Raw genomic sequence first — 55,468 nt, 5'->3', positions numbered from 1 at the left:
GGGCACCCTGGCCTACGGTCAGCAACGACGTCTGGAAATCGCTCGCTGCATGATGACCCGTCCGCGGATCCTCATGCTCGACGAACCGGCGGCCGGTCTGAACCCGAAGGAAACCGAAGACCTCAAGGCGCTGATCAGCGTGCTGCGTGAAGAGCACAACGTCACCGTGCTGTTGATCGAACACGACATGAAACTGGTCATGAGCATTTCCGACCACATCGTCGTGATCAACCAGGGCACGCCTCTGGCTGACGGCACGCCGGAACAGATCCGCGACAATCCTGAAGTGATCAAAGCCTACCTGGGGGAAGCGTAAATGCTGCAGTTCGAAAACGTTTCCACTTTCTACGGCAAGATCCAGGCCTTGCACAGCGTCAACGTCGAAGTCCGTCAGGGCGAGATCGTCACGCTGATCGGCGCCAACGGTGCCGGCAAGTCCACGCTGCTGATGACGCTCTGCGGTTCGCCGCAGGCGCACAGCGGCAGCATCCGCTACATGGGTGAGGAACTGGTCGGCCAGGACTCGTCGCAGATCATGCGCAAGAGCATCGCGGTGGTGCCGGAAGGTCGTCGGGTATTCGCCCGTCTGACCGTTGAAGAAAACCTCTCCATGGGCGGCTTCTTCACCGACAAGGGCGACTATCAGGAGCAAATGGACAAGGTCCTCGGCCTCTTCCCACGCCTGAAAGAACGCTTCAACCAGCGCGGCGGCACCATGTCCGGCGGCGAACAGCAAATGCTCGCCATCGGTCGTGCGCTGATGAGCAAGCCGAAACTGCTGCTGCTCGACGAGCCGTCGCTGGGCCTGGCACCGATCATCATCCAGCAGATCTTCGACATCATCGAAATGCTGCGCAAGGACGGTGTGACGGTGTTCCTGGTCGAGCAGAACGCCAACCAGGCGCTGAAAATCGCCGACCGCGCCTACGTACTGGAAAACGGCCGCGTGGTCATGCAAGGCACCGGTGAAGCGCTGCTGACCGACCCGAAAGTACGCGAGGCGTACCTCGGCGGTTGATGCATTTCACCCAACAAAAAACGGCCTTCGGGCCGTTTTTTTTTCATCCACCAATCCTGCATTCACCACAATTCCCCTGTGGGAGCGAGCTTGCTCGCGAAGAGGGAGTATCAGTCAGCACATTTGCTGAATGACACACCGCTTTCGCGAGCAGGCTCGCTCCCACAGGGGAGAGTTGTAGCAACCGCTTAGTACGGATTGCAGTGCTGCGCTACCGCAGTCGCCTGATCGACATACGGACGCGCCGGCTCAAGGTTCCACTCCGGCTTGTTGCGCACAGGCTTACCGTCATAGGTAGCCGCGAGGTGGCAGACCATCTGCCGCCGCAACGACCCACCATTGACGCTGTACTGCCGCCACTGCTGATCGTCTTTGTGCTTGTTGTACAACTCGGCAAACATCCGGTCGGTCTGGTCATCCTTGATCGCACGCCCGCACGCGGTCGGCACCACCGAGAGCGACCAGGTGTTCGGCCCCAGTTTCGGATCGGGGCGTTGTACCCAGGTGCTCGACTCGATGTACTTCTCACAGAACTGCGGCGCCGCTGGCGTCGCGGTCTGGATGCACGAGAAGCTGGCCTTGGCGACCGGCGTTTTCGGGAAGTCGATCTTGATGATGTTGCGGTCCTTGCCGGTCTTGGCCTTGTAGTCGCGCTGGTTGGCCATGGCATCGTTCAAGCCACGCTGGTCACTGTAGAAAAACGCCAGAATCGGCAGTTCGTCGGTTTTCGGATTGCCCAGACGCAGCTCGGTCTGGGTTTGAAACTCGCGACTGTTGATGACCTTGCGCGCGCCCATGAAGTTGCGAAAAGCATCGACCCGTTCCTTGCTGCTCATCGGATTGCGCATATTGAAGCCGCACTGCAACTGATCCTGCTGCCGGTTGTTGTTGAATTGGGTGAAGTGCGCAACCCAGGCATTCGGCGTGGCGATCGGTGGTTTCATCGCCTGGCAAACGGCTTCGGCCGGCGCAGTGTTTTTGTTGTCGCCACAACCCCGGTCATTGCGATAGTCGGTCCAGGCGTCATTGGGAAAGGCGCAGTACACGTGCACCGGCGTCTCGGGATCGCGAATCAGATCCCTTGGTGTAATCAGATAACCGTTCTGCGTGCTCATGCCGGGGTCTTCATAGCTGATGCCATCGGCGCGCATATACGAGGCGGCAAATGTTCCGAGCTCCACGGCTTTCGGGCTGGGATTCCACACATCCCATTTCTGCCCCTTCGCCGGGTCCGCCCGGTGCGTGCCCCGCACCAGCAGCCCGGAACAGTCTGACGCGGGGTCCTGCCCGCAACTGTCGACGGTCTTGTTGTACAACGTTTCGACCTTTTTCAGCGTCTCCTCGCATGATTCGGCACTGGCCCAGCTTGCCTGCACCAATAATGGCAACATCAGCAATGGAGCGATCCTGTTCAACCGTTTTTTCATGGCTTGCATCTCCTTGATTAGCCAAACACACCTTCAACGCGGGACCGGATTACAACCTGCTGCCCGAGTCTCGCTGTCCGACAGAGCCGGGCGAAACGGCTCGAGATTCCATGGCGTCTTGGCGCGGTAATTGACCAGAACGCAGCTCAATTGCTGACGCATGCTGCCGACGGATCTTTCGTTGTCGCGCCAGTTGCTGTCGGCCCCTTTGAGGGCGAACAACTGGTCGTAAAAAACTCCGAGTTGCGCGTTGGGCAAGGCACGCCCTGCCGCTGTGGGCACCACGCTCAAGCTCCACTCATCCTTGCGCGTGCCGGGGTCGTAACGCTTGATCCAATTGGCCGAGGCGATGTAGTTGGGCGCGAGCACAACGGGCGTCGGCTGTACGCCGCCGACCATCATTGGCTCGATCGCCTGATCAGCCGCCACGTAGCTGAAACGCTGCTCGGGCGGCTTGGTGAAGTCCAGTCGCAGGATCGGCACGCTGTAGCCTTGGGCGTGGAGTTTCTTCTGAAAGTTGCGTGCGCTGTTGAGGCCATTTTCCGGTTTCGGGGGCGCCTGATCTCCGCGCGTGGCGAAGTTCTGCGTGCTGTTGACGTTGTAGATAAAGGCATCGATGTACTTCATGTTTTCGCTGCCATCGTTGCTCGCCGTAGCGTTTTTCAACATGAACTCGTTGACCTGCGCGCTGAAGGCAAAGGGATCCTTGTTGGTGGTGTTCGGCCGTGATTCGTGGACCCGGATCATCGCCTTCCAGTCGCTGGGTTTTTCCGCGTTCCACGAGCATTGGCCGTACTGGATCGGCCCTTTCATCAGCCCGGTGTATTTCTGTGTCCACTGCTCGGCGGTGCTGACCCCGGCTTCGGCGCAGGTGCCGTAAGCCAGCGCGGCATTGCGGTTGTTCATGGTGCCCTGAGCCGCACGCGGCGGTTCGCGGCTGTCGAAAAAGCCGCAGCCATACCATTTACGTTCAGGCCCGGTGCCGCCATCGAAGGCGTAGATGCAGGTGAAGCCCTGCTCCTTGACTGGCAGCTTCATAGCCGCCGCATCGGTGGGCGTGCGCAGAATGAAACCGGCCGGGTGAATGAGGATGCGCGTGCTCAGATCCTTGCGGATCCACGAGTAGGAAGTCGCGCCAATCTTGATCGCGTACGGGCTGTAATCCCAAGGATTGAAGGGCCCGTCGTTGACCATGCGCAAGGTCACACCGCTGCAATAGTAGAGGCCGCGTGCAGCACCGGTGTCGGGTTCCTGGCAGGCATCCTTGAGGGTGTTGTAGTTGAGGTTGATGCGTTTGAGGGTGTCCTGCGGGTCGGAGATTGTCTGAGCGGACACCGAACCGAACCACAAAGGGAATGTGCAGGCCAGGACAAAAAATGAGATCCGGCGCGATAGCACAGGTGAAGTCGAGCGATCCTTTTTCATGAGATACCGTCCTGGTAAATCGGCCCGGGCAAAGGGGCCTTCGAGTTGACTATAGAACACGCCCGCCAGCACGCATGAAACTGTGCAGGTGCTGATGTGCGTTTTTTCTGAAAAAGATTTGGCGGGGCTGTAACGCATCGCCATGAGCTTTCTCTAGTGGGGTAAGCAAGCACAAACCGCTTGTAAAAACCCTGACCAAGACTGGAGAAACACCATGACTGCTACCACCCGCACCCTGTCCGCCACCGCCCTGGTTCTGGCCCTCGGCTCTGCCCTGAGCATGGCCGCTGTATCGACCGCCCATGCCGCAGACGCCGACATGGAAAAATGCTTCGGCGTGGCCATGAAAGGTCACAACGATTGCGCAGCAGGCGCAGGCACCACCTGTGCCGGCACAGCGAAAATGGACTACCAGGCCAACGCCTGGAAACTCGTTCCGAAAGGCACCTGCGCCACCACTGAAAGCAAAACCTCGCCGACCGGTTTCGGTCAGATGGAAGCCTTCAAAGCCAAGTCCTGATCGTTGGTCTGCCTGAGTGACGATCATGCTCACAATCAATGACCATGCCCCCTCCTGCACTCAGGCAGCCCTCACTGGGCTTGCGCCCCGTGCCGGGCTGGGGCTCAAGACCGGGCACTTTCGTGAAGTGCTCGATTCCCGACCGGACATCGGTTTCTTCGAAGTCCACGCCGAAAACTACATGGTCGACGGCGGTCCGTTTCATCATTTTCTCGGTTTGATCCGCGAACAGTATCCGCTGTCGCTACACGGTGTTGGTTTGTCCATCGGTGCTGAAGGGCCGCTGGATCAACAGCATCTCAAGCGCCTTGCCGAGCTGATCGAGCGCTATCAACCACACTCCTTTTCCGAACACCTGGCCTGGTCGAGCCATGGCCCGGTGTTTCTCAATGATCTGCTGCCGCTGGCTTATGACACGCCGACGCTGAACCGCGTCTGTGAGCATATCGACCAGGTGCAAAACAGCCTCCAGCGCCCCATGCTGCTGGAGAATCCGGCAACCTATCTGGCGTTTCAGCACTCGACCATCGACGAAGCAGACTTCATCGCAGAGGTCGTGCGCCGCAGCGGCTGTGGTCTGTTGCTGGACGTCAATAATGTCTACGTTTCCTGTGTGAACCATCAGCGTGATCCGCTGGCGTATCTCGATGCCCTGCCGCTGCACGCGGTTGGAGAAATTCATCTGGCCGGGTTTGCCGAAGACTGCGACAGCCTCGGTGACCGCTTGTTGATCGACGATCACGGCGCGCCCATCGATCAAGCCGTCTGGAGTTTGTACCGGCAAGTACTGCAGCACATCGGCCCGATAGCGACGCTGATCGAACGCGACAATCAGGTGCCTTCATTCGAGGTGTTACTGGCCGAAGCCCAGCACGCCGATGCGTTGCTGATGGGCGCCGGGAGTCAGTCATGAGTACTCAAGCAGCGTTCAGCGCTGCGCTGCTCGATGTGCGACTGCCCTGCCCCGATGGCCTCTGCAGCCCCAACGGTGCAGATCCCGCGAGCCGTTTTTCGGTGTATCGCAACAACGTACAGAGCTCATTGATCAACGCGTTGGCCGACAGCTATCCGGTGGTCGTCCAGTTGGTCGGCGAGGAGTTTTTCCGCGCGATGGCGGCCATTTTCGTCCAGCAGCAGCCGCCACAAAGTCAGTTGATGAGCGGCTATGGCGAAACGTTCGCGGATTTCATCGGCGTCTTCGAGCCGGCCTCCAGCGTGCCTTATCTGGCCGATGTCGCGCGCCTTGAGCACCTGCGCACACAGGCCTATCACGCCGCCGATGCCGAACCGGTGCGACCGGAGCAAATCACCGCAGCGCTGGCCTGCCCTCATACTTTGAGCGAACTCTGCCTGGCACTTCATCCATCGCTGCACTTGCTCGATTCGGCCTATGCCGTGGTCGCGATCTGGGCAGTGCATCAACAGAACGCAACGCTGGAAGGCATCGAGATCAATCGGCGGCAACACGCTCTGGTTTTGCGCAATGGTCTGGACGTCGAAGTGTTCGCCCTTGAGCCCGGCGCCAGCATGTTTATCCGCCACCTGATCGACGGCCAACCGCTATTGGCAGCGGCCGAAAACAGTCCTGAATTCGATCTTGGGCGCACCCTCGGCCTGCTGATCGCGCACAACGCCATCACCCACTTGCATAACAAGGAACTGCCATGAAAACGCTCATCACCCGCGCCATCGCGCTGCTGGAGAAAATTCCCCACAGCCTGATCGCCTTCATTGCACGTTTCTCGATTGCAGCGGTGTTCTGGAAGTCCGGGCAGACCAAGGTCGAAGGGCTGGCCATCGACCTGATCGATGGCACCTTTCAACCTGGCTGGCCGCGCTTGGCCGACTCGACCATTCCACTGTTCAAAAGCGAATACCACGTGCCGCTGCTGTCGCCAGAGATTGCCGCGCACATGGCCGCTTTTGCCGAGCATTTTTTCCCGCTGATGATTCTGATCGGCTTCGCCACGCGGTTTTCGGCACTGGCGCTGTTGGGCATGACGCTGACTATTCAACTGTTTGTGTATCCGGATGCGTATCCGACTCACGGCACGTGGGCAGCGGTGTTGCTGTACCTGATGACGACCGGGCCGGGCAAGTTATCGATTGATCATCTGATCGCCCGCCGTTTCGCAAAATAAACAAAATCCTTGTGGGAGCGAGCCTGCTCCCACAGGAGAATGAAGTCAGCGCTGAAGTCGATCCAGCGCTTCGCCGCTGCGCTTGAACCAGCCGATCAGATAATCCGCGAGCACCTGCGTGCGCTTCGGCAATCCGCCCTGATACGGATGCACCAGGTACATCGGCATGCGCCGGGTCTGAAAATCGCGCAGGAGCCAGCGCAATCGGCCGTCAGCCAATTCCGCCTGCAGCAAGTAGGAAGGTAACCTCGCAATCCCGGCGCCACTGAGTGCGGCTTTCTTCAGCAAGTTGTAATGGTTGCTGGCAAACGGTCCTGATACTCGCACCCGTAACAATTCATGCTGCTGGTGATACAGCCATTCCTCACGTCCGCTGTAGTGGCTGTTGAGCAAGCAGCGATGCTCGGCCAGTGCCTGTGGCGTCAGCGGTTCACCGAAACGCTCGAGATACGCCGGGCTGGCGCAGGTCATTTCCTGCCAGGCAAGTAACGGCTTGGCGACCAGTCGTTCGTCATTGGCCACTTCGCTGCGGATCGCCAGATCAAAGCCGTCCCGTGACAGATCGCGGTAACTGTTGTTCAGCTCCAGCTCGATCTGCACCTCGGGATATTGATGCGAGAACTCCAACAGCAGACCGTCAAAGAAGGTTTCCCCCAGTGAAACCGGCACCGTCATGCGTACCGGACCGGCCATGTCGTCCTTCAATCGCGCCAATGCCTGACGCGCTTTTTCGACCTGGACTACAAGCGCCTGCGCTTGCGGCAACAATGCCGCGCCCGCCGCGGTCAGGCTCAAGCGCCGGGTGGTGCGTTGCAGCAAGACGACGGAAAACTGTGCTTCGAGCTGGCTGATGCGCTTGGACAATTGCCCCTTGCTGCAGCCCAACTGCTGCGCCGCCAGGGTGAAACTGCCGGCCTCGATCAACACCGCGAACGCCGCCAGATCATCCATTTCGCTCATGGATTGTTTCCATTTGAAAACCAAAGGTTGCCTATTAGTGCGCTTATCCGCAGAAAAAACCACTCTAGACTGAAACCTCGTTCAATCACTTGAGGTACAGCTCGATGAAGATTCTGTTGATAGGCGCTGGCGGCACCATTGGTTCGGCGGTGGACAAAGAACTCTCGCAACGCCACGACGTCATTCGTATCGGTCGCAACAGCGGCGATTTCAATGTCGATATCAGTGACAGCGCATCGATCCGCAAGTTGTTCGAACAGACCGGCAAGTTCGATGCACTGGTGTGCGCGGCGGGCAACGTGACTTTCGCCCCGCTGGGTGAGATGAATGAAGGCAGCTTCTCCCTCGGCCTCAAAGACAAACTGATGGGCCAGGTCAATCTGCTGCTGATCGGTCGCGAATTCGCCAATGACGGCGCGTCATTCACCTTTACCACCGGCGTACTCAGCCACGATCCGATCCGCAGCGGCGCCTCGGCAGCGCTGGTCAACGGCGCCCTCGACAGCTTCGTCCGCGCGGCCGCCATCGAATTGCCGCGCGGCCTGCGAGTGAACTCGATCAGCCCGACCGTACTGCTCGAAGCCATGGGTAGCTACGCCCCGTATTTCCGTGGCTACAAGCCGGTTCCTGCGGCGGATGTGGCATTGGCCTACGCGAAAAGTGTTGAAGGCCTGCAAACCGGTCAGACGTTTCATGTTGGCTGAGCTGCATTTACTCGATCAAGGTCGGTAGGAGGCTTTTGGCAACATGGCGCGGCATCACGATCCTGAGCAACTCACCGAGCTCCGAATGCACTGTCGTTGTTGAAACGTGCTGGCCATTGATTGACAGGTTCAATGGCTGGCCCAGCGCTTCACGACTTGTGGTCTTGGCCCGCGCGGCCGCTTCGGGAGCAAGGGTAACGGAGAGCTGAACAAGGTCCGGATGGGCACCCTGATCATCCTTGAGCAGAATTTCCATCCTGGTGAAATCAGCCGCTGAGGAAAAATCCAGATCAGCGGCGTGGCTGGTGCCAGCGCAGACCGTTACCAATAGCAATATCGCGACCTTCCATTGCATGAAGTGCTCCTTGATCTATCCAACAAGACAAGCGCGAGACTATGCGGTGCCCCTAAACCCGACTCAATAGTGGCCAGACAAAACTTGTGATCGACAGCCAGCCTCAGTAACGTGGCGACACTTGTCTGGAGAGCCGAAGATGCGTGTTGCCCGTTCGTTAGTCCTTGTTGCCCTGCTGCCGTTGTTTGCCGCTTGCCAGTTGTTCGATGGCCAGCGAGAAAGTGCCTCGCACGTCGGGCAGACGCGGATGCAGGGGCAACTGACCGCCGCTGACGGCAAACTGGTGTTCCAGCCATGTCAGGAGCAGCGCCAGCTCGTCGTCAATGACATCGGTGGTACCAGCATTCTGCAAGAAGCCGCGACGCTCGCTGATGAGCAAGGCAAGCTGTTCGCCGATGTGCGCGGCAAGGTCGCTGGCGACCGTCTCGATCTGACTCAGCTGTACCGCGTCGAGCGTTCCGGCACAGCCTGCGATGACCCCAACTTCAAACTGCTGATCCTGCGCGCCACCGGCCATGGCCCGGAGTGGAATGTCAAAGTCAGCGGCAAAGGCATGGTCATCGACCGTGAAGGCCAGCCGCCACTCGCCGTACCCTATGTTGAAGAACAACTGGGCGACGGTCGCTTCAATCTGAGCAGCGAAGCCAACAACCAGCGCATCGAATTGTGGGTCGCGCCTCAGCGCTGCGTCGACAGCAGCACCGGCAGCGTGCAGCACATGAGCGCCGAGTTGCGCATCGACGGCCAGGTGCAGCGCGGTTGCGGGTATTTCGGCGGATCGCGCAACGACTGAGCGTTTTAGCCTCACCGGATCCGGCCTTTGCGGCTTATAATCGCGGCCTTCAAACGCCCTGGCGCAGTTGTGCGCCCCGCGAACCCGGATCCTCGCCATGTTACGAATCACTGAACTCAAGCTGCCAATCGACCATCCCGAAGAAGACCTGCGCCCTGCCATCGTGCAGCGCCTGGGCATCGCCAGCGATGACTTGCTCGATTTCACCTTGTTCAAGCGCAGCTACGATGCGCGCAAAAAGTCCTCCGAACTGTGCTTCATCTACACCATCGACCTCGAAGTGCGCGACGAGGCGAAAGTGTTGGGCAAGTTCGCCGACGACCGTAACGTCAACGTGGCGCCGGATGTCAGCTACAAATTCGTCGGTCAGGCGCCGAGCGACCTGAGCCAGCGCCCGATCGTCGTCGGTTTCGGCCCGTGCGGGATCTTCGCCGGCCTGCTGCTGGCACAAATGGGCTTCAAGCCGATCGTCCTCGAGCGTGGCACCGAAGTCCGTCAGCGCACCAAGGACACTTGGGGCCTGTGGCGTAAAAGCGTACTCAACCCGGAATCCAACGTGCAGTTCGGCGAAGGCGGCGCGGGCACGTTCTCCGACGGCAAGCTGTACAGCCAGATCAAGGACCCGAAGTTCCTCGGCCGCAAAGTCCTGCACGAGTTCGTCAAGGCCGGCGCGCCGGAAGAAATCCTCTACGTCAGCAAACCGCACATCGGTACGTTCCGCCTGACCGGCATGGTTGAAAACATGCGCGAGCAGATCCGCGAACTGGGCGGCGAAGTGCGCTTCCAGGAACGCGTCACCGACGTGCTGATCGAAGACGGCCAACTGGTTGGCGTGCAATTGGCCAGCGGCGAAACCCTGCATTCCAAACACGTGGTTCTGGCCCTCGGCCACAGCGCCCGCGACACTTTCCGCATGCTCCACAGCCGTGGCGTGTTCATGGAAGCCAAACCGTTCTCGGTGGGTTTCCGCATAGAACACCCGCAATCGCTGATCGACCGCGCGCGTCTGGGCAAGTACGCAGGCCACCCGAAACTCGGTGCCGCCGACTACAAACTGGTGCACCACGCCAAGAACGGCCGCTCGGTCTACAGCTTCTGCATGTGCCCGGGCGGCACCGTGGTCGCGGCGACTTCCGAGCCGAACCGCGTGGTCACTAACGGCATGAGCCAGTACTCGCGTAACGAGCGCAACGCCAACTCCGGCATCGTCGTCGGCATCACCCCGGAAGTCGATTATCCGGGCGGCCCGCTGGCAGGCATCGAGTTGCAGGAACGCCTGGAATCCCACGCGTTCATTCTGGGTGGCAGCGATTACAAGGCGCCGGCGCAACTGGTGGGCGACTTCATCAACGACATTCCTTCGACCGAGCTGGGTGAAGTCGAGCCGTCGTACAAACCGGGGGTGGCGCTGGGCGATCTGGCCTTGGCTCTACCGGATTTCGCCATCGAAGCGATTCGTGAAGCGTTGCCGGCGTTCGAAAAGCAGATTCGCGGCTACTCGCTGCACGATGCGGTGTTGACCGGGATCGAGACGCGTACTTCATCGCCGCTGCGCATCACGCGTAACGAATCTTTGCAGAGCATGAACGTGAAGGGCTTGTTCCCGGCCGGTGAAGGCGCGGGTTATGCGGGCGGGATTCTGTCGGCGGGTGTGGACGGGATTCGCATCGCAGAAGCCGTGGCGCGCGATATTCTCGGCCTCGAAGCTTGATCAGCACTCGCTGACCCAACACAAAACCCTGTGGGAGCGAGCTTGCTCGCGAAAGCGCTATTTCAGTCAATGATGATGTTGAATGAGATGATGCCTTCGCGAGCAAGCTCGCTCCCACATTGGTTTTTGCGTTTCTTCAGATATTGGCGCGCAGGACTGAGGTCGGCAGCAGCTCCCCCCGCTCGGCACTCGCAGCCACCGCGTCGATCAACCCACTCAACTCATAACCCTGCGCCTTCAGCCAATCCTGATCGTAATAGGTGTCGGCATAACGCTCGCCACCATCGCACAATATCGCCACGATCGACCCCGACTCCCCCGCTGCTTTCATCTGTTGCGCCGCCATCAAGGCGCCGATCAGATTGGTCCCGCTCGAGCCGCCAACATGCCGTCCCAGACGTTGCGCCAGATAGTGCATGGCCGCCAGCGACAAGGCGTCAGGCACTTTGACCATCGCATCGATCACCTTGGGCAGAAACGACGCTTCAACCCGCGGCCGGCCAATGCCTTCAATGCGCGAACCGCAATCCAGACGCAAACTGGCATCACCCGTCTGGTAATAATCAAAGAACACCGAACGCTCGGCATCGGCACACAACACGCGGGTGCAATGCTGGCGATAGCGCACGTAACGGCCAAGCGTTGCGGTGGTGCCGCCGGTGCCGGGGCTGGAAATCAGCCAGCTCGGTTCCGGATGTTTCTCGTAGCGCATCTGCTGGAAGATCGATTCAGCAATGTTGTTGTTCGCCCGCCAGTCAGTGGCACGTTCGGCGTAGGTGAACTGGTCGATGAAGTGACCGCCATGTTCGCGGGCCAGACGCTCGGACTCGGCGTAGATCTGCGTCGGATCTTTCACCAAGTGGCTCTGGCCACCGTAAAAAGCGATCTGCGCAATCTTCTCTTTGGAGGTGGTCGCCGGCATCACCGCAATGAACGGCAAACCGAGCATCCGCGCGAAATACGCCTCGGAAATCGCCGTTGAACCGCTGGACGCCTCGATCACCGGCGCGCCGGGCTTCAACCAGCCGTTACACAGCGCATAAAGAAACAGCGAGCGGGCCAAGCGATGTTTGAGACTGCCAGTCGGGTGGCTGGACTCATCCTTGAAGTACAACTCGATGCCCGCAAAACCTGGCAGCGGCAAAGGGATCAGGTGGGTGTCGGCGCTGCGCTGAAAATCCGCTTCGATGATGCGGATCGCTTCGCGGGCCCACTGTCGGTTGTCGCTCATGGTGATGGTTCTCGTTGAATCGGCAGGAGATGAAGCTGTTCGAAAGGCTCACTCATCAGCTTAGGAAAAATCCTATAGCGCGCACAGATACAGCTGAGTCTCAATATGTCCGGCAACTGCTAGGCTCAGCGTGGCTTGAGCCAGACACCTTGTAACGCCATATAACAAAAAAGAATATAACTTTTGTTTTAACAACTAACAGTACGGGTTAGGGTGTCCCACCTTTGACTTTATCGATGGAGAGCGACCTTGCCTCTGCGTAGCACTTTCACGCGTTTCTTTCAGTTGGAAGCTGCCAGCGGTCTGTTATTGATCGCCGCAGCCATCCTGGCTTTGATTATCAACAACTCGCCACTGTCGTGGCTGTATACCGGCCTGCTCGACACTCCGGTGGTGGCGCAGATCGGTGCGTTGAAAATCGCTAAACCTCTGCTGCTGTGGATCAACGACGGTCTGATGGCGATGTTCTTCCTGCTCATCGGCCTGGAGGTGAAGCGCGAAGTCCTCGACGGCCAGCTGTCCAAGCCGTCGCAGATCGTCCTGCCCGGTGCGGCCGCGATCGGCGGCATGCTGGTGCCGGCGCTGATCTACTGGTTCCTCAACCGTGACAATCCGGCAGCCCTCGACGGGTGGGCGATCCCGACCGCCACCGACATTGCCTTCGCCCTCGGCGTGCTGGCATTGCTCGGCAAGCGCGTGCCGGTATCGCTGAAACTGTTCCTGATGACCTTGGCGATCATCGATGACCTCGGCGCCATCGTGATCATCGCAATTTTCTATTCCGGCGAACTCTCGACCCTTTCGCTGGGTCTGGCGGCAGCGTGCATCGCGGCGCTGGTGGCGATGAACCGGCTCGGGGTGGTCAAGCTTGGGCCGTACATGATCATCGGTTTGATCCTCTGGGTCTGCGTCCTCAAGAGCGGTGTCCACGCCACGCTGGCGGGCGTAACCCTGGCCTTCTGCATTCCATTGCGCACGAAAAACGCCGAGCCGTCGCCACTACTGACCCTCGAACACGCGCTGCACCCGTGGGTGGCCTACGGCATCCTGCCGCTGTTCGCCTTCGCCAACGCTGGCCTGTCGCTGAGCGGTGTCACTGTCGAAAGCTTCACTCACCACGTGCCGATGGGCATTGCGGTAGGCCTGCTGCTGGGCAAGACCGTCGGTGTATTCGGCCTGACCTGGCTGGCCGTCAAGATCGGCATCGCCACCCTGCCCCAAGGCGCCAACTGGGGCCAGGTCATGGGTGTAGCGATCCTGTGCGGCATTGGCTTCACCATGAGCCTGTTTGTCGGTTCACTGGCGTTTGAGCCTGGTGTAAGTGATTACGCTGGCATGGACCGGATGGGGATTTTGACCGGGTCGATTCTGGCGGCGTTGATTGGTTATGCGGTGACGGCGGCGGCGAGTCGCAAGAACTCCCAACCGATATAACCTCTGTGGCGAGGGTCAAGCGCCCTCGCCACAAACTTCCTGCGTTCCCGTTACACAGCGAACAATCCCCACGTCTTTAGCGACGCGTCCTACAGCCATCATTTTCCTGCTTCGTTAACGTTGCGCAGCCCTTTGCGAAGGGCTGTCGATGGATGAGCGAAAGGACGATCAGTGGCTGGCAACAAGGACATTCCCCGGGTTCAAAACCCACCGCAAGGCGACGGGCATCACGTCACCTACCGCTACATGACGGCCACTGAACTGGCCGAGCGCGACGCCAGACAAAACGCTTACGACGCCATGCTGGCCCGACAGGATGCTTTCGAGCGCAGCCGTGAGGTGGCGGTCAAAAAAGCCGATCCCGTTCGCGCTGGCTGCGTATTCGCCAAGTCCTGCAAATTGCCGGATGCGATTATCGATTACTCCAATCCTTCGGGGATGGTGCCGACTGACAGCCTGAAGGATTACGGCGACCTGATTCTGCTGGGCGCGCGTGAGGCGGATGAAAGCGGCGCAGTTCCGCTCAAGAAAATCGGTGCAACGGCCATCCCGGCAGGCTTCGGCAGTTTCGCGTTGACGGGTTCGGCTTTCAAAGCACTGCCCACAGTTATATCCACCGCAGTGATCACGCCATTGGTGACCCTGGTGGCGCTGTTCATGCCCTCAAGCCTTGGTGACAGCGCGCTCTATACCGACGAACAACTGCGTGGACTTGAACAGGCGCGAACGCGTGTTCGGCTGAGGGTCGAACAGCAGGCCGACGGCAGTCTGAAGGGCTACGGTTTCTACACCGGCAAGAATCGCGATTGGGAAATGGTTGATGTCGTGCAGTTCAAGTTGCGTGACAGCCAGTTCATTGCTGACTTGAGCGAAGGCGTAGAACTGATCTGGACGCCGGCTGTGGATGGCTCCGACATCCTCGGCATTCCGGCGCTGGAGGCTGCACCGCAGGCGCCGCATATCTGGGTGTATCCGCCGACGAAAGCGGCGGACGGGATACTGGTGAATCCGGTTTATCCTCCAGAGTATCGGGATTTTATTTTGGTTTTTCCGTCGCATTCTGGGATTCGGCCGGTTTACATCGTTTTAAGTCGGGCTCGCGACCATGTTTACTACGGCCACCCAAAGACACTACCGGCCTTCCCTGACGCAGTTAGAGTAAAGTCGAAATCATCGGTCAAAGGTGGCGGAAAGCAGCGAGCACGGTGGGTAGATCGCAAAGGTCGAATCTATGAATGGGATTACAAAAGTAACGCTGTGGAAAAATACGACAAATTGGGAACAACTCATTTGGGCGAATTCAATCACCTGACGGGTGAACAAACCGGGCCTGCAGTACCGGACAGAAAAACCTCCAGAAATTAAGGATTGATACATGCGCTACCTTTCGATAACCGGTTTTTATCCTGATGACGCTCAAGATAACTCTTTGCAGTTCGAGTTGGATATCACCGGAAGCGAGTTAAATGAAAAAGTCGCTCATCTCATCGAGTCCAAGCCCCTCAGCGAACTGGAACCTGGGGAGTTGTTATTGAGCGCAGATCAAGTAGCTGCGCTGGAAACCCTTCTAAACGTTAACTTCCCGAAGGGTTTAGAATTTTTTATGGGCACATGTGCTGATTACTGACTCGAAGTAAAAAAGAAAACCCCGACCAGTAACTTGATTGGGGTTATCTTTTATCGCTCGTTCCCGCTTAGTGCGAAATTCGGCTGGTTCCGCCATGGGCGGGAAAGCGCACGTGCTCGCCGACGCGGAACACTTTATTTTCCTGAACCTGCTGCACATAGGCAAGCATGCTGCCGTCGTCTTCACGGGACATACCTAACCCCCATCCCCTGAAACGGTAGATATCCCAGCCTTTCCTGATTTGAGAAGAGCAAAAAAGAAACCGCCATACAACGGAGGGCATCGGGATCGCTGGAAGGATGCAAAAGGCAGAAGAACTTACGAGTAGGACTCGATGCACGGAGAGTTGGAGGTTTACCGAGCAAGTGACGGAACTCACCTAGGCGCGTTTGACCCTTTTACAGGAGAGCGACGCGAGGACCCGAAAGATGAAAGAAGCATCAGAAAAAAATATTTGTGAGGTTGATGATGGGATTAAAACTGAGGCTGGAGTGGTACGACAAGCAAAACCATCTATGCGAGGGCGAAGAGTATTCCAAGGATTTAGGCGATGATGAAACCGTTTTGAATGCTTTGGGTATACCTGTGGAAAACAACATAAACAATGGCGGTTTCAATATTCTCGAAGAGTGGATTCGAGTCATTCAGCCGTACTTTCAACATAGCATCGTCTTCAAAACTTACGATTATCAGATCTCTTTTGACTACAGCGATGTCTGGTGACGGTCTCTTATGACTTATAGGATTGAAGCATTCGATAGGAAAACAGAGTTTCTCGTTTTTGAAGAGGAATTACCTCCAGGATGTGACGAGAATCTGGCAGCCATCATGATCTGGTCTTCCAAGCAGCAGGGCTGGGAGGGTTACGACCTCTCAAATGATCAGCTTGCCTCATTGGAGAAGCTGATCGGGAAGAATGTCTTCGATCCGAAGTACACCTTCCAACTGACGTGTAATGGACGTTGAAACACGATAAAGAAAAACCCCGACCAGTCACCTGATCGGGGTTTTCTTTACCCTGAATTCCGCTTAGTGCGAAACGCGGCTGGTTCCGCCAACGGTGGAGATACGCACGCGTTCGCCAACGCGGAACACTTCGTTCTCCTGCACCTGCTGCACATAGGCACGCATGCTGCCGTCATCTTCACGTACGGTGATTTCCACACCTTGAGTACGGGTCAGACCTTCTTCGGTCGCCGAACCAATCAGACCGCCCGCCACCGCACCGATAACGGCTGCAACGATGCTGCCCTTGCCGCCGCCGATGGCGCTGCCGCCAACGCCGCCGACTGCTGCACCGGCGATGCCGCCGATCGGGGTTTTGGTGCCTTCGATTTTCACCGGGCGCAGGGATTCGATGGTGCCCATGCGAATCGTCTGCACGCGACGCGCTTCGTCACGGGAGTAGGAGTCACCGGTCAGGCTCGATTGGCAGCCGGTAAGCAACATCGCCATCGTGGAAAAGGAAGCAACCAGCAGAACAGACTTACGCATAGCATCAACTCCAAAGAAACATATATTCATTAAACTCCGTGGCTTGACGCCTGTCACGACACCGCCCGGATAAATTGGCTTTCATTCAGGCGCGGTACAGACACCTGCACGCTCTCCCTGACGTAGCCCCTACAGTAGCGCCAAATTACCGATTCTGCGCCACGGACACCAAGGATTTTCATGGATTACTTCATCATCGTCGTCACCACGGCCGTCGGTCTGTACTTCCATTGGTGGTTGTACGTGCGGATCAAACGCTGGATGGATCGCGACCTGGCGTTGTCGCTGGCGGGCAAGGATGAAGGCAAACGCGCCTTCATGCTCGAACAGTTAGCGAATGCTCAGATGCAGAAGATCAAGCGCCGGGATCTGCCGAAGTGGCTGGAGGCCGCTGCGGCAGGCTATCCCGCTCGGTAGACTGCTCAGGGTGCCAGACGTTCAAGAATCCAGTCGGCGCCCTGCACACGGTAGTTGAGGCGATCGTGCAGACGGCTCGGACGGCCCTGCCAGAATTCGATGCGCTCCGGCAGCAAGCGGTAACCGCCCCAGTGTTCCGGGCAGTCGGGCTGAGTATCGGAGAAACGCTGCTCGGTGGCCTTGAGCAAATCTTCCAGCTCACCGCGCCCGTTGATCACCCGGCTCTGCGGTGATGCCCAGGCACCGAGGCGGCTGCCCAGTGGGCGCACCTGATAATACGCATCCGACTCCGCGGGCGTGACCTTGACCACCCGCCCTTCGATGCGCACCTGACGTTCCAGGGTCGGCCAGAAGAAGGTCATGGCGGCGAACGGGTTGGCCGCCAGATGCTGGCCCTTGGCGCTGTCGTAGTTGGTGAAGAAGGTGAAGCCCTGCTCGTCCAGGCCCTTGAGCAGCAGAATACGGCAGTGCGGTCGCCCATCCTTGTCGACCGTGGCCAGGGTCATGGCGTTGGCTTCCACCGGCGCCTGTTCGGTTTTCACCGCGTCGGCGAACCACTGGTGGAACAACGCAAACGGCTCGGCCGGAGCTTGCGCCTCGGTCAGACCATCCCGGGTGTAATCACGACGCATATCTGCCAGAGCCTGGGTCATGGCGCATTCCTTTTCGTTAGCGGATCACTTCTTGGTGGTATCGGTCGCGGCGACTTTCTTGTCGGTCGCGGCGGCTTTGGCTGGTGTGGTTTTCTTCGCTGGAGCCTTGGCCGGGGTCTTTTTAGCTGGCGCTTTGGCAGCGGCTTTCTTGGCCGGAGCCTTTTTGGTTGCCGGCACAGCGGCCTTTTTCGCCGCAGGAGCCGGGGTTACCGGTTTAGCGGCTGGCTTGACGTCCTGCGCCGCGACCATGGTCACTGGCTTCGGCGCTGGCATGTTGTACTTGCTCAGCAGCGCGACCATGGTGTTTTGCGGGGTTACCAACAGTTCGACACGACGGTTCAGGGCGCGACCTTCAACGCTGTCGTTGGCCGCACGCGGGGCTTCGGAACCCATGCCGCGCAGCATCAGGCGATCACGCTGCAAACCGCTGAGGCGGAAAATCGCGGCAATGGCCTGGGCACGTTCCTGGCTCAACTTGATGTTGGCCGGAGCGGCACCGCTGGAGTCACTGTGGCCCAATACCAGAACGGCGGTTTTCGGGTCAGCTTCGAGGATTTTCGCCACGCGGGTGAACGGGCCGAGGGTGACCGGCAGCAGCATGGCAGGACGATCCGGGTTGAACGAGCCTTCAACCGGCGCGGTCACGACCAGCACGTTTTCACGGCGTTCGAGTTGCAGGTTGCTGTCCTTGACCGCTTCACGCAGACGCGGCTCGTAGTCGTCGAGCCAAGCCTGGGTCACTTTCGGATCCGGCATCGGCACAGCTTTGGTGGTCGGCTGATCCTTGCCGCCGAACGGCCACCACCATTTGCTGCCGGTGTCGGCGTCAGCCTTGGCCACGACGACCGGCTTCTTGGCTTCAGGCGCGACTTCAGCCTTCATGTCAGCCTTGGCGGCTTCATCATCGGAACCGAACGGCCAATACCAAGGGTTGCTGCTTTCAGTTTTGGCAACCGGTGCAGTCGCCGCCGGTTTCAAAGGCGCCGGTGCCGGCTCCTTGGCCGCCACTTTGTCGGAAGAGCCGAACGGCCACCAACTGCCGCCGTCCGCATCGTTTTTCGGGGTCTGTGCACAACCGGTGATCGCTACACACAGGGCCAGGGCGAGGGTCTTTTTAGATGACATTGAAAATCCACAAAATGAAGTAATGAAAAATCAGAGCACTTTCGCCCGGATAAACAGCCGTTTTGAAACGAAAAACCGCTTGAGGTTCCGACCCTGGGACCTCGGATGAAACTTTACAGACAAGTGGCAAGCACCCGCGCGAGCTTCTGCGCGCGCGGATCCATCAAGACGTACGGCCCAAGGGTATTTGTCACAAAACCGAAGGCGACATCATGCTCAGGATCAGCGAAACCGATGGAACCGCCCGCGCCCGGATGACCAAACGCCTTGGGGCCGAGGCCATAAGTGGCGTTGGGCACGTCCGGCTGATCAAGCATGCAGCCGAGGCCAAAACGAGTCCGGGTCAGCAAAGTCTTGTCTTCGCCGAGGCTGTGTTCGCGGGTCAGCTCTTCAAGCATGTCGCTTTCAAGCAGACTGCCGTCGAGCAGGCCCGCGTAGAAACCGGCCAGACTGCGCGCATTGCCGTGGCCGTTGGCCGCCGGTTGCTGCATGCGCCGCCATTCCGGTTTGTTGGTGCTGGTGAGCACTGAAGGTGGGTTGGTAAAAGCGCGGGTGGTCATCGCGGTGGGCTCGCGCATGGTCACTTGCAGCAGACGTTGGGCGGCGGCATCGCCAGCATTGCCCTTGCCGCGCGCAATGTGCGCCACGCGATGGAATTCCTCGTCAGCCAGACCGACGTGAAAATCCAGACCCAGAGGTCTAGCGACACGAGCGACGATGGATTCGCCCGGCCCACGACCGTCAGCACGGCGCAGCAATTCGCCGATCAGCCAGCCGTAAGTGATTGCGGCATAACCGTGGCCTGTGCCCGGCGTCCACCATGGCGCCTCGGCCGCGAGGGCATCGACCATGGTTTGCCAGTCATACAACGCTTCCGGCGCCAGCAGTTCACGCAGCGCCGGCAGACCGGCCTGATGGCAGAGCAATTGGCGCAGGGTCACGGATTCTTTGCCGGCAGCGGCGAATTCCGGCCAATAGCGCGCAACCGGAACATCCAGTTGCAGCTTGCCTTCACCCACCAGTTGCAGCGCGGTGACAGCGGTAAAGGTTTTGGTGCAGGAGAACAGATTGGCGATGGTGTCGCTGTGCCAGGCTTCGGCGCCGTCCTTGTCGGCGGTACCGGACCAGAGGTCGAGGACGGTTTCTCCACCGACCTGAATGCACAGGGCTGCGCCGCGTTCCTGGGGATCGTCGAACAGTGCCGCGAAAGCTTCGCGCACCGCTTCGAATTGAAGCTCGTAATGTCCCTGAATCTGCACCCGCAACTCCCCCGCGAAAACGCTCTACAAAGTGGCCCGCATTGTTCCAGCCCTAGAGGGATTTGGGAACAGCTGCGGGCCAGACGGTTAAAAGCCAAGTCAAAAGATCGCAGCCTACGGCAGCTCCTACAGAGAAACGCGTTCCCATGTAGGAGCTGCCGCAGGCTGCGATCTTTTTAGAGCATCACAGGTTAGTGACCATTCCCCGAATGTCCACCGGCATGCCCTGCCCCCGGCCCTTTACCGGCCTCGCCCTTGCGGCCACCCTCAGCCTCATGCCCCGCTGCGGCGGCCGCTTTCTCAGCCTCTTTGCCAAGCTGATCAATCGCCTGCAAATTGCTCTTGCGCACGGTTTCGACAAAGCCCTGATACGGCAGATCCGTCACGCCCACCAGGCCAAAGTGACCATTCTCGCCATCGAGCAGACGCCCGGTCACCGGTTGATCCAGATACTGGAACCAATGCACACCGACAATCGACGGTTCGCTCAAGGCCTGTTTGAGGAAGTTGGCGTACGCCGGGCCGCGATCTTCTTCCTTGGCCACTGGCGTGACGCCGCCCCAGAACGGGCCACGATCCGCTGAGCCAAAGTTGAATTCGGTGATCATTACCGGTTTGTCCAAAGCCCCCAACGCAGCAAAGTCATAACCATCCTGCGGTTTCAGCGTGTACATATTGAAGCTAAGCACATCGCAATACTGCGCGCAGGACGCCACGGCTTCCGGGGTACTGATGGCAAAACGGCCGCCAAGCAGCAACTGGTTCGGCGCGTGCCATTTCAGCGAATCGGAAATGGTTTTGAAGTAGGTGTCGGCGAAAACCTTCTGGAAATATTTGAAGTCCGCCTCGATTTCCGGATGCTCCGGGTTCGGCAGCGGCGGCACGAAACCCGGGTCTTCCATCAATTCCCACGCCGGCAGCTCGATGCCCCAAGCCTTCGACAGCCCGGCCTGATTGCGGTATTTGTCGCGCAACTGTTTGAGGAACGCTCGCTTGGCCGGTACATCGGTGGTCATTTTCAACGTGCCGTAGGCCAGCGCGTAACGGGATTTCGGATCATCCCCGGGACCGGCCCAGGCCAGTTCGTTGTCGGCGTAATAGCCGATCAGCCACGGATCGTCGCGGTGATCGCGGGCAGCAATGGCCACGGCACGCTCGGTGGCCATGGCGAAACGCGGGTCGAATGGATCCGGCATACCGCCCCACCAGTCGCTGCCGGTGCTGATGCTGGTGTAGTCGCCGACGATCGACAGCGGCAAGGTATATGGCACGCGATCGGCATCACTCAGCGAATCGGCACTCCAGTTACCGACCGTGTTGAAGCCCCAGGCTTGCAGGCGATCAAGCGTGTGGCTGGCCCACTGTTGCTCATCGATGGTGGCCTTGCACGGTTCGGCAGCCTGTTCTGTTGTCGCTTGTACGGTTTCGGTTTTGGCCGCTTCAGCGACGCCGGACTTCGGCTCGGCAGGTACAGGGGCAGGCTCGGCGGCTTGGACGGCGGCCGTTTCAGCGGCTGCAGACTTGGCCGCTTCCGCTACCCCGGACTTGCTTTCACTGTCGGCTTTGCACGGCTCACCGTACACGCGCTGCAGGTTGGCGCCGTAGAAGTCATACCAGCGCCCGTTGCCATAACCGCGGCCCTGATCAACACCATTGCCGCCGCGGTTGTCACCTTCGCCAAAATGTCTGGCCAAGGGCTCACCAGGTTTAGGCAAGGATTCGAACATGTACTCACGCCCGGCCACGTAAGTCTGGTTGACCTGCGGGCTGACGGTGTTCACGCCCAGCGAGTAAAACGGATGCCCTTCAGGCGTGACCAGATACCAGCGGCCATCGCGCTTTTCAGTGCGGAAGAAACCGCTGGCCTTGAACGCCGGGCCTTTGTTCCAGCCACCGAATTTGTCCAGCGAGGACTTCTCACGCTCGGCCAACCAGGTTTTCAGCTGTTGCTGTTCCCTGGTGGCGGCGGATTTCAGTTGTTCGTCATTGGCGATTTTTTCCGGCCACTTGCTGCGGGTCGATTGCCCGTAAGCGTCGACCAGATTGCCGTACACCGCTTGGGTGACAGAATCGCCGTCCTGCACGCCGAAGCGTTCGAGCAGCAAGCTTTGGGCAACGTTCGGCTGATCCATCGACAGGCTCACCGAAACCACTTGGCTGCGATCAATCTCGCCGCTGCTGCTGGCCAGCAGGATCCGTTGACCATCAACGGTCATTGGCATTGGCGGTCCGGCTTTCATGCCCTGACTCAACGGCGTCGACGCCACCAGCGGCACCAGCAAGGTCTGCGCAGGACCGGCCGGCAGGTCGACGCGGCTGAGCAGTGTGCGGCCGTCATTGCTCTGGATCTGCACGTAGACCGTCACAGCCCAGTCCATTGCGCTCTGCAAGCGCAGGGTCATCATGCCGGACTGCGACCAGTCCCACGCACCGGTCTGCGGCGTCAGACGCAAGGTCGGGCGCGCCACCGCGTTGAACGTCACCCGGCGCAGCACTTCGCCCTCAGGCGTTTGCTCGGCGTTGGCTTGCGGCAGATCAGCGTTTTCGGTGGTGACTTTGACCACATCGGCGGGCCGAACGAAGTTGAACAGGGTCTGCTGACCCGCAGGCGCCGCAAACAGCGGCGTGGCGAAGATCAAAGCGAATACGGCGGGCAACGAACGGCGGATCATAAGAACGGAGTTCTCCCTAACGACCAACAAGGGCCAATGGAAAAGCGATGGCAGAGAGATAGACAACACGGCGGGCAAAACTGCCCACCGTTGTCTCAGGATATTTCACGACGGAAAGGAGGCAACGCATTGAGGATCGCTTTGCCGTAACGCTGGGTGACCAGGCGCCGATCGAGCAAAGTGATGGTGCCGCGGTCCTCTTCGGTGCGCAGCAGACGCCCGCAGGCCTGAACCAGCTTCAGCGAAGCATCGGGCACGGAGATTTCCATGAACGGGTTGCCGCCACGGGCTTCGATCCACTCCGACAGCGCCGCTTCGACCGGATCGTCCGGCACCGAGAACGGGATCTTGGCAATCACCACGTGCTCGCAATAGGCACCCGGCAAGTCGACGCCTTCGGCAAAACTGGCGAGCCCGAACAGCACACTGGAATCACCGCCATCGACCCGCGCCTTGTGTTTGTTCAGGGTTTCCTGTTTCGACAGGTTGCCTTGAATGAACACTTGCTTGCGCCAGTCGCGGTCGAGGCCGTCGAACACGTCCTGCATCTGTTTGCGCGAGGAGAACAACACCAAGGTGCCGCGCGAGCCTTCGACCAGATCCGGCAACTCGCGGATGATCGCTGCCGTGTGTGCGGCGGCATCGCGTGGATCGGCCTTCAGATCCGGCACTCGCAGTACGCCGGCGTCGGCGTGATGGAACGGGCTCGGCACCACGGCGGTGACGGCTTTTTTCGGCAGACCGGCGCGCATGCGGAAGCGGTCGAAAGTGCCCAGCGCCGTCAGGGTCGCCGAGGTCACCAGGCAGCCGTACGCGACATTCCACAGGCTGCGGCGCAGGGTTTCCGCAGCGAGGATCGGGCTGGCATTGACCTCGATATCGAACAGCGAGCCGCTTTCGGCCAAGGTCAGCCAACGTGCCATCGGCGGGCTGTCTTCCGGGTCTTCGGCGGTGAACGCCGTCCACAGCTCCCAGTTGCCGGAGGCGCGGGACAACAGGCTGCCGAACAGCGGATACCACTCTTCAGCCTGATTGCTGGCGATGCCGATGTTGACCTCGCCGTCCATGCCTTCCTTGAGCAGGTCGGTCAGGCGCGTGAACAGATCGTTGAGGCGCGAAAAGCCTTTCTTCAGCTCGATGCCCATTTCGCGCATGTGCTCGGGAATCACTCCGGCGACGAAACGATGGCGCGGCCGCTCACGGCCCTCGACGTCTTCGCCGGGTTTGAAGTCGGCGACCTGCTCGCAGGCGCTGAACATGAACTGCTGCTGCGCCTTGATCTCCCGCGCCAGCTCCGGCACCTGCTCGATCAATTTGCCAAGGTCGCCCGGCAGCGGGTGCTGGGCCAGCAGTTTAGTGAGGTTCTTCGCGGTGGTTTCCAGCCAGTCGGCGGTGGAACGCAGGCGCGTGTAGTGGGCGAAGTGGCCGATGGCTTTGTCCGGCAGGTGGTGGCCTTCGTCGAACACGTAAATGGTGTCGCGCGGATCGGGAAGCACCGCACCGCCGCCCAAGGCCAAGTCAGCCAGGACCATGTCGTGGTTGGTGACGATCACGTCGACCTTGCCCATGCCTTCGCGGGCCTTGTAGAAGGCGCACTGGCCGAAGTTCGGGCAATGACGGTTGGTGCACTGGCTGTGATCGGTGGTCAGACGCGCCCAATCGGCGTCTTCCAGCGCGTTCGGCCAGCTGTCGCGGTCGCCGTCCCACTTATTGCCGGCGAGTTTCTCGATCATGCTGGTGAACAGCTTCTGACTAGCCTCATCGACCTCGATCTTGAAGCCTTCTTCTTCGAACAGCTGGGCGGTGGCGGTTTGCGCGTGGCCTTCCTGCAAGAGCATGTCGAGCTTGGACAGGCACATGTAGCGGCCACGGCCCTTGGCCAGGGCGAAGCTGAAATTCAGCCCGCTGTTGCGCATCAGGTCAGGCAAATCCTTGTAGACGATCTGCTCTTGCAGCGCCACGGTCGCGGTGGCGATTACCAGACGTTTGCCGGCGAGTTTGGCGGTCGGGATCGCGGCCAGGCTGTAGGCCACTGTCTTGCCAGTACCGGTGCCGGCTTCCACCGCAACAATTGCGGGGTCGCCACTGCGCCGGCCTTCGTCGTCGGTGTCGATATCTCCGAGGACTTTGGCGATTTCAGCGATCATCAGGCGCTGGCCGTAACGCGGTTTGAGGCTCTTGGCCTCTAGAAAACGCGAGTAGGCGCCCTGGATCGTGGTTTTGAGTTCAGTGCTGATCATGAATTTTCGGGCGCAAAAAACGCTGGATAAATTTTCAGTGGTTTCGGATGGCGGCTATCATACCCCGCTAATTAATCCCGCGCAGAACGGAGTGCCCCAATGACACCTTTTAGCCTTGTTTACCCCCTGCATGTGCTGTCCGCCCTGGTCTGGGTGGGAGGCATGTTTTTCGCCTGGATGGTCCTGCGCCCCGCGGCTGTAAAGGCCCTCGACGGCCCTGGCCGACTGACCTTGTGGGTGGAAGTGTTTCAAGGTTTTTTCCGTTGGGTCTGGGTCGCGGTGATCCTGTTGCCGATCAGTGGCGTGGGCATGTTGCATTTGCAGCAGGTCGGGTTTGAGACCGCGCCTAAGTATGTGCAGGTGATGATGGGGTTGTATGTGGTGATGACGGCGCTGTTTATCCGCATTCAGGGCTTGATGCTGCCGGAGTTGCGTAAAGCGGTGGAAACGAAGGACTGGCCGGCGGGTGCGGCGGTGCTGGGGCGGATTCGCCGGGTGGTGGGGCTTAATCTGATTGTCGGGTTGGTGCTGGTGGCGATTGCGGCGGCAAGGCCGATGTTCTGAAGATGGGGTAAAGATCAAAAGCCCCTCACCCTAGCCCTCCCGAAACGTCGGACCGCCCGTAGGGAGAGGGGACTGAATGGGGGATATTGAAGAGTTACGCCGACCTGAAGGATTAGCTTTGAATCCATAATCGACACGGTTTTTCAGGTCGATGGATAGCCTGAGTCACCTCGGTCGGCCCCCTCTCCCTCCGGGAGAGGGCTGTGGTGAGGGTCTGCCTTTACAGGCGCTGCACAGTCACAGCCCCCGCCGCCCCCACTGGCCCAGGCTGACCATCCACCCCCGCCTTGCCGCTCTTGCCGCCATCGGCGCGATACACCAGGCAGCCCTTGGACTTGCCGCCCTTCCCGGCCTTGCCGCCAACACCGGCCGGTCCGCCCGCACCGCCCGCGACATTGACCTTGATCAGCTCGGCTGGAAACTCGCGCGGCACTTCAAGGCGCACCAGCGCTCCCGGTGCACCCGGTTGGCCATCGCTGCCGTTACTGCCATCAAAACCGTGCCCGGCCGAGCCATAAGTGCAGCCCGGGTCTTCGCCATTCCCGCCATCGAGGCCGACAAACCCCGGCGCACCGGTGCCGCCACGGGCATCAACCAACAATAGCGGCGCGTTCAACGCCTTGAATTGCAGATTCAGATTACGCCCGGCACGCGCGGCTTTTTCAAAAGTCCCCGGCGCCCCCCGTGCAGTAATCCGGCTGCCATCGCTCAGTTCTGCACGAGCGACCTTCATCTCCAAAGCGTTCTCGCCAGGAACGATCGCGATACGGGCTTCATGGCCAAGACGCAACTCGCCCACGGTCAGTTCGGTCACGTTGGCAGGAATCAGCAACGTGCCGTAATCGGCCACTTCGAGTTTTTCCAACTGCAAGGTGCTGGCCGTGTTGGGCAAACGCATCAGCGAATTGGTTTCAACACTGACCACCTGGGCACAGGCCAAAGGACTGATGAATGCAGCGAGCAGGCAAAGTTTACGCATGGGAAGAAGCCTCCGGAGCGGCCGGGGCCGGGATGGATTGCAAGTGGAATACGCCGAACAGCAGGATGCGGCCACGGTCGCGCCAAGGGTGCGGACGGCCTTTGAGGCTGCGATTGCACAGCAGCACTTCAAGTAGATGAATCAGCAACAGCAGGCCGCCAGCCAGATTGACCAGCAGATGCAGCGGATGTACGAAAGGCACCAGTTGATTGGCCAGCACCACGCAGCAGAACAGCAGGGTCAACAACCGCCCCAGCCACCAGAACACTTTCATACGCTCCCCCGTGTTGCGAATTATTCTTTGGGCGCACAGTAACGGCTTCTGCGGGGGATAAGCCAGAGGGGTAAATGAAAAAACATCCATCGTCTGCCAAATGGCTGCCGGGACGACGGTGATTATCGCCCGGCAGCTCTAGCCTGCGCCCTACAGACGCGTCCTAACGATTGATGTGCAACTCCACACGACGGTTCTGCGCGCGGCCCTCATCGGTGGCGTTATCGGCAACCGGCTCGCTCTCGCCACGTCCTTCACTGGTGAGTTTGTTCGGCGCCAGGCCCTGGCTCAGCAGATAAGCGGCGACACTGCTCGCACGCCGTTCCGACAATGCCTGGTTATAAGCATCCGATCCTTTGCTGTCGGTGTGGCCGATAACCTTGATGCTCACCACGTCGGCATTGCGCAGTTTGTCCATCAGCGTATCGAGCTGGGCTTTCGCCGCCGGGGTCAGGTCAGACTTGTCGAAATCGAACAGCACGTTGCCGGCATCGCTGAGGGTGATGACTTCAGTTTGCGGGGCCGGTTCCGGCACTTTCTCCGTGACCGGATACTGCGGCAACGGGCAACCACGGTGATCGACCGGGGTGTTTTGCGGGGTGTCCGGGCAACGGTCGCGGCGGTCGAACACGCCGTCGTCGTCTTCATCGCCGTCCTGGGCATAACAGATCAGTCCGCCGGTAAGAATCCCCAGCGCTGCGCCGCCACCGGCCCAGCCGCCACTTTCGAGGGCGCCGAGACCGCCTCCGACCAGCCCGCCGATAAGGCTGCAGATCGGCCACGTACGTTGATTGAGGGGTGCAGTGCCATCGCTGTGGGTGGCGCAACCGGTGAGCAAGCTGCCTAGCAGCAGCACCGGCAAGACGGACCTTGAGAAAACAGTCATTGTGAAAGCTCCTGTGTCACCGGCCCATACCGGTTACACAGGAGTAAAGACCCGCATCCGCGACTGCACAAGCCGCGGATGCGAGAGGTCTAGCGGACGATTTTGATTTCGGTGCGACGGTTTTGTGCGCGACCGTCAGCAGTTTTGTTGTCGGCAACCGGCTGGCTTTCACCCAGACCGGACACCGAAACGAAGCTGGCGCGTGGCACACCCTGCTGGATCAGGTATTCCACCACCGAGTGCGCACGACGATCCGACAGTTTTTTGTTGTAGGCATCGCTGCCCACGCTGTCGGTATGACCGGTCACGGTCAGTTGTGCAGTCGAGGATTCCTGTTTCAGGCGCGTGGCAACCTTGTCGAGAACCTGTTTATCAGGGCCGGTCAGTGTGGCTTTGTCGAACTGGAAGTGAACATCGCGAATGACGATGGTTTCTTCCTTGACCACGACAGCCTCTTCCACCACTGGTGCAGGAGCGGGTGGAGGGCAACCGTCAGCGTCGACCTGTACGCCTTTAGGCGTGCCCGGGCACTTGTCGCGACTGTCCGGCACACCATCGCCATCTTCGTCGCCATCACCGTGGACCCAGCAATACGCCGCTGCCGTACCACCGACGATCAGCGCGCCGTAGCCCGCCCACGCCGAACTCTCGGTAGCGCCGAGACCGGCACCAACGACACCACCGACCGCCGCACAGGTCGGCCAGTCGGTTTTCTGCAAACCTGCGCAACCAGTCAACACACTGGTTAGCAGAACCAAGGGTAATGCTGTCCGAACTATGCTCATCTAGTTTTCTCCTGAGGGATCGGCTTAAAACCGATTCAGGGAGTAAAGACCGGAGTTTTAATCTCCGCCAGCAATAGGCCACTGCTGTTTGCGAGCGTGTTCACAGGACTTTGGCGCAATTGCTGCAGACTGGCGCCACAGGGCTCTTTGCCGCGGCAGTCAGGCAGGCTAGTCTTGGCCGTCTGATTGAGGAGCTTCGATGAACGACGCCATTTCTTCCCGCACGCCGCAACAGGCATTGGCCGCGTTGCTGGATCGCTATGCCCCGGCGCGTCTGTTGCTGATCGGCGCCAGTGAATTCCCGGCGTTGACGGCTTTTAAAGAAGCGCACCCGGATACGTGCGTAGCCCATGCCGCGCCTGGTGCCCTGCCAACGGAACTGGCCGCGCGGCGTTTCGATCTGGCGCTGGTGGTCGATTGCCTGGAACATTTGCCCAAGCGCGACGGCCTGAACCTCTTGGGTGGGATTCGCAATCTCAACGCCAGCCGCATTGCCGTGCTGGCGGATCTGCCGGCCAGTGGCTGGCAGGAAACCGACTTCTATTCGTTGGCCCTGCAGGCCAGCGAACGCTTTCAACGCGAAGATCAAGTGCTGACCCTGTTCACCTACGATCTGCTTGACTACAAACAAGTCCCCGACTGGCTCAACTCACGGTTCTGGGCCAATCCGGAAAACTTCGGGAAATACTGGTGGTAATGCAATGAGTACAGCCATTTGCCCCTGCGGCAGCGGCAACCTGCTGGATGCCTGCTGCGGTCATTATCACGAAGGCCATCCTGCGCCGTGCGCCGAAGCCTTGATGCGTTCGCGCTACAGCGCCTATGTGCTGGGTTTGATCGATTACCTTGTGGTGACCACCTTGCCTGCTCAGCAAGCGGGACTGAATCGTCAGTCGATCAGCGACTGGAGCGCGCAGAGCACCTGGCTCGGCCTCGATGTCGAAAGCTCGGAAGTCTTCGGCGGTCAGCCGGAACACGCCTTCGTCACCTTCACCGCGCGCTGGCACGATGATCAGGGTGAACACAGCCATCGCGAGCGCTCCTCATTTGTGCAGAACACTGGCCGCTGGTACTTCATTGATCCGACGGTGCAATTGAAGCTGGGGCGCAACGACAGTTGCCCGTGCGCCAGCGGGCAGAAGTTCAAGAAGTGCTGTGCGGGGTATTTCGGCGCTTAGATTCGTCGGCGACTAGACTGGGACCAAAGGGAGTTTTACTCGATGCTCAGTCAATGGCGCACATTCCAGGTTTTCACCCTGATGCTGATCCTGAACCTCGGCGGTTGTGCGTCGTGGTTCAGCGATGACAGCGTCGACCCCGCCGTGCATCTGGTGAAAGTCGAAGTGGTGCGCGCCAAACTGCTCGAACAGAAATTCATTCTGCACTTTCGCATCGACAATCCCAACGACAGTGACCTGACCGTACGCGGCCTCGAATACCGCATTCATCTGGCCGACATGCTGCTGGCCGAAGGCGAGCATGAACACTGGTTCACCGTTGGGCCGAAGCGCAGCGCGTATTTCAAGGTGCCCATCCGTACCAACCTGTGGCCTCGGGTAAAAGACGTAGTGAAAATGCTGAAAAGTCCGAATCAGCAGATTCCCTACCGATTGCAGGGCGAAATGGAAACCGGTTTATTCATCGCCCACTACGTGCACCTTGAGCGCAATGGCGTGATAATCCCCGCCGATTTAATTCCGGAGCAACACCGATGACCCAGCAACCTCATGTCCATGGTCCTGACTGCAACCACGATCACGACCATCATCACGACCATGACCACGGCCATGTTCACGGCCCGAACTGCGGCCACGCCCACCAGGAACCGGTGCGCAACGCCCTGAAAGACGTCGGCCGCAACGATCCTTGCCCATGCGGCAACGGCAAGAAATTCAAGAAGTGCCACGGCGCTTGATGCCCGGGGCGAAGACCCTCTTCGCCTGACCTGCCGCCTTCGCGAGCAAGCTCGCTCCCACAGTCAATCGAGTTCCTTCAGTTGGAATGCAATACCTGTAGGAGTGAGCGGGTTTCTTCAGTTGCAATGCAATCCCCTGTGGGAGCGAGCTTGCTCGCGAAGGGGCCGGCACATACGGTGAAGTTTTTCAGCCGGCCTTCAAAATCTGTGCAGAACTGACCACCGTCGCATACTCCCCATCCAGATTCCCCAGCGACATCCCGTGCACCTCTTCAGCCGTACGCAACGTGCCGAAATAATCGGCCTTGTCGAAGGTGAAGCACGCATCCTCAACCACCCATGCATCAAACCCAAGATTGCCCGCCGTGCGCGCCGTCGATTCCACCGAGTTGTTGGTCGCCACACCGACAATGATCAATTGCGAAATGCCCGCCTCGCGCAACCGCGCCTCTAATCCAGTGGCACAAAACGCATCCGGCACCTGCTTCTGAATCAGCCATTCGCCATCCTGCGGCAAAAACCGCTGCTGAAACTCCACCCCTTCCTGCTCCGGCCAAAACACCGAATTTGGTTCACGCGACAGATGTTGCACATGAATCACCGGCCTTGCGCTACGCCGCCACAGCCCCAGCAGATCAAGGATTCGCGCTTCCGCCTGAGGATTATTCCTTCGCCCCAAACGCGGCTGCAGGATGCCTTTTTGCTGGTCGATGATGATCAGTGCAGCGTTGGCCTGAAGCTCCATGGCGATTTTTCTCATGCGGGGTCATTGAATTCTGCGCAGTTCAGCATCACCTCTTCCTAACAGGCAAGCTATCGAACGCACACGGGACGACCTGACGCCGGCGTTTGCTGTCCGCACGCAAGTCCATTTCTGCTTTGGAGTTCTCCATGATCGACCTGTATTACTGGACCACCCCCAACGGCCACAAGATCTCACTGTTCCTCGAAGAAGCCGGCCTGCCGTACAACGTGCACCCGATCAACATCAGTCAGGGTGAGCAGTTTCAGCCACACTTTCTGAAAATCGCCCCGAACAACCGCATCCCGGCCATCGTCGATCATGAACCGGCCGATGGCGGCGAACCGTTGTCGCTGTTCGAATCCGGGGCGATTCTTTTGTATCTGGCGGAGAAGACCGGGAAGTTTCTGCCCCAAGACCTGCGCGGTCGGCAAACGGCGCTGCAATGGCTGTTCTGGCAAATGGGCGGACTGGGGCCGATGGCCGGGCAGAATCACCACTTCAGCCAGTTCGCCCCGGAGAAAATCCCCTACGCGATCAAGCGCTACATCGACGAGACCGCGCGGTTGTATGGCGTATTGAACAAGCAATTGGCTGATAACGAATTCGTCGCCGGCAGCGAATACAGCATTGCCGACATGGCGATCTATCCGTGGATCGTCTCGCACAAATGGCAAAGCCAGAACCTTGAAGACTTCCCGCATGTGCAGCGCTGGTTCAACCACATCAAGGATCGCCCGGCCACCGTTAAGGCCTACGCGCTGGTGCAGAAAATCAATCCACCGAAGGCTTGACCCGAGCGGATCGCTCCCATGCGAAGCGTGGGAGCGATCAATGGCAAGAAATAACCACTCGCCCCGCTTGCGCGGCCACCTCCTGCTCACTAACGTAGCGCCTTTACTGACGCTACCCCCCGCAGGAGCTTTGCCATGGCCTCGCCAGCCCTCACACATTTTCTTCCCCGGTTCGGCGTTGCCGCAGCAGTGGCCGGTGTTTTGGGCCTGTCCGGTTGCCAGACCTGGAACGCTCAGGACACCCTCCCGCCGACCTCCGGCGTGCAGCCGCTCAAGGGCCTGGCGCAGAACGTGTCGGTGCGACGCAATGCCATGGGCATGCCGTTGATCGAGAGCAACACCTTCCACGACGCGCTGTTCAGCCTCGGCTATGTGCACGCCAGCGACCGCATCAACCAGATGGTCACCCTGCGCCTGTTGGCGCAGGGCCGTCTGGCGGAAATGTCCGGTGCATCGATGCTCGACGCCGACCGCTACATGCGCGCGGTCAATCTGAAGAAAAGCGCTGGCGAGCTGTACAAGGCTTCGTCGCCACGCCTCAAGCGCTTCTTCGAAGTCTACGCGCGGGGCGTCAACGCCTACCTGTTCCGCTACGCCGACAAGTTGCCGGGCGACCTCGCCTCCAGCGGTTACAAGCCGGAATACTGGAAACCGGAAGACTCGGCGTTGATTTTCGCCCTGTTGAATTTCAGCCAGTCGGCCAACCTGCCGGAAGAAATTTCCTCGCTGGTGCTGGCGCAAACCGTGACCAGCGACAAACTCGCCTGGCTGACGCCGTCCGCGCCTGACGAGAACCTGCCACTGGCCGAGGCTGACAAGCTGCAAGGCCTCAAGCTCAACGGGCAGATCCCGGGGCTGACCGAACTGAGCAGCGCCAGCCAGCAACTGTCGACGCTGAACCTGCTGGGCACCGCGTCTTCGAACAACTGGGCGATCGCCCCGCAACGCAGCCGCAGCGGCAAGAGCCTGCTGGCCAGCGACGCCCATGGGCCGCTCGCCGCGCCATCGTTGTGGAGCTTCGTGCAGATTCGCGCACCGAAATATCAAGCCGCCGGCGTTACCGTGGCCGGTTTGCCGCTGGTCCTCGGTGGCTTTAACGGCAAAGTCGCGTGGAGCATGACCAGCGTGCTCGGCGACAACCAGGACCTGTTCCTGGAAAAAATCCGCCGCCAGGGCAGCAGCCTGACCTACGAGGTCAATGGCAAATGGCAGCCGCTGGGCGTGCGCAACGAAACCTATTTCGTCAAAGGCCAGCGGCCGATTCGTGAAGCGGTGTACGAAACCCGTCACGGCGCGTTGCTCAACAGCGCTCAAGCGGCGGCGCAGGGCAGCGGTTTCGGTCTGGCCTTGCAGACGCCGAGCTTCACCGATGACAAATCGCTGGATGCGTTTTTTGATCTGACCCGTGCGCAAACGGTTGAACGTGCCTCGGATGCCAGCCGCGAGATCCGCGCCATCGCCTTGAATCTGGTGTTCGCCGATGCGAGCAATATTGGCTGGCAAGTCACCGGGCGCTTCCCGAATCGCCGCGAAGGCGAAGGTTTGCTGCCATCGCCGGGCTGGGAAGGTCGTTACGACTGGGACGGTTACGCCGACCCGATGCTGCATCCGTACGATCAGGATCCGGCACAAGGCTGGCTCGGCACCGCCAACCAGCGCGTGATTCCTCACGGTTACGGCATGCAACTGTCCAACTCGTGGGCGTCGCCGGAACGTGGCGAGCGTCTGGCGGAACTGGCCGGCAGCGGCAAGCACGACAGCCGCAGCGTGATCGCCATGCAGTACGACCAGACCACCACCTTCGCCGCCAAGCTGAAAAAAGTCTTCGAAGCTCCGGGCATGAAGCAACCGCTGAAACAGGCGATCGATGCCCTGCCGGAAGCGGATCGCAGTAAGGCGCGTGAAGCGTTTACACGGTTGATGGCGTTCGACGGCAAGCTCAGCCCGACCTCGGCGGATGCGGCGATCTATGAGCTGTTCCTGCAAGAGAGCATGAAACAGATTTTCCTCGACGAACTCGGCCCGGAATCGAGCCCGGCGTGGAAGGCGTTTGTTGCCAATGGTGATTTGTCTTACGCGGCGCAGGCCGATCATCTGTTGGGGCGTGAAGACAGTCCGTTCTGGGACGACATCCGCACGCCGCAGAAAGAGGACAAAGCGGTGATTCTCGCGCGCAGCTTCGCTGCAGCGATCAGCGCTGGCGACAGTCAGTTGGGTGGCGATCACAGATCCTGGCAGTGGGGCAAGCTGCACAGTTATGCCTGGAAGAACAGCAATGGCCAGACCGTGCGCGGCCCACTGGCAGCGGGTGGCGATCACACGACGCTGAACACTTCGGCGTTTGCCTGGGGTCAGGATTTCACCACCACCCGGGCGCCGTCGATGCGCTTCATCGTCGACTTCGGTCAGACCGAGCCGCTGATGGGGCAGAACGGAACGGGGCAGTCGGGGAACCCGGTGAGTCCGAATTACCTCAATGGCATCGATGCGTGGTTGAAGGGGCAGTACATCGGCTTGCCGATGCAGCCGCAGAACTTTGATCGGGTGTATGGCAAGACCCGTCTGACTCTTACTCCCGGCAAATAAGGCAAAGGTCAAAAGCCCCTCACCCTAACCCTCTCCCGGAGGGAGAGGGGACTGATTGGGGATGGCTGAAGTTTTTCGCCGACCTGAACGGGCACTGCCGAATCCGGGATTTGTTCGGTTAACTCGTCGGGCAGCTTGGTCAGCCTTGTAAATCGAAAGCCCCTCACCCTAGCCCTTTCCCCAAGGGAGAGGGGACTGATTGGGGGTGGCTGAAGTTTTTCGCCGACCTGAACGGGCACTGCCGAATCCGGAGTTAACTCGGTTCGTGCTGTGCCGAATCCATAATCGACTCGGTTTTCCAGGTCGATGTCACTCGCCAGACACCTCGGTCGGCTCCCTCTCCCTCTGGGAGAGGGCTGGGGTGAGGGTGGCTATTCAAAGTCGATAGAACTTCCGGACTCGCGCCAGCCTCATAGCTAACAAGCCCCCCATTCCTGGTAACGACATGGACCTTGTTATCGCCCGCCCCGAAGGTTTGTATTGCCCTGCGGGTGACTTTTATATCGATCCGTGGCGCCCCGTCGAGCGCTCGGTCATTACCCATGCCCACGGCGATCACGCCCGTACCGGCAATCTGCATTACCTGGCCAGCAGCGCCAGCGAAGGGATTCTGCGTGCGCGCCTCGGTCAGGACATCAACCTGCAAACCCTCGCCTACGGCCAGCGCCTGACGCACCACGGTGTCACCTTGAGTTTTCATCCGGCCGGGCATGTCCTCGGCTCGGCACAGGTACGCCTCGAATACGGCGGTGAAGTCTGGGTCGCATCGGGCGATTACAAGATCGAACCGGACGGCACTTGTGCCCCGTTCGAACCGGTGCGCTGCCACACCTTTATCACCGAATCGACCTTCGGCCTGCCGATCTATCGCTGGCAACCACAGGCGCAGGTGTTCAGCGAGATCAACCAGTGGTGGTCAGCCAATATCGCGGCCGGCAAGGCCAGCGTGTTGTTCTGCTACTCGTTCGGCAAGGCCCAGAGGATTCTCCATGGCATCGACGCAAGCCTCGGCCCGATCCTCAGCCACGGCGCAGTCGAGCCGCTGAACCGGGTCTATCGCGAGGCTGGCGTGTATCTGCCGCCCACGATCTACGCTGGAGACGTGAAGAAAAGCGATCCGATCATGCGCCAGGCCTTGGTCATCGCCCCACCCTCGGCCGGAGGCAGCACCTGGATGCGTCGTTTTGGCGAGTTCAGCGACGCATTTGCCAGCGGCTGGATGCGTTTGCGTGGCACCCGACGGCGGCGCGGTGTCGACCGCGGTTTCGTGCTATCCGATCACGCCGACTGGCCCGGCCTGCTCTGGGCGATCGAGCAAACCGGCGCGGAACGGGTGATGGTCACCCACGGTTCGATCGGTGTGCTCGTACGGCATCTGCGCGAACAGGGTCTGGATGCCCAGGGTTTCAATACCGAATACGGCGATGACGAAGAAGAAAACATCGCTGCCGAACCGACCATCGCCGAGCTGCCAGCATGAAAGCATTCGCCGAGTTGTACGCCGAACTCGACGCGACCACGTCAAGCAACGCCAAACTGGCGGCGATGCAGACTTACTTCGCTCAGGCCGAACCGCATGACGCCGCGTGGGCGGTGTACTTCCTCTCCGGTGGCCGCCCCAGGCAACTGGTGCCGGTTCGAATCCTGCGCGAACTCGCCGTTGAGATCTCCGGCCTGGAACCGTGGCTGTTCGAGGAAAGCTATCAAGCGGTCGGCGACCTGGCCGAAACCATTTCGCTGGTGCTCGCGGAAAACCCGTACAGCTCCAACGCTGGCCTCGCCGAATGGATAGAAGAAAAACTGCTGCCGCTGCGCGGTGAAACCCCGGAGTCCTTAAGCCGACAACTGCCGGCCCTGTGGGCGCAACTGGATCGATCAAGCCTGATGCTGTGCATCAAATTGATCACCGGCAGTTTCCGCGTCGGCGTCTCGAAATTGCTGGTCACCCGGGCCTTGGCCTCGATGGCCGGGCTGGACAGCAAACGCGTGGCGCAGCGCTTGGTCGGTTACACCGACCTGTCGAACCGGCCTAGCGCCGCCAGCTACCTGAAACTGATCGCCCCTGAATCCAGCGATGAACATGCCCAGCGCGGTGGCCAGCCCTACCCGTTTTTCCTCGCCCACGCGTTGTCGCAACCGGTTGATGAGTTTGAAACGCTGCTGGGGCCTGCGAGCAACTGGCAGATTGAATGGAAATGGGATGGCATCCGCGCGCAAGTGGTCAAACGTGAAGGCCGCCTGTGGATCTGGTCGCGGGGCGAGGAACTGGTGACCGAGCGTTTTCCCGAACTGGATGTGCTGGTACACGGCTTGCCCGACGGCACCGTGATCGACGGCGAAATCGTCGTCTGGAAAAGCACGCATCCGCGCACTGAAGACGCCTTCGATCCGCAATCGACCGAACCTCCCGCGGTGCAACCCTTCGCCTTGCTGCAGCAACGCATCGGCCGCAAGACTCTCGACAAGAAAATCCTCGAAGACGTGCCGGTGGTGGTGCTCGCCTACGACTTGCTCGAATGGCAAGGCGAAGACTGGCGCAACCAGCCGCAGGCCAGACGCCGCGCGCAACTGGAAGAGGTCATCGCCCGTTGCAACAGCCAGGTGCTGCTGCCCTCACCGGTGCTGACCGGCAGCGACTGGTTCGACCTCGCCCGCCAGCGCGAAGCCTCACGGCGACTGGGTGTCGAAGGGATGATGCTCAAGGCGCGGGACTCGCTGTACGGCGTCGGCCGCACCAAGGACATGGGCGTCTGGTGGAAGTGGAAGGTTGATCCGTTCAGTGTCGATGCTGTGTTGATTTACGCACAGCGCGGCCACGGTCGCCGGGCCAGTCTGTACAGCGATTACACCTTTGCCGTGTGGGACGGCCCGCCCGATTCGAGTCAGCGCGCGCTGGTGCCGTTTGCCAAAGCGTATTCGGGGCTGACCGATGAGGAGATGCGTCAGGTCGACAGCATTGTGCGCAAGACCACGGTGGAGAAGTTTGGCCCGGTCAGCAGCGTGAAGCCGAGTCTGGTGTTTGAGCTGGGTTTCGAAGGCATCGCCCTGTCGCGGCGGCACAAGAGCGGGATCGCCGTGCGGTTTCCGCGGATGCTGCGCTGGCGCCAGGACAAAACCGTGGATGAGGCGGATAGCCTTGCCACATTGCAGGATCTGCTGGCCTGACCCCTTTTCCCGGGACAACAATCGATCATTTGATCGTCCACACGCTCTGCGTGGGAATGCCTCAAAACGGTCGCTCCGCGTTCGGCTTTGGAGGAGACGCGGAGCGTCCCGGGCTGCATTCCTTTGCTGCGCGTGGGAACGGTCGGCTGCAAATCAGTGCATGCTTTCTGCGATGCCCATTTCCGGGCATTCAATCACTCTCATCTCTCCCCGCCCAACCTTTTAAAACACTTGTTCGGGACTCTGGTTCGGAAATTGCTACTTTCTATAGGTCGTACGCGTTCCAGTAACAATAATTCTGCGCCACAAGCGCTCATATTGGTTCTTAGGGATTGAATAATGAAAAAAGCATTGCTGACCCTTTCTGCACTGGCGTTGTGCATGGCCGCTGGCTCCGCGCTGGCCAAGGAATACAAAGAGCTGCGCTTTGGCGTTGACCCTTCGTACGCACCGTTTGAGTCGAAAGCGGCCGACGGCAGCCTGGTGGGCTTCGACATCGATCTGGGCAACGCGATCTGTGCCGAGCTGAAGGTCAAGTGCAAGTGGGTCGAAAGTGACTTCGACGGCATGATTCCGGGCCTCAAGGCCAACAAATTCGACGGTGTGATCTCGTCGATGACCGTGACCCCGGCCCGCGAGAAAGTCATCGATTTCTCCAGTGAGCTGTTCTCCGGCCCGACCGCTTACGTGTCGAAAAAAGGCTCCGGCATCACCGCCGACGTCGCGTCGCTGAAGGGTAAAACCGTTGGTTACGAGCAGGGCACCATTCAGGAAGCCTACGCCAAAGCCGTGCTGGACAAGGCCGGCGTGAAAACCCAGGCCTATCAGAACCAGGATCAGGTTTACTCCGACCTGACCTCCGGCCGTCTCGACGCCGGCATCCAGGACATGCTGCAAGCCGAACTGGGCTTTTTGAAGTCGCCACAGGGCGCCGACTATGACGTCAGCAAGCCAGTCGACAACGAATTGCTGCCAGCCAAAACCGCTGTCGGTATTAAGAAAGGTAACACTGAGCTGAAAGCGCTTTTAGATAAAGGTATCAAAGCGTTACACGATGACGGCAAATACGCCGAGATTCAAAAGAAACACTTTGGCGATCTGAATCTGTACAGCGGCAAATAATGCCCCGGCGCCCATCCTCGATGGGCGCCTTTTCCATCCGCTCAGGTTGCTGATTTATGTTCGAAACCCTCCTGCAAAATCTGGGGCTCTCCGCCTTCAGCCTCAAAGGCTTCGGTCCTTTGCTGCTGGAAGGCACCTGGATGACCATCAAATTATCGGCGATGTCGCTGCTGGTGGCCGTGTTGCTCGGCCTGCTCGGCGCCAGCGCCAAACTGTCAAAAGTCAAACTGGTGCGCCTGCCTGCCCAGCTCTACACCACGCTGATTCGCGGCGTGCCGGATCTGGTGCTGATGCTGCTGATTTTCTACAGCCTGCAAACCTGGCTGACGACCCTCACCGATTACATGGAATGGGAATACATCGAAATCGACCCGTTCAGTGCCGGGGTGCTGACCCTGGGCTTCATTTATGGTGCGTATTTCACCGAAACCTTCCGTGGTGCGATCCTCGCGGTGCCGCGCGGTCAGGTCGAAGCGGCCACCGCGTATGGTCTCAAACGTGGCCAGCGTTTTCGTTTCGTGGTGTTCCCGCAAATGATGCGCTTCGCCCTACCGGGCATCGGCAACAACTGGATGGTGATGCTCAAGGCCACCGCGCTGGTGTCGATCATCGGTTTGGCGGATCTGGTCAAAGCCGCGCAGGACGCCGGTAAAAGCACTTATCAACTGTTCTACTTCCTGGTCCTGGCCGCGTTGATCTATCTGCTGATCACCAGTGCTTCGAACTTCATCCTGCGCTGGCTCGAACGCCGCTACGCCGCCGGTGCCCGGGAGGCCGTACGATGATCGAACTTCTGCAGGAATACTGGCGCGCCTTCCTTTATACCGACGGCCAGAACATCACCGGGCTGGCGATGACGCTGTGGCTGCTCAGCGCCTCGATCTTCATCGGTTTTCTGGTGTCGATTCCGTTATCGATTGCGCGGGTTTCGCCGCACTTCTACATTCGCTGGCCGGTGCAGTTTTACACCTACCTGTTCCGTGGCACGCCGCTGTATATCCAGTTGCTGATCTGCTACACCGGGATCTACAGCCTCGCCGCCGTGCGTGCGCAGCCATTGCTCGACAGTTTCTTCCGCGATGCGATGAACTGCACGATCCTCGCCTTCGCCCTCAACACCTGCGCCTACACCACGGAGATTTTCGCCGGGGCGATTCGCAGCATGAACCACGGCGAAGTCGAAGCGGCCAAGGCTTACGGGCTGACCGGCTGGAAGCTGTATGCCTACGTGATCATGCCGTCGGCGCTGCGCCGATCGTTGCCGTATTACAGCAACGAAGTGATCCTGATGCTGCACTCGACCACCGTGGCCTTCACCGCGACCATCCCCGACATCCTGAAAGTCGCGCGGGACGCCAACTCGGCGACCTTCCTGACCTTTCAGTCGTTCGGCATCGCCGCGCTGATCTACCTGACCATTACCTTTGCGCTGGTCGGCCTGTTCCGCCTTGCCGAACGCCGATGGCTGGCCTTCCTCGGGCCGACTCACTAGGCCCAGCTCAGGAATAAAGAGATAAAAAATGCGCCACCTGATCCATGACTTGCTGGCCCCTCTGCCGGGGACTGCGCGACAGATCCACAGCTTCCACTTCGGCCCGGAGCAGGCCAAGGGCAAGGTTTACATTCAGTCTTCGCTGCATGCCGACGAACTGCCGGGCATGCTCGTTGCCTGGCACCTCAAGCAACGTCTGGCCGAGCTCGAAGCCGCTGGCCGCCTGCGCAGCCAAATCGTGCTGGTGCCAGTGGCCAACCCGGTCGGCCTCGAACAAGTGCTGATGGACGTGCCGCTGGGCCGCTACGAACTGGAGAGTGGGCAGAACTTCAACCGCTGGTTCGTCGATCTCAGCGAAGAGATCGGCAACGCCATCGAAGGCAAGCTGAATGACGATCCGCAGCACAACCTCGAACTTATCCGCACGCATCTGCGCGATGCCCTCGCCCGCCAGACCGCCAGCACGCAACTGCAATCCCAGCGTCTGACCCTGCAACGGCTGGCCTGCGATGCGGACATGGTGCTCGACCTGCACTGCGACTTCGAATCGGTTGTTCACCTCTACACCACGCCCGAAGCGTGGCCGCAGGTTGAACCGCTGGCGCGCTACATCGAAGCGCAGGCAAGCCTGCTGGCCACCGATTCCGGCGGCCAGTCGTTCGATGAATGCTTCACGCTGCTATGGTGGCAATTGAAGGAACGCTTCGGCGAACACTTTGAAATTCCGCTCGGCAGTTTCTCGGTGACCGTCGAATTACGTGGCCAGGGTGACGTCACCCATCCGCTGGCCAGCCGCGACTGCCAGGCGCTGATCGACTACCTGATCCAGTCCGATGCGATCGTCGGCGAAACCAAACCGCAGCCGCCATTGCCGTTCCCGGCCACGCCTCTTGCGGGAGTCGAACCGGTGACCACGCCGGTCGGCGGCCTGCTGGTGTACACCGCCACGGCGGGACAAGTCCTGGAAGCCGGACAGCAGATCGCCGAAATCATCGATCCGATCCACGACCGGATCACCCCCATTCATTGCACCACTGCCGGGCTTATGTACGCCCGTTCGCTGCGCCGCATGGCCACTGCCGGCATGGTCATCGCCCACGTCGCGGGCGCCGAAGCCTACCGCAGCGGCTACCTACTTTCGCCTTGAGGATGCTCGTCCCATGTACAAACTGACCGTTGAAGGCCTGCATAAAAGCTATGGCGACCATCAGGTGCTCAAAGGCGTTTCGCTCAAGGCCAGGACCGGCGACGTGATCAGCCTGATCGGCGCCAGTGGCTCGGGCAAAAGCACCTTCTTGCGCTGCATCAACTTTCTCGAACAACCCAACGACGGCGCCATGAGCCTCGATGGCCAGGCGATCCGCATGGTCACCGATCGCCACGGCATGCACGTCGCCGACGCCGATGAACTGCAACGCCTGCGCACGCGTTTGGCGATGGTGTTCCAGCATTTCAACCTGTGGAGCCACATGACCGTGCTGGAAAACATCACCATGGCCCCGCGCCGGGTGCTGGGTTGCAGCAAACAGGAAGCCGACGATCGTGCGCGGCGTTATCTGGACAAGGTCGGCTTGCCGGCGCGGGTGGCGGATCAATACCCGGCGTTTTTGTCCGGCGGCCAGCAACAGCGCGTGGCGATTGCCCGGGCGCTGGCGATGGAGCCGGAGGTGATGTTGTTCGATGAACCGACTTCGGCGCTGGACCCGGAATTGGTCGGCGAAGTGTTGAAGGTGATTCAAGGTTTGGCCGAGGAAGGCCGGACGATGATCATGGTGACCCATGAGATGAGTTTTGCCCGTAAAGTTTCCAGCCAGGTGTTGTTCCTGCATCAAGGTCTGGTGGAAGAAGAAGGCGCCCCCGAAGAAGTGCTCGGCAACCCGAAAAGCGAACGCCTCAAACAATTTCTCAGCGGCAACTTAAAATAAAAGAGTTGCGAGCGGGCCATGTCCAATGGCCCGCTATTCATTGCTACGCATCTAGATCGGCACACCTTCTACTACAAACTTCGCACTTTGAATCTTGTACACCAATCCGCCGAGCGAAACCTCTCCTGAAAAAGTGCCAGAAAGTGCACCGTTACTATTAGCTTCCAAGCGCAGTTTTCCTTTAACGAAACCAAAGAAAAAACCTGTGCCTAAAATTACTGCCACGGGCAAGTCTTCAGTCGTCTCAAGGGTGTAATCACCGGGCCGAGTGTTTTTCCCAATCGCCACATTCAGCCTGAGACCTTCGAATGTATGATCTGTGACGACGTTATCCAGGATATGGTAATTCCCGTCTACGCTGCTCCGATACGCAACTTGTTGATGTGAAAAATTATAAGTTTCACCTTCTGGACCTTTTACGACAGCGTCGAAGGAGCCTTCCAACCATTGATCACTACTAAAAATCTTATTCAGTTTGCGTTGGACGTTTGCGTTCATATCGACAACCTCATATATGGATTCTTTAACCACACAAGAAAAACTTGCAGATTAAATTGAACACACTTAAAAGCAGCCAACAACTGTCAACTTTGACAGTTGACAAAGCCTGATCAACAACCTGATTTTCAATAACAGCTCCAGACTTCGGCAGCGCCTGCACCGGGATTGCGTTGTTTTTAAACCTTTCGCAGGTTGTTGCGGTCATTGGAAGTACACTTCCAGAGCGCGTGCAGCCGGCATGGCGAAATCCCTAGACCTCGCAAAAATCTGGTTCAGCGCCCGCAGATGGAAGCCGTTCGCCTTTCAGAAGCAGGTGTGGGCGGCGGTCAAAAACGGCCAATCCGGTCTCCTTCACGCAAGCACCGGCGCCGGTAAAACCTATGCGGTGTGGTTCGCGGCACTCAATCGCTTCGCTCGCTTGCTGCCTCCCCTCGAAACCCCGCGCAAACGCAAACAACCCGCCGAGCCGCTGACGGTCCTGTGGATCACCCCCATGCGCGCCCTCGCCGCCGACACCGCGTGCGCCTTGCAAGCGCCGGTCGATGACCTGCAACTGCCGTGGAGCATCGGTCTACGTACAGGTGACACCAGCAGCAGCGAGCGTGCCCGGCAGAGCCGACGTCTGCCGACCACGCTGATCACCACGCCGGAAAGCCTGACGTTGCTGCTCGCCCGTGCCGATGCCCAAGTGGCGCTGTCGACACTGCGCATGATCGTCGTCGATGAATGGCACGAACTGCTGGGCAACAAACGCGGCGTGCAACTGCAACTGGCCCTCGCCCGCCTGCGGCATTGGCAACCTGAGCTGATCGTCTGGGGCGTGTCCGCCACCCTCGGTAATCAATCCCACGCCGAACAAGTGCTGATCCCACAGGGCGGCGGCATCAGCATTCAGGGACAAAGCGAAAAATCGCTGAAGGTCGACACCCTCCTCCCACCGGCCATCGAGCGTTTCCCCTGGGCCGGGCACATCGGTCTGAAAATGTTGCCGCAGGTCGTTGCTGAACTGGAGGCCTGCGCCAGCACCTTGGTCTTCACCAATACTCGGGCGCAGTCGGAAATCTGGTATCAGGCGCTGCTTGAAGCACGGCCGGACTGGGCCGGATTGATTGCCCTGCATCACAGCTCACTGTCCAGAGATACCCGCGACTGGGTGGAGCAGGCATTGAAGAACGGGCAGTTGAAAGCCGTGGTCTGCACCTCAAGCCTGGACCTGGGGGTGGATTTCCTGCCGGTCGAGCGCGTGCTGCAAATCGGCTCGGCCAAAGGCGTCGCACGTTTGATGCAACGCGCCGGGCGCTCAGGCCACGCGCCGGGACGCACGTCGCGAGTGACATTGGTGCCGACTCACAGCCTTGAATTGATCGAAGCCGCCGCCGCCCGCGATGCCATCGAGCAACGACGCATCGAACCGCGCCTGTCACCGCACAAACCGCTGGATGTGCTGGTGCAACATTTGGTCAGCATGGCGTTGGGTGGAGGATTTTTACCCGATGAGTTGTACGAAGAAGTCCGGGGCGCCTGGGCTTATCGTGACCTGACAGCCGCCGATTGGTCCTGGGCGCTGGCTTTCGTACGCCATGGCGGGATGTCTCTGACAGCCTATCCGGATTATCGCCGGGTCGAACCGGACGAGCACGGCGTCTGGCGCGTACCGGACGCGCGATTGGCTCGGCGCCACCGCATGAGTATCGGCACCATCGTCAGCGATGCGAGCATTCATCTGAAATTCTGGAGCAAGGGCGGCGGAGGCAAACAGTTAGGCAGTGTCGAGGAAGGCTTTATCGCGCGACTTAAACCGGGTGATGGCTTTCTGTTTGCCGGACGTTTGCTGGAGCTGGTGCGGGTGGAAAACATGACCGCTTACGTCAAACGCAGCACCGCGAAGAAAGCCGCCGTACCACGCTGGAATGGTGGGCGGATGCCACTTTCCAACGAATTGGCCGAAGCCGTGGTCAGGCGCTTCAGCGCGGCGGCACAGGGTGAGTTCGTCGGCCCGGAAATGCAGGCGTTGCGACCGTTGCTGGAAACCCAGATGCGCTGGTCGGGTTTGCCCACGACAGACAACCTGTTGGCCGAAGTATTGAAGTCCCGCGAGGGCTGGCATCTTTTCCTCTATCCGTTTGCCGGGCGCCAGGTGCATTTGGGGCTGGCGAGCCTGTTGGCCTGGCGCGTCAGTCAACGGCAGCCCGTGACATTTTCCATCGCGGTGAACGATTACGGTCTGGAATTGCTCAGCGCTACGCCGATCGATTGGGCCGAGTACTTGAATGCCGACCTCTTTAATGCCGATGACTTATTGGTGGACGTTCTGGCCAGCCTGAACGCCGGTGAACTGGCATTGCGGCGTTTTCGCGAGATCGCGCGGATTGCCGGGCTGGTCTTCGCCGGCTATCCAGGGGCGCCGAAAAGCACCCGACAGGTGCAGGCGTCCAGCGGACTGTTTTTTGAAGTGTTCAAACAATACGACGCTGACAACCTGTTGCTGGCCCAGGCCGGGGAAGAAGTCCTGCGGGAAGAACTGGATATTCAACGCTTGGAACAGTCTTTGGAACGGATCAACGGGATGAAACTGGACGTGCATCAGGTTAAACGTCCTACACCGCTAGGGTTTCCGTTGCTGGTGGAGCGCATGCGCGAAAGCATGAGTTCGGAAAAACTCGCTGATCGCATCAGGCGAATGGTCGGTGATCTGGAGAACAGTGCCGACAAGGATAAATCCCTATGAACTCGGGCTACCCGGTGCGTCTGGCCGGCGAAGAACTTTGGCTCTTGCCCGAGAAAGCCATGTATTGGCCCGCGCAACAGGTCCTGTTGATTGCCGATGTGCATTTCGGCAAAGCCGCCGCTTACCGCAGTCTTGGGCAACCCGTCCCACACGGCACCACGGCGAGCAACATCGCGGTGCTTGATCGACTGCTGGCAAGGCTGCCCTGCCGATTATTGATCTTTCTCGGCGATTTCCTCCACGGGCCCGGCTCTCATGCCCCGGGCACGCTGAGCGCGCTGGCGCAATGGCGTGCGCGCCACGCGGAGCTGCCGATGACGCTGATTCGCGGCAACCACGACAAACGCGCTGGTGATCCGCCTGAATCGCTGAATATCCGCGTGGTGCCGGAGCCGCTGCTGCTCGGGCCATTCGCCTTGCAACATGAACCGGACCCACATCCCGAAAGGCATGTGCTGGCCGGTCACGTACACCCGGTCTATCGACTAAACGGCATGGGTCGGCAGAGCTTGCGCCTGGCGTGTTTCCGCCTCGGCGAACGCATCAGTCTGCTGCCGGCATTCGGCGCCTTTACCGGCGGGTACGCGGTGAAACGGGAGGAAAGTTGCAGGATTTTCGTCATCGGCGATAACGAAATATGGCCAGTCAGCTGACGTCTTCCACAGACCTCATCTGACTGGCCATTCATTTTCAATGCAGATCAGGCAACCGGTGCCGGTGGTGGCTCGTCCGGAAGGGTCGGCTCGCCCGGTTCGGTCGGTTGTTCATTGGGAGTATCCGGATCAGGCTGACCGGGAATTCCGCCGGCCATGCTCAGCGGCGGGTGCGCCAACAATGACCAGGCCAATACGCCAATCTGATTGGGCTCGAGCCTTGCCAGTTCGGCAGTGATTTGCGGATCGATCTTCATAGGGCACTCCTCGGCGAAGGCCCGTTTTGCCAAAAGCAAAAACGGGCAGTACACCCCATAGAGTGTCTGCCCGCCAAAGAATTCCCGCGATCTGTCGGATGGACCGATCAGGTGCGCGGCAGGGTCACGCCACGCTGGCCCTGGTACTTGCCGCCGCGATCCTTGTAAGACACTTCACATTCCTCGTCGGATTCGAGGAAGAGCATCTGCGCCACGCCTTCGTTGGCGTAGATTTTCGCCGGCAGGTTGGTGGTGTTGGAGAATTCCAGGGTCACGTGACCTTCCCACTCAGGCTCGAGCGGCGTGACATTGACGATGATGCCGCAACGCGCGTAGGTGCTTTTACCCAGGCAAATGGTCAGCACATTGCGCGGAATGCGGAAATATTCGACGGTGCTGGCCAGGGCGAAGGAGTTCGGCGGAATGATGCAAACGTCGCTGTGGACGTCGACGAAGCTGCCCGGGTCGAAATTTTTCGGATCGACGATGGACGAGTTGATGTTGGTGAACACCTTGAAGTGGTTGGTGCAGCGTACATCGTAGCCGTAGCTCGATACACCGTAGGAGATCACACGGCTGTCGTCGCTGCCGCGCATCTGGCGCTCGACGAACGGTTCGATCATTCCGTGTTCCTGCGCCATGCGGCGAATCCACTTGTCCGATTTGATGCTCATGGCGGGGTGTCCTGAAATAGCGAGGTGGAAAAATTCTGTCCCGCATCTTACCGGGCGCGCCGCCGGGTTCAAAGTGCGGGCTGCAATTCTCGCCGAACACCCATGAAATACGGGCTTTGGCGACGAACCGTCACACCGCCGATCCCGAAAACAGAGAAACCTTCGCAAGAAGCATTGGCACTTCTCGGAAACTGGGTTAAGGTGGCGTCACTGTGTTGCTTGTGTCACTGAGAATCTCTACACGATATGTTGAATTTCGATCCAACCATCTACAAGAATTTTTCCTGCTCTTTGCACTCAGTCTCGGCCAGGGTTCTTCCTGCGTCGCAGTTATCTTTGTTCAAGGAGTTACACCATGTCTAATCGCCAAACCGGTACCGTTAAGTGGTTCAACGATGAAAAAGGCTTCGGCTTCATCACTCCACAATCCGGTGACGATCTGTTCGTTCACTTCAAAGCTATCCAATCCGACGGCTTCAAAAGCCTGAAAGAAGGCCAACAGGTTTCTTTCATCGCTACCCGCGGTCAGAAAGGCATGCAAGCTGAAGAAGTACAAGTTATCTAACTTGTAGCTTCTTTAGAAAAAAGCCCCGCCCTTAAAAGCGGGGCTTTTTTGTGTCCGTCTGTTTTCCGGGCGCAAAAAAAGATCGCAGCCTTCGGCAGCTCCTACAGGATGTACATCAATCCTCTGTAGGAGCTGCCGAAGGCTGCGATCTTTTGCTTGTGCCCTACCAGGCCACGCCAAACCCTGCGGTATAACGGGTCTTGTTCAAGTCAGCATCGTTGGTGCCACTGATGATGTCGCGCTCAGCCTTGAGGTTGAGCGAGGCCCAATCGGTAACCTTGTAGCGCAAGCCCAATTCAGCATCCAGCGCGTAATCGGCAACACCGGATAGCGGCTTGCCCACCTCACCGTTGGTGAAGAACTCGACTTTCTTGCCGATCAGGTAGCGGTTGTAATCCCACTTCATCGCGACGGAATAGAAGTTGTCCTTGCTGCCATCGCGATACTCGTAGTCGGTGCGGTTAAGCAGCGAGCCCAGCGAGAATGCGCCCAACTCATCATCCCAGAACTGGTAGCCGGGACCGGTACCGACCACACGCTGGCGTGCCAGCTCTTCGATGTGATCGCGCTTGTAATTCAGTCGACCCTGCCAGAACCATTGATCGGTGAGAAAGCGGTCGAGTGCATATTCGGCGCGCCAGTTGTTGGTGGTGGTTTCGTCGTCCTGCACTTCGCGGTTGTACTCACCTTCGGCGGTATGCCGCCAGCGACCATGACGCGCCGTGGTCTTGAAGCCAACATCGTAGTCATCGGTGTCCTTCTCGGCGCGCTGGTAGTCCAGCGCCAGGTCGACATTGCCCTTCCACACCAGATCTTCGACCACCGGTTTTGGCTTGAGAATCTGCTGAATGCTCGCCAGCTCGACGGTTTTCGGCGCTTCGCCGTTGGCCAGGGTGACCTTGCCATCTTCGGCAGCCGTCAGCGACTTGGAGACTTCACCGTTATAGGCGTCCTGCTTGACCAGCAAGTGCTGATCGCTATCCAGGGTTTTGACCTCTTTCCAGTCAATGTTGACCGCACCGGCATATTTGGTCTGGATCAACAGCTTGCCGCCATCGAACACGGTGATGGTGCCGCTCAACTTGTCACCGTTCTTCAACCAGACGGTGTCGGCAAGCAGGGGCGTGGACGCGCTGAAAACAGCAAGGCACAGCAAGGATCTGGAAAACATAAGCGAATCTAAGGCTCAAGTTTGCGAAAAAGGTCGGCATTATCCGTAGGAATAAGACCCTGACAAGGACTGACCGGACTATTTCTGATGAGTTCATTTCTCAATTGCGCGATCACCGATTACTCTGAAAGCCATCAAACTGTTCATGCTCAGGAACCGCGTACGTGAAAGACCCGCTCGACAGCGTTGAAAACGATGCGCAAATCCGACGCACGGCGCTCTACTCCACCCTCGCTCAAGTGCCCGAAGGCAAAGTGGTCAGCTATGGTCAGTTAGCCGAGCTGGCCGGGTTGGGGCGCGCCGCCCGCTGGGTCGGCCGCACCTTGAGCCAGTTGCCCGGCGATACAAAGCTGCCCTGGCACCGCGTGCTGGGCGCCGGCGGTCGGATCAGCCTGCCGGTGGGCAGCCCGTCCGGCGATGAACAACGGGCCCGATTGCGTATGGAAGGCATCACCGTCCTGAACAATCGTGTGGATATTCAGCGCCATGGCTGGCGTCCGGTAGAGCACAGCGGTTAGAGTGCGCGCTTTGTTTCCGCAATCTTGAGGCAGACTTCAGCCCATGCCCCGTAAAACCTGGCGCGCCGCGCTAGCCGCTTATGCCAGTCCTTCGACGCTCGTGCTGTTGTTGCTCGGTTTCGCCGCCGGCCTGCCGTACATGCTGGTGTTTTCAACGCTTTCCGTCTGGCTTCGTGAGGCCGGTGTGGCCCGTGAAACCATCGGCTACGCCAGCCTGATCGGTCTGGCCTATGCGTTCAAATGGGTCTGGTCACCTTTGCTCGACCAATGGCGCCTGCCGTTGCTGGGCAAGCTTGGCCGTCGCCGTTCGTGGCTGGTGCTTTCGCAGGCGCTGGTGATCCTCGGCCTGATCGGCATGGGTTTCTGTGATCCGCAAAAGCATCTGTCCTGGCTGATCGCCATTGCCGTTGTCGTTGCCTTTGCCTCCGCCACTCAAGATATCGCGGTGGATGCCTATCGCCTGGAAATCGCCGAAGACAACCGTCAGGCCGCCCTCGCCGCCAGTTATATGTCCGGCTACCGTGTCGCTGCACTGCTGGCGACGGCCGGCGCCTTGTTCTTCGCCGAAGGCTTCGGCTCTACCGGCTTCAATTATCAGCATTCAGCCTGGGCCGGCACTTACGCGCTGTTCGGCGCACTGATGATTCCCGCGCTGCTGACCACGCTGTTGATGCGCGAGCCACCGGTTCCGCTGCGCACGCAGTTGCAGGCCGGGCGCTACACCTTCATGCATCAGTTAATGTCGGTGTTTGTGCTGATCGTTCTGTTGGTCTCCGTGCCGGCAATGTTCACCCAGCTCTACAACACTGATTTCGCCAGCGTGCTGTTCGGTGACATGAGTCCGCTTGACCTGCTGCTGGAAGACCGCGCTTTCCTGCGCGCGATTCTCTACACACTGCTCACCGGTCTGTGTCTGTCGACCATGGGTCGTCGCGGCCTCGCACCGGTGCTGACACCGGTCAACGACTTCATCCTGCGCTATCGCTGGCAGGCGCTGCTGCTGCTCGGCCTGATCGCCACCTATCGGATGTCGGACACGGTGATGGGCGTCATGGCCAACGTGTTCTATATCGATCAAGGTTTTACCAAGGATCAGATTGCCAGTGTCAGCAAAATCTTCGGCCTGATCATGACGCTGGTCGGCGCTGGCATGGGCGGCCTGCTGATCGTGCGCTTCGGTATCCTGCCGATTCTGTTCATCGGCGGCGCGGCCTCGGCCGCCACCAACCTGCTGTTCGTCATGCTCGCCGACATGGGCCCGAACCTGCAGATGCTGGTGGTGACCATTTCCCTCGACAACTTCAGCTCGGGCCTGGCGACGTCGGCGTTTGTCGCCTACCTGTCGAGCCTGACCAACCTGAAGTTCTCCGCCACCCAATACGCCTTGCTCAGCTCGATCATGCTGCTGCTGCCGCGCCTGATGGGCGGCTATTCCGGGGTCTTGGTGGAGAAGTTCGGCTATCACAGCTTCTTCCTGATCACCGCCCTGCTCGGCGTGCCGACGCTGATTCTGATTGCGTTGCACTGGTTCCAGGAAAGCCGCCGCGAAGGCCCGACGCCAACGCCCGAGCCTGTGCCGACACCGGTCGCAGAGGAATCGTAAGACGTTTCGCCGACGGCGTGAGGAATCCCGCCGTCGTGCCTCCCCACTGACCTCACGCCTGTACGTCGGCAAAACTCGCCGGTACACTGCGGAGTCATTTCCAGTCATAGCAACCGACAACGGCCAACCATGCGCACCAGTCAATTTTTGCTCGCCACACAGAAAGAAACGCCTTCCGACGCGGTCGTGATCAGCCATCAGCTGATGCTGCGCGCCGGCATGATCCGCAAACTCGCCTCGGGCCTGTACACCTGGCTGCCCATGGGCCTGCGGGTCATGCGCAAGGTTGAAGCCATCGTTCGCGAAGAGATGAACGCTGCCGGCTCTCTGGAAGTGTTGATGCCGAGCACCCAACCGGCCGAGCTGTGGCAGGAATCGGGGCGCTGGGAAGAATACGGCCCTGAGCTGCTGCGCATCAAAGACCGCCACGGTCGCGACTTCTGCGCAGGCCCGACCCACGAAGAAGTGATCACCGATCTGATGCGCAACGAGTTGAGCAGCTACAAACAGCTGCCAATCAACCTGTACCAGATCCAGACCAAATTCCGTGACGAAATCCGTCCACGCTTCGGCTTGATGCGTGGCCGCGAATTCATCATGAAGGACTCGTACTCCTTCCACGCGGATCAGGCATCGCTGCAGATCACCTACGACCGCATGCATGAAGCCTACTGCAACATCTTCACGCGTCTGGGTCTGAAATTCCGTCCGGTGGAAGCCGACAACGGTTCGATCGGTGGCGCCGGTTCGCACGAATTCCACGTACTGGCCGAGTCCGGCGAAGACGACATCGTCTTCAGCAACGGTTCCGACTACGCAGCGAACATCGAAAAAGCCGAAGCCGTGCCACGCGAAACCTCGCGCGCTGCTGCGACTGAAGAGCTGCGCCTGGTCGACACGCCAGACACCAAAACCATCGCGGCCCTGGTGGAAAAATTCAATCTGCCGATTGAAAAGACCATCAAGACCCTGATCGTGCGTGCCGAAGAAGAAGGCAAGCTGATCGCGCTGGTCATCCGTGGCGACCACGAACTCAACGAAATCAAGGCTGCCCAGCAACCTGGCGTGGCCAGCCCGCTGGTCATGGCCACCGACGCCGAACTGCGTGACGCCATTGGCGCCGGCGCCGGTTCGCTCGGCCCGCTGAACCTGCCGCTGCCAATCATCATCGACCGTTCGGTCGAGCTGATGAGCGACTTCGGTATCGGCGCGAACATCGACGACAAGCACTACTTCGGCGTGAACTGGGAGCGTGATCTGCCGGTTCCGACTGTGGCTGACCTGCGTAACGTAGTCGCCGGCGACCCAAGCCCGGACGGCAAAGGCACGCTGGAAATCAAGCGCGGCATCGAAGTCGGGCACATCTTCCAGTTGGGCAACAAGTACAGCAAGGCGATGAAGTGCGAAGTGCTGGGCGAGAACGGCAAGCCAGTCACCCTGGAAATGGGTTGCTACGGTATCGGCGTGTCCCGCGTGGTGGCAGCAGCCATCGAGCAGAACAACGACGAAAACGGCATCATCTGGAGCGACACCCTGGCGCCGTTCCAGATTGCTCTGGTACCGCTGCGCTATGAAACCGAGCAAGTGCGCGAAGCCACCGACAAGCTGTACGCCGAACTGACGGCGGCCGGCTTCGAAGTGCTGCTGGACGATCGCGACAAGAAAACCAGCCCGGGCATCAAATTCGCGGACATGGAGCTGATCGGCATTCCTCACCGGATCGTGGTCAGCGACCGCGGCCTCGCCGAAGGCAACCTGGAATACAAGAGCCGTACCGAAGGCGAAGCGCAAGCATTGCCGGTGGCCGACGTATTGTCCTTCCTGCAGGCCCGTATCCGCCGCTGAAACCAGATAGAGACGTCATGTTCAAGCGAAACACCTTAGGCCTCGGTGGCACCGCCCTGTGCGGTGCCCTGCTGGTCAGCGGCTGTGCCAATCACATGTCACAACGCAGCGAGCACGAAGAGCGGGTCGAGCGAAAGTTGCTCGACCATAGCCTGCAAATTGATGTCGGTGAGCCTAAGGCGCTTGAGCTGCCGCAGCGACGTGTGAAGATCAACGAACAGAAGACTTTTGAAGTCACCGAGTTCGAAGTGACGCGTCGCTACGATCGCTACACGCCCTACCAGCCTTGGCGGGAGGTCTACGAAATTCCGCTGGGCGCGGTGGCCGTAGTCGGTGGCGTCGGCGCTAACGTGGTTAACGTGTTCGCCCTCGGCAATCTGCCGGACAGCGTGACCAAGGACTGGCTGAGCTACGGTTTTGCCGGGCTCAACCCGTTCATGAACGTACAGTCCAACGGTCGTGCACAACAGAACCTCGCCGGCATCGATGAAGTCCAGCGCGACAAGCGCACGGAGTATTCGAGCCTGCCGTGGAGCGAGCGACCGGTGCAGGTCAAGGCTGGCAAGCAGACCTTTGACATGACCACCGATCGTAATGGTGTGCTGCGTCTGAACCTGCTCGACAGTCCGTTTGCCGAAAATGACCTCAACCATGTCGGCAAATTGCAGATCAGTGTCGAAGACGCCAAGGATGACGTGCACTCTGATTCGTCGCTGATGATCAGCAGTCATCTGCGCGGCAAGTTACTGGAAGCGCACGGGCTGATTTACGACGATCTGGAAGACGACGAAGTGAGCCAGTGGGTGCACCGGGTCAAACGCCTGTCGGAACTGGGTCTGGAAGAAGAAGCCAGCGAACTGGAACAAAGCCTGATCGAACTGACGCGCAACGATCCTGAGCTGCAGACCGAGTTTCTCAAGTCGCTGACCAAGGATGCCGGGCGCCTGGTGGCTGATCCGGGGCCGAACTAAAAGCTAAAAGCTTCGCGAGCAGGCTCGCTCCCACAGGGTGGAATACATTCCAAATGTGGGAGCGAGCCTGCTCGCGAAGCGGCCCTGACAGGCACCGCAAATCTACCGCTCAAACAACTCCATCTGCTCAAACCCGCCGCGCAAATCCTCCAGCCGCACCCCAACCCCCAACAACCGCACCGGTTTGCCGCCGCGATTGAACGCCTGCGTCAACATCAACTGATAACTGCCCAGATCCCGCCCTGCCCCGGCCTGCTCCAGCGTGGTCTGGGTAAAGTCGTGAAACTTCACTTTGACGAACGGCTTGCCCGGCCGATAACTGCTGTCGATCCGCGCCATACGGGTTTTCAAGGTTTCCAGCAGCTCCGGCAATTTATCCAGGCAACTGCGCAGATCCGGCAGATCGACATCGTAGGTATTTTCCACACTGATCGACTGACGCCGACTGTCGTTGTGCACCAGCCGGTCATCGATCCCACGGGCCAGACTCCACAGTCGCTCGCCAAAACTGCCGAATTCGCGCACCAGCGCCAATTTGTCCCACTCACGCAACTGCGAGCAATCGACAATGCCGAACTTGCCGAGCTTGTCAGCGGTGACCTTGCCGACGCCGTGCAACTTGCTCACCGGCAAACCGCTGACGAAGTCCTCGACCTGATCCGGGGTAATAACGAACAGCCCGTTGGGCTTCTTCCAGTCGCTGGCGATCTTCGCCAGAAACTTGTTTGGCGCCACGCCAGCGGAAACGGTGATGTGCAACTGATTGGAGACCCGGCGACGGATATCTTGGGCAATGCGTGTAGCGCTGCCGCCAAAATGCGCGCTGTCGGAGACATCCAGATAGGCTTCATCCAGCGATAGCGGCTCGATCAGGTCGGTGTAATCGGCAAAAATCGTATGAATCTCTTTCGAAGCCTCGCGATACGCATCCATTCGCGGCTTGACGATGGTCAGGTCCGGACACAGCTTCAAGGCATGCCCCGACGCCATCGCCGAACGCACACCATAGGCCCGCGCTTCGTAATTGCAGGTGGCAATCACCCCGCGTCGGTCCGCCGAACCACCCACCGCCAACGGCTTGCCGGCCAGACGCGGGTCATCGCGCATCTCGATGGCGGCGTAAAAACAATCGCAGTCGATGTGGATGATTTTTCGCTGAGTCATGTCAGAAAAGGAAACGTGGCGAGCCGGATGGGCAGTATCTCACTGACACCTGTATATAGCACCAGTGGTATGAATGTTCTTTTCTGTATGTAGGAAATGGCCTTTGAATTTATTTTCTCAATCGACAAACGACCTCCAATAGAGCTGAAAGCCTTGCCCCGCCTGCCCTCTAGCGTGAAAAACACCCGAGAAAAAGCGCTAACCGATTGAACCTCAACAGATTTTATCCGGATTGAAGGTTGACACCCCAGCGTTCCTCTGTAGAATGCCGACACACAGACGCGGGATGGAGCAGTCTGGTAGCTCGTCGGGCTCATAACCCGAAGGTCGTCGGTTCAAATCCGGCTCCCGCAACCAAACATCAAAAAAGGCTACTCGAAAGA

The 55,468-nt window shown here is 59.4% G+C and carries 57 protein-coding genes, 1 tRNA gene and 2 pseudogenes (1 of these 60 cut by a window edge); 38 read left to right on the top strand and 22 right to left on the bottom strand.

Going from position 1 to position 55,468, the window contains the following annotated elements:
* Both livG and GTU76_RS24085 read left to right on the top strand, forming a co-directional pair.
* Positions 1-316 carry the 3' portion of a high-affinity branched-chain amino acid ABC transporter ATP-binding protein LivG gene (livG, locus tag GTU76_RS24090; RefSeq protein ID WP_016986595.1) on the top strand. Its footprint begins 452 nt before the window's first position, so 316 of the gene's 768 nt are visible here — the last part of the coding sequence; the start codon falls outside the window, past its left edge; its stop codon occupies positions 314-316.
* Positions 317-1,018: an ABC transporter ATP-binding protein gene (locus GTU76_RS24085; protein WP_008082262.1), complete on the top strand. Its 702-nt coding sequence runs from the start codon at positions 317-319 to the stop codon at positions 1,016-1,018.
* Between the two features lie 188 nt (positions 1,019-1,206).
* Here the strand turns inward: GTU76_RS24085 and GTU76_RS24080 are convergent, their stop codons facing one another.
* Complete coding sequence (locus GTU76_RS24080; protein WP_016986593.1) at positions 1,207-2,445, bottom strand: DUF2599 domain-containing protein; 1,239 nt, start codon at positions 2,443-2,445, stop codon at positions 1,207-1,209.
* Between the two features lie 33 nt (positions 2,446-2,478).
* Positions 2,479-3,780: a DUF2599 domain-containing protein gene (locus GTU76_RS24075; protein ID WP_425503666.1), complete on the bottom strand. Its 1,302-nt coding sequence runs from the start codon at positions 3,778-3,780 to the stop codon at positions 2,479-2,481.
* Between the two features lie 304 nt (positions 3,781-4,084).
* On the opposite strand from GTU76_RS24075, the gene GTU76_RS24070 reads away from it, so the two are divergent.
* Genes GTU76_RS24070 through GTU76_RS24055 form a run of 4 tightly spaced genes read left to right on the top strand, consistent with a single transcriptional unit; the run spans position 4,085 to position 6,531 of the window.
* Positions 4,085-4,390, top strand: a complete 306-nt coding sequence (locus tag GTU76_RS24070) for a BufA1 family periplasmic bufferin-type metallophore (RefSeq protein ID WP_016986591.1) — start codon at positions 4,085-4,087, stop codon at positions 4,388-4,390.
* 25 nt (positions 4,391-4,415) lie between these two features.
* Positions 4,416-5,303, top strand: coding sequence for an MNIO family bufferin maturase (gene bufB, locus GTU76_RS24065; RefSeq protein ID WP_016986590.1), 888 nt, complete (start codon positions 4,416-4,418; stop codon positions 5,301-5,303).
* On the top strand, positions 5,300-6,058 hold the full coding sequence (locus tag GTU76_RS24060; protein ID WP_175555153.1) for an HvfC/BufC N-terminal domain-containing protein: 759 nt from the start codon (positions 5,300-5,302) through the stop codon (positions 6,056-6,058). The genes bufB and GTU76_RS24060 overlap by 4 nt, the downstream gene beginning before the upstream one ends.
* A complete protein-coding gene (locus tag GTU76_RS24055; RefSeq protein ID WP_016986588.1) occupies positions 6,055-6,531 on the top strand; it encodes a DoxX family protein in 477 nt (158 codons plus the stop codon). Before GTU76_RS24060 ends, GTU76_RS24055 begins: the two co-directional genes overlap by 4 nt.
* A gap of 45 nt (positions 6,532-6,576) precedes the next feature.
* On the opposite strand, the gene GTU76_RS24050 is transcribed toward GTU76_RS24055, so the two are convergent.
* The gene (locus tag GTU76_RS24050; RefSeq protein WP_180699763.1) at positions 6,577-7,491 is read right to left on the bottom strand and encodes a LysR family transcriptional regulator; all 915 of its coding nucleotides are present in this window, start codon (positions 7,489-7,491) and stop codon (positions 6,577-6,579) included.
* Positions 7,492-7,595: 104 nt separating this feature from the next.
* Between GTU76_RS24050 and GTU76_RS24045 the strand changes: the two genes are divergently transcribed.
* Positions 7,596-8,195, top strand: coding sequence for a short chain dehydrogenase (locus tag GTU76_RS24045; RefSeq protein ID WP_180699762.1), 600 nt, complete (start codon positions 7,596-7,598; stop codon positions 8,193-8,195).
* A 7-nt stretch (positions 8,196-8,202) separates the two neighbouring features.
* Here the strand turns inward: GTU76_RS24045 and GTU76_RS24040 are convergent, their stop codons facing one another.
* The gene (locus tag GTU76_RS24040) at positions 8,203-8,550 is read right to left on the bottom strand and encodes a hypothetical protein (protein ID WP_038358162.1); all 348 of its coding nucleotides are present in this window, start codon (positions 8,548-8,550) and stop codon (positions 8,203-8,205) included.
* 139 nt (positions 8,551-8,689) lie between these two features.
* Between GTU76_RS24040 and GTU76_RS24035 the strand changes: the two genes are divergently transcribed.
* Together GTU76_RS24035 and GTU76_RS24030 are read left to right on the top strand one after the other, a co-directional pair.
* Positions 8,690-9,343: a COG3650 family protein gene (locus tag GTU76_RS24035; protein ID WP_016986584.1), complete on the top strand. Its 654-nt coding sequence runs from the start codon at positions 8,690-8,692 to the stop codon at positions 9,341-9,343.
* A 97-nt stretch (positions 9,344-9,440) separates the two neighbouring features.
* Complete coding sequence (locus GTU76_RS24030) at positions 9,441-11,054, top strand: NAD(P)/FAD-dependent oxidoreductase (protein WP_016986583.1); 1,614 nt, start codon at positions 9,441-9,443, stop codon at positions 11,052-11,054.
* A gap of 136 nt (positions 11,055-11,190) precedes the next feature.
* On the opposite strand, the gene GTU76_RS24025 is transcribed toward GTU76_RS24030, so the two are convergent.
* Positions 11,191-12,285 carry a PLP-dependent cysteine synthase family protein gene (locus tag GTU76_RS24025; RefSeq protein WP_175555156.1) on the bottom strand — a complete coding sequence of 365 codons (1,095 nt, stop codon included), beginning with the start codon at positions 12,283-12,285 and terminating at the stop codon, positions 11,191-11,193.
* 249 nt (positions 12,286-12,534) lie between these two features.
* Here GTU76_RS24025 and nhaA point away from each other — a divergent pair, with 249 nt between their 5' ends.
* The 3 genes from nhaA to GTU76_RS24010 all read left to right on the top strand — a co-directional run bounded on the left by nhaA (position 12,535) and on the right by GTU76_RS24010 (position 15,346).
* Complete coding sequence (gene nhaA, locus GTU76_RS24020) at positions 12,535-13,719, top strand: Na+/H+ antiporter NhaA (protein WP_016986581.1); 1,185 nt, start codon at positions 12,535-12,537, stop codon at positions 13,717-13,719.
* A gap of 171 nt (positions 13,720-13,890) precedes the next feature.
* Positions 13,891-15,084 (top strand): S-type pyocin domain-containing protein, encoded by a 1,194-nt coding sequence (locus GTU76_RS24015; RefSeq protein WP_180699761.1) that lies wholly within the window; start codon positions 13,891-13,893, stop codon positions 15,082-15,084.
* 10 nt (positions 15,085-15,094) lie between these two features.
* Positions 15,095-15,346 carry a pyocin S6 family toxin immunity protein gene (locus tag GTU76_RS24010; protein ID WP_016986579.1) on the top strand — a complete coding sequence of 84 codons (252 nt, stop codon included), beginning with the start codon at positions 15,095-15,097 and terminating at the stop codon, positions 15,344-15,346.
* A gap of 67 nt (positions 15,347-15,413) precedes the next feature.
* Here the strand turns inward: GTU76_RS24010 and GTU76_RS30290 are convergent.
* Positions 15,414-15,533 (bottom strand): annotated as a pseudogene (locus GTU76_RS30290) (hypothetical protein); the annotation flags it as partial.
* A gap of 27 nt (positions 15,534-15,560) precedes the next feature.
* On the opposite strand from GTU76_RS30290, the pseudogene GTU76_RS24000 reads away from it, so the two are divergent.
* The 3 genes and pseudogenes from GTU76_RS24000 to GTU76_RS23990 form a co-directional block, all read left to right on the top strand.
* Positions 15,561-15,806: pseudogene (locus GTU76_RS24000) on the top strand (colicin E3/pyocin S6 family cytotoxin); the annotation flags it as partial.
* 8 nt (positions 15,807-15,814) lie between these two features.
* Positions 15,815-16,069, top strand: a complete 255-nt coding sequence (locus GTU76_RS23995) for a colicin E3-like toxin immunity protein (RefSeq protein ID WP_175555158.1) — start codon at positions 15,815-15,817, stop codon at positions 16,067-16,069.
* Positions 16,070-16,078: 9 nt separating this feature from the next.
* Positions 16,079-16,312: a DUF7683 domain-containing protein gene (locus tag GTU76_RS23990; protein WP_175555159.1), complete on the top strand. Its 234-nt coding sequence runs from the start codon at positions 16,079-16,081 to the stop codon at positions 16,310-16,312.
* 63 nt (positions 16,313-16,375) lie between these two features.
* Here the strand turns inward: GTU76_RS23990 and GTU76_RS23985 are convergent, their stop codons facing one another.
* Positions 16,376-16,840, bottom strand: coding sequence for an outer membrane lipoprotein (locus GTU76_RS23985; RefSeq protein ID WP_008086349.1), 465 nt, complete (start codon positions 16,838-16,840; stop codon positions 16,376-16,378).
* 180 nt (positions 16,841-17,020) lie between these two features.
* On the opposite strand from GTU76_RS23985, the gene GTU76_RS23980 reads away from it, so the two are divergent.
* Positions 17,021-17,257 (top strand): hypothetical protein, encoded by a 237-nt coding sequence (locus tag GTU76_RS23980; protein ID WP_175555160.1) that lies wholly within the window; start codon positions 17,021-17,023, stop codon positions 17,255-17,257.
* Positions 17,258-17,262: 5 nt separating this feature from the next.
* Here the strand turns inward: GTU76_RS23980 and pdxH are convergent, their stop codons facing one another.
* The 5 genes from pdxH to dinG all read right to left on the bottom strand — a co-directional run bounded on the left by pdxH (position 17,263) and on the right by dinG (position 25,206).
* Complete coding sequence (gene pdxH / locus GTU76_RS23975) at positions 17,263-17,910, bottom strand: pyridoxamine 5'-phosphate oxidase (protein WP_180699760.1); 648 nt, start codon at positions 17,908-17,910, stop codon at positions 17,263-17,265.
* Positions 17,911-17,934: 24 nt separating this feature from the next.
* The gene (locus tag GTU76_RS23970) at positions 17,935-19,035 is read right to left on the bottom strand and encodes an OmpA family protein (RefSeq protein WP_016986573.1); all 1,101 of its coding nucleotides are present in this window, start codon (positions 19,033-19,035) and stop codon (positions 17,935-17,937) included.
* 113 nt (positions 19,036-19,148) lie between these two features.
* On the bottom strand, positions 19,149-20,294 hold the full coding sequence (locus tag GTU76_RS23965; protein ID WP_180699759.1) for a serine hydrolase: 1,146 nt from the start codon (positions 20,292-20,294) through the stop codon (positions 19,149-19,151).
* A 191-nt stretch (positions 20,295-20,485) separates the two neighbouring features.
* On the bottom strand, positions 20,486-22,966 hold the full coding sequence (locus GTU76_RS23960; RefSeq protein WP_180699758.1) for a beta-galactosidase: 2,481 nt from the start codon (positions 22,964-22,966) through the stop codon (positions 20,486-20,488).
* A gap of 95 nt (positions 22,967-23,061) precedes the next feature.
* Complete coding sequence (gene dinG, locus GTU76_RS23955) at positions 23,062-25,206, bottom strand: ATP-dependent DNA helicase DinG (protein WP_038358136.1); 2,145 nt, start codon at positions 25,204-25,206, stop codon at positions 23,062-23,064.
* Between the two features lie 99 nt (positions 25,207-25,305).
* Here dinG and GTU76_RS23950 point away from each other — a divergent pair, with 99 nt between their 5' ends.
* Positions 25,306-25,770, top strand: coding sequence for a CopD family protein (locus GTU76_RS23950; protein WP_180699757.1), 465 nt, complete (start codon positions 25,306-25,308; stop codon positions 25,768-25,770).
* Positions 25,771-25,990: 220 nt separating this feature from the next.
* Here the strand turns inward: GTU76_RS23950 and GTU76_RS23945 are convergent, their stop codons facing one another.
* The 4 genes from GTU76_RS23945 to GTU76_RS23930 form a co-directional block, all read right to left on the bottom strand.
* A complete protein-coding gene (locus GTU76_RS23945) occupies positions 25,991-26,749 on the bottom strand; it encodes a collagen-like protein (RefSeq protein ID WP_180699756.1) in 759 nt (252 codons plus the stop codon).
* On the bottom strand, positions 26,742-27,023 hold the full coding sequence (locus GTU76_RS23940; protein WP_016985580.1) for a DUF1145 domain-containing protein: 282 nt from the start codon (positions 27,021-27,023) through the stop codon (positions 26,742-26,744). Before GTU76_RS23940 ends, GTU76_RS23945 begins: the two co-directional genes overlap by 8 nt.
* A gap of 163 nt (positions 27,024-27,186) precedes the next feature.
* On the bottom strand, positions 27,187-27,909 hold the full coding sequence (locus tag GTU76_RS23935) for a PA1041 family peptidoglycan-binding anchor lipoprotein (protein ID WP_180699755.1): 723 nt from the start codon (positions 27,907-27,909) through the stop codon (positions 27,187-27,189).
* Positions 27,910-27,998: 89 nt separating this feature from the next.
* Positions 27,999-28,694 (bottom strand): PA1041 family peptidoglycan-binding anchor lipoprotein, encoded by a 696-nt coding sequence (locus GTU76_RS23930; protein ID WP_175555166.1) that lies wholly within the window; start codon positions 28,692-28,694, stop codon positions 27,999-28,001.
* 199 nt (positions 28,695-28,893) lie between these two features.
* On the opposite strand from GTU76_RS23930, the gene GTU76_RS23925 reads away from it, so the two are divergent.
* The 4 genes from GTU76_RS23925 to GTU76_RS23910 are packed head-to-tail and all read left to right on the top strand — an operon-like array spanning position 28,894 to position 30,609.
* On the top strand, positions 28,894-29,391 hold the full coding sequence (locus GTU76_RS23925; RefSeq protein WP_180699754.1) for a DUF6231 family protein: 498 nt from the start codon (positions 28,894-28,896) through the stop codon (positions 29,389-29,391).
* Positions 29,392-29,395: 4 nt separating this feature from the next.
* Positions 29,396-29,872, top strand: coding sequence for a YchJ family protein (locus GTU76_RS23920; protein WP_016985577.1), 477 nt, complete (start codon positions 29,396-29,398; stop codon positions 29,870-29,872).
* A 42-nt stretch (positions 29,873-29,914) separates the two neighbouring features.
* Positions 29,915-30,409: an LEA/WHy family protein gene (locus GTU76_RS23915; RefSeq protein WP_016985576.1), complete on the top strand. Its 495-nt coding sequence runs from the start codon at positions 29,915-29,917 to the stop codon at positions 30,407-30,409.
* Positions 30,406-30,609: an SEC-C metal-binding domain-containing protein gene (locus GTU76_RS23910; protein WP_003198420.1), complete on the top strand. Its 204-nt coding sequence runs from the start codon at positions 30,406-30,408 to the stop codon at positions 30,607-30,609. The genes GTU76_RS23915 and GTU76_RS23910 overlap by 4 nt, the downstream gene beginning before the upstream one ends.
* A 187-nt stretch (positions 30,610-30,796) precedes the next feature.
* Here GTU76_RS23910 and GTU76_RS23905 read toward each other — a convergent pair whose 3' ends face one another.
* Positions 30,797-31,354 carry a cysteine hydrolase family protein gene (locus GTU76_RS23905; protein WP_016985575.1) on the bottom strand — a complete coding sequence of 186 codons (558 nt, stop codon included), beginning with the start codon at positions 31,352-31,354 and terminating at the stop codon, positions 30,797-30,799.
* A gap of 146 nt (positions 31,355-31,500) precedes the next feature.
* On the opposite strand from GTU76_RS23905, the gene GTU76_RS23900 reads away from it, so the two are divergent.
* The 9 genes from GTU76_RS23900 to GTU76_RS23860 all read left to right on the top strand — a co-directional run bounded on the left by GTU76_RS23900 (position 31,501) and on the right by GTU76_RS23860 (position 42,435).
* On the top strand, positions 31,501-32,145 hold the full coding sequence (locus tag GTU76_RS23900) for a glutathione binding-like protein (protein WP_180699753.1): 645 nt from the start codon (positions 31,501-31,503) through the stop codon (positions 32,143-32,145).
* Between the two features lie 135 nt (positions 32,146-32,280).
* Entirely contained in the window at positions 32,281-34,731 is a 2,451-nt protein-coding gene (locus tag GTU76_RS23895; protein WP_180699752.1) for a penicillin acylase family protein, read from the top strand.
* 445 nt (positions 34,732-35,176) lie between these two features.
* The gene (locus GTU76_RS23890) at positions 35,177-36,211 is read left to right on the top strand and encodes a ligase-associated DNA damage response exonuclease (protein ID WP_180699751.1); all 1,035 of its coding nucleotides are present in this window, start codon (positions 35,177-35,179) and stop codon (positions 36,209-36,211) included.
* Positions 36,208-37,896: an ATP-dependent DNA ligase gene (locus tag GTU76_RS23885; protein ID WP_180699750.1), complete on the top strand. Its 1,689-nt coding sequence runs from the start codon at positions 36,208-36,210 to the stop codon at positions 37,894-37,896. The genes GTU76_RS23890 and GTU76_RS23885 overlap by 4 nt, the downstream gene beginning before the upstream one ends.
* A gap of 339 nt (positions 37,897-38,235) precedes the next feature.
* On the top strand, positions 38,236-39,018 hold the full coding sequence (locus GTU76_RS23880; RefSeq protein WP_008083900.1) for a transporter substrate-binding domain-containing protein: 783 nt from the start codon (positions 38,236-38,238) through the stop codon (positions 39,016-39,018).
* A gap of 56 nt (positions 39,019-39,074) precedes the next feature.
* Positions 39,075-39,803, top strand: coding sequence for an ABC transporter permease (locus GTU76_RS23875; protein WP_016986411.1), 729 nt, complete (start codon positions 39,075-39,077; stop codon positions 39,801-39,803).
* Positions 39,800-40,510, top strand: a complete 711-nt coding sequence (locus GTU76_RS23870; protein ID WP_016986412.1) for an ABC transporter permease — start codon at positions 39,800-39,802, stop codon at positions 40,508-40,510. The genes GTU76_RS23875 and GTU76_RS23870 overlap by 4 nt, the downstream gene beginning before the upstream one ends.
* Positions 40,511-40,538: 28 nt before the next feature.
* The gene (locus GTU76_RS23865) at positions 40,539-41,657 is read left to right on the top strand and encodes a succinylglutamate desuccinylase/aspartoacylase family protein (protein ID WP_180699749.1); all 1,119 of its coding nucleotides are present in this window, start codon (positions 40,539-40,541) and stop codon (positions 41,655-41,657) included.
* Between the two features lie 13 nt (positions 41,658-41,670).
* A complete protein-coding gene (locus GTU76_RS23860) occupies positions 41,671-42,435 on the top strand; it encodes an ABC transporter ATP-binding protein (RefSeq protein WP_180699748.1) in 765 nt (254 codons plus the stop codon).
* Positions 42,436-42,486: 51 nt separating this feature from the next.
* Here the strand turns inward: GTU76_RS23860 and GTU76_RS23855 are convergent, their stop codons facing one another.
* Positions 42,487-42,933 carry a hypothetical protein gene (locus tag GTU76_RS23855; protein ID WP_016986414.1) on the bottom strand — a complete coding sequence of 149 codons (447 nt, stop codon included), beginning with the start codon at positions 42,931-42,933 and terminating at the stop codon, positions 42,487-42,489.
* A gap of 241 nt (positions 42,934-43,174) precedes the next feature.
* On the opposite strand from GTU76_RS23855, the gene GTU76_RS23850 reads away from it, so the two are divergent.
* Both GTU76_RS23850 and pdeM read left to right on the top strand, forming a co-directional pair.
* Complete coding sequence (locus GTU76_RS23850) at positions 43,175-45,664, top strand: ligase-associated DNA damage response DEXH box helicase (protein WP_180699747.1); 2,490 nt, start codon at positions 43,175-43,177, stop codon at positions 45,662-45,664.
* Positions 45,661-46,317, top strand: coding sequence for a ligase-associated DNA damage response endonuclease PdeM (gene pdeM / locus GTU76_RS23845; RefSeq protein ID WP_175555173.1), 657 nt, complete (start codon positions 45,661-45,663; stop codon positions 46,315-46,317). The genes GTU76_RS23850 and pdeM overlap by 4 nt, the downstream gene beginning before the upstream one ends.
* A 47-nt stretch (positions 46,318-46,364) precedes the next feature.
* Here the strand turns inward: pdeM and GTU76_RS23840 are convergent, their stop codons facing one another.
* Together GTU76_RS23840 and dcd are read right to left on the bottom strand one after the other, a co-directional pair.
* Complete coding sequence (locus GTU76_RS23840; protein ID WP_007918615.1) at positions 46,365-46,574, bottom strand: hypothetical protein; 210 nt, start codon at positions 46,572-46,574, stop codon at positions 46,365-46,367.
* 107 nt (positions 46,575-46,681) lie between these two features.
* Positions 46,682-47,248: a dCTP deaminase gene (gene dcd, locus GTU76_RS23835; protein WP_007918616.1), complete on the bottom strand. Its 567-nt coding sequence runs from the start codon at positions 47,246-47,248 to the stop codon at positions 46,682-46,684.
* Positions 47,249-47,603: 355 nt separating this feature from the next.
* On the opposite strand from dcd, the gene GTU76_RS23830 reads away from it, so the two are divergent.
* Positions 47,604-47,813, top strand: a complete 210-nt coding sequence (locus GTU76_RS23830) for a cold-shock protein (RefSeq protein WP_002554837.1) — start codon at positions 47,604-47,606, stop codon at positions 47,811-47,813.
* A gap of 163 nt (positions 47,814-47,976) precedes the next feature.
* On the opposite strand, the gene GTU76_RS23825 is transcribed toward GTU76_RS23830, so the two are convergent.
* On the bottom strand, positions 47,977-48,984 hold the full coding sequence (locus GTU76_RS23825) for a DUF481 domain-containing protein (protein WP_180699746.1): 1,008 nt from the start codon (positions 48,982-48,984) through the stop codon (positions 47,977-47,979).
* A 164-nt stretch (positions 48,985-49,148) separates the two neighbouring features.
* Here GTU76_RS23825 and GTU76_RS23820 point away from each other — a divergent pair, with 164 nt between their 5' ends.
* The 4 genes from GTU76_RS23820 to GTU76_RS23805 all read left to right on the top strand — a co-directional run bounded on the left by GTU76_RS23820 (position 49,149) and on the right by GTU76_RS23805 (position 53,921).
* A complete protein-coding gene (locus GTU76_RS23820; RefSeq protein ID WP_016985281.1) occupies positions 49,149-49,502 on the top strand; it encodes an MGMT family protein in 354 nt (117 codons plus the stop codon).
* 43 nt (positions 49,503-49,545) lie between these two features.
* Positions 49,546-51,105 carry an AmpG family muropeptide MFS transporter gene (locus GTU76_RS23815; protein ID WP_180699745.1) on the top strand — a complete coding sequence of 520 codons (1,560 nt, stop codon included), beginning with the start codon at positions 49,546-49,548 and terminating at the stop codon, positions 51,103-51,105.
* A 129-nt stretch (positions 51,106-51,234) separates the two neighbouring features.
* Positions 51,235-52,950, top strand: coding sequence for a proline--tRNA ligase (locus tag GTU76_RS23810; protein ID WP_034154951.1), 1,716 nt, complete (start codon positions 51,235-51,237; stop codon positions 52,948-52,950).
* Positions 52,951-52,967: 17 nt separating this feature from the next.
* The gene (locus GTU76_RS23805) at positions 52,968-53,921 is read left to right on the top strand and encodes a hypothetical protein (RefSeq protein ID WP_095119225.1); all 954 of its coding nucleotides are present in this window, start codon (positions 52,968-52,970) and stop codon (positions 53,919-53,921) included.
* A 102-nt stretch (positions 53,922-54,023) separates the two neighbouring features.
* Here GTU76_RS23805 and dinB read toward each other — a convergent pair whose 3' ends face one another.
* On the bottom strand, positions 54,024-55,085 hold the full coding sequence (gene dinB, locus GTU76_RS23800) for a DNA polymerase IV (RefSeq protein WP_175555177.1): 1,062 nt from the start codon (positions 55,083-55,085) through the stop codon (positions 54,024-54,026).
* 280 nt (positions 55,086-55,365) lie between these two features.
* Between dinB and GTU76_RS23795 the strand changes: the two genes are divergently transcribed.
* Positions 55,366-55,442: transfer RNA gene (locus GTU76_RS23795), tRNA-Met, on the top strand.
* Positions 55,443-55,468 lie beyond the last annotated feature (26 nt).

The organism is Pseudomonas crudilactis, assembly GCF_013433315.1.
In the GTDB taxonomy this organism is placed as follows: domain Bacteria; phylum Pseudomonadota; class Gammaproteobacteria; order Pseudomonadales; family Pseudomonadaceae; genus Aquipseudomonas; species Aquipseudomonas crudilactis.
Note: the sequence above shows the minus strand (reverse complement) of the source record. Positions and strands in the feature narration are given on the sequence as shown.

Coding starts and splice junctions, on each gene's coding strand:
- GTU76_RS24055 (WP_016986588.1), top strand. CDS start 6,055: ATGAAAACGCTCATCACCCGCGCCATCGCGCTGCTGGAGAAAATTCCC.
- GTU76_RS23840 (WP_007918615.1), bottom strand. CDS start 46,574: ATGAAGATCGATCCGCAAATCACTGCCGAACTGGCAAGGCTCGAGCCC.
- dinB (WP_175555177.1), bottom strand. CDS start 55,085: ATGACTCAGCGAAAAATCATCCACATCGACTGCGATTGTTTTTACGCC.
- GTU76_RS23855 (WP_016986414.1), bottom strand. CDS start 42,933: ATGAACGCAAACGTCCAACGCAAACTGAATAAGATTTTTAGTAGTGAT.
- GTU76_RS24085 (WP_008082262.1), top strand. CDS start 317: ATGCTGCAGTTCGAAAACGTTTCCACTTTCTACGGCAAGATCCAGGCC.
- GTU76_RS23985 (WP_008086349.1), bottom strand. CDS start 16,840: ATGCGTAAGTCTGTTCTGCTGGTTGCTTCCTTTTCCACGATGGCGATG.
- GTU76_RS23860 (WP_180699748.1), top strand. CDS start 41,671: ATGTACAAACTGACCGTTGAAGGCCTGCATAAAAGCTATGGCGACCAT.
- GTU76_RS23925 (WP_180699754.1), top strand. CDS start 28,894: ATGAACGACGCCATTTCTTCCCGCACGCCGCAACAGGCATTGGCCGCG.
- GTU76_RS23905 (WP_016985575.1), bottom strand. CDS start 31,354: ATGGAGCTTCAGGCCAACGCTGCACTGATCATCATCGACCAGCAAAAA.
- GTU76_RS24045 (WP_180699762.1), top strand. CDS start 7,596: ATGAAGATTCTGTTGATAGGCGCTGGCGGCACCATTGGTTCGGCGGTG.
- GTU76_RS24040 (WP_038358162.1), bottom strand. CDS start 8,550: ATGCAATGGAAGGTCGCGATATTGCTATTGGTAACGGTCTGCGCTGGC.
- GTU76_RS23895 (WP_180699752.1), top strand. CDS start 32,281: ATGGCCTCGCCAGCCCTCACACATTTTCTTCCCCGGTTCGGCGTTGCC.
- GTU76_RS23815 (WP_180699745.1), top strand. CDS start 49,546: ATGCCCCGTAAAACCTGGCGCGCCGCGCTAGCCGCTTATGCCAGTCCT.
- GTU76_RS24010 (WP_016986579.1), top strand. CDS start 15,095: ATGCGCTACCTTTCGATAACCGGTTTTTATCCTGATGACGCTCAAGAT.
- GTU76_RS23810 (WP_034154951.1), top strand. CDS start 51,235: ATGCGCACCAGTCAATTTTTGCTCGCCACACAGAAAGAAACGCCTTCC.
- bufB (WP_016986590.1), top strand. CDS start 4,416: ATGCTCACAATCAATGACCATGCCCCCTCCTGCACTCAGGCAGCCCTC.
- GTU76_RS23830 (WP_002554837.1), top strand. CDS start 47,604: ATGTCTAATCGCCAAACCGGTACCGTTAAGTGGTTCAACGATGAAAAA.
- GTU76_RS23970 (WP_016986573.1), bottom strand. CDS start 19,035: ATGTCATCTAAAAAGACCCTCGCCCTGGCCCTGTGTGTAGCGATCACC.
- pdxH (WP_180699760.1), bottom strand. CDS start 17,910: ATGACCCAGGCTCTGGCAGATATGCGTCGTGATTACACCCGGGATGGT.
- GTU76_RS23930 (WP_175555166.1), bottom strand. CDS start 28,694: ATGAGCATAGTTCGGACAGCATTACCCTTGGTTCTGCTAACCAGTGTG.
- GTU76_RS23940 (WP_016985580.1), bottom strand. CDS start 27,023: ATGAAAGTGTTCTGGTGGCTGGGGCGGTTGTTGACCCTGCTGTTCTGC.
- GTU76_RS23890 (WP_180699751.1), top strand. CDS start 35,177: ATGGACCTTGTTATCGCCCGCCCCGAAGGTTTGTATTGCCCTGCGGGT.
- GTU76_RS23960 (WP_180699758.1), bottom strand. CDS start 22,966: ATGATCCGCCGTTCGTTGCCCGCCGTATTCGCTTTGATCTTCGCCACG.
- GTU76_RS23935 (WP_180699755.1), bottom strand. CDS start 27,909: ATGACTGTTTTCTCAAGGTCCGTCTTGCCGGTGCTGCTGCTAGGCAGC.
- GTU76_RS24070 (WP_016986591.1), top strand. CDS start 4,085: ATGACTGCTACCACCCGCACCCTGTCCGCCACCGCCCTGGTTCTGGCC.
- GTU76_RS24060 (WP_175555153.1), top strand. CDS start 5,300: ATGAGTACTCAAGCAGCGTTCAGCGCTGCGCTGCTCGATGTGCGACTG.
- GTU76_RS23825 (WP_180699746.1), bottom strand. CDS start 48,984: ATGTTTTCCAGATCCTTGCTGTGCCTTGCTGTTTTCAGCGCGTCCACG.
- GTU76_RS23880 (WP_008083900.1), top strand. CDS start 38,236: ATGAAAAAAGCATTGCTGACCCTTTCTGCACTGGCGTTGTGCATGGCC.
- GTU76_RS23990 (WP_175555159.1), top strand. CDS start 16,079: ATGACTTATAGGATTGAAGCATTCGATAGGAAAACAGAGTTTCTCGTT.
- GTU76_RS24025 (WP_175555156.1), bottom strand. CDS start 12,285: ATGAGCGACAACCGACAGTGGGCCCGCGAAGCGATCCGCATCATCGAA.
- dinG (WP_038358136.1), bottom strand. CDS start 25,206: ATGATCAGCACTGAACTCAAAACCACGATCCAGGGCGCCTACTCGCGT.
- GTU76_RS23875 (WP_016986411.1), top strand. CDS start 39,075: ATGTTCGAAACCCTCCTGCAAAATCTGGGGCTCTCCGCCTTCAGCCTC.
- GTU76_RS23885 (WP_180699750.1), top strand. CDS start 36,208: ATGAAAGCATTCGCCGAGTTGTACGCCGAACTCGACGCGACCACGTCA.
- pdeM (WP_175555173.1), top strand. CDS start 45,661: ATGAACTCGGGCTACCCGGTGCGTCTGGCCGGCGAAGAACTTTGGCTC.
- GTU76_RS23865 (WP_180699749.1), top strand. CDS start 40,539: ATGCGCCACCTGATCCATGACTTGCTGGCCCCTCTGCCGGGGACTGCG.
- GTU76_RS23915 (WP_016985576.1), top strand. CDS start 29,915: ATGCTCAGTCAATGGCGCACATTCCAGGTTTTCACCCTGATGCTGATC.
- dcd (WP_007918616.1), bottom strand. CDS start 47,248: ATGAGCATCAAATCGGACAAGTGGATTCGCCGCATGGCGCAGGAACAC.
- GTU76_RS23910 (WP_003198420.1), top strand. CDS start 30,406: ATGACCCAGCAACCTCATGTCCATGGTCCTGACTGCAACCACGATCAC.
- GTU76_RS23980 (WP_175555160.1), top strand. CDS start 17,021: ATGGATTACTTCATCATCGTCGTCACCACGGCCGTCGGTCTGTACTTC.
- GTU76_RS24030 (WP_016986583.1), top strand. CDS start 9,441: ATGTTACGAATCACTGAACTCAAGCTGCCAATCGACCATCCCGAAGAA.
- GTU76_RS23995 (WP_175555158.1), top strand. CDS start 15,815: ATGGGATTAAAACTGAGGCTGGAGTGGTACGACAAGCAAAACCATCTA.
- GTU76_RS23945 (WP_180699756.1), bottom strand. CDS start 26,749: ATGCGTAAACTTTGCCTGCTCGCTGCATTCATCAGTCCTTTGGCCTGT.
- GTU76_RS24035 (WP_016986584.1), top strand. CDS start 8,690: ATGCGTGTTGCCCGTTCGTTAGTCCTTGTTGCCCTGCTGCCGTTGTTT.
- GTU76_RS23805 (WP_095119225.1), top strand. CDS start 52,968: ATGTTCAAGCGAAACACCTTAGGCCTCGGTGGCACCGCCCTGTGCGGT.
- GTU76_RS24080 (WP_016986593.1), bottom strand. CDS start 2,445: ATGAAAAAACGGTTGAACAGGATCGCTCCATTGCTGATGTTGCCATTA.
- GTU76_RS23900 (WP_180699753.1), top strand. CDS start 31,501: ATGATCGACCTGTATTACTGGACCACCCCCAACGGCCACAAGATCTCA.
- GTU76_RS23850 (WP_180699747.1), top strand. CDS start 43,175: ATGGCGAAATCCCTAGACCTCGCAAAAATCTGGTTCAGCGCCCGCAGA.
- GTU76_RS23950 (WP_180699757.1), top strand. CDS start 25,306: ATGACACCTTTTAGCCTTGTTTACCCCCTGCATGTGCTGTCCGCCCTG.
- GTU76_RS23920 (WP_016985577.1), top strand. CDS start 29,396: ATGAGTACAGCCATTTGCCCCTGCGGCAGCGGCAACCTGCTGGATGCC.
- GTU76_RS24050 (WP_180699763.1), bottom strand. CDS start 7,491: ATGAGCGAAATGGATGATCTGGCGGCGTTCGCGGTGTTGATCGAGGCC.
- GTU76_RS23870 (WP_016986412.1), top strand. CDS start 39,800: ATGATCGAACTTCTGCAGGAATACTGGCGCGCCTTCCTTTATACCGAC.